Source organism: Pseudoalteromonas sp. M8, from assembly GCF_018141365.1.
Classification (GTDB): Bacteria; Pseudomonadota; Gammaproteobacteria; order Enterobacterales; family Alteromonadaceae; genus Pseudoalteromonas.
Genome location: NZ_CP047240.1, coordinates 2,118,385 through 2,176,055, shown reverse-complemented (window position 1 = coordinate 2,176,055; position 57,671 = coordinate 2,118,385). Strand labels below are relative to the sequence as shown.

The 57,671-nt window shown below is 42.4% G+C and carries 54 protein-coding genes and 2 pseudogenes (1 of these 56 running past the window's edge); 16 read left to right on the top strand and 40 right to left on the bottom strand.

Annotated features, from left to right (window positions below; genetic code table 11):
- The 3 genes from astE to seqA form a co-directional block, all read right to left on the bottom strand.
- Nucleotides 1–727: the 5' portion of a succinylglutamate desuccinylase gene (gene astE / locus GSF13_RS14460; protein WP_211868918.1), read on the bottom strand. 308 nt of this gene lie to the left of the window's left edge; the window shows 727 of its 1,035 coding nt (coding positions 1–727); its start codon is at nt 725–727; its stop codon lies beyond the left edge, outside the window.
- Nucleotides 728–972: 245 nt separating this feature from the next.
- Nucleotides 973–2,610, bottom strand: a complete 1,638-nt coding sequence (pgm, locus tag GSF13_RS14455; RefSeq protein ID WP_211868916.1) for a phosphoglucomutase (alpha-D-glucose-1,6-bisphosphate-dependent) — start codon at nt 2,608–2,610, stop codon at nt 973–975.
- Between the two features lie 13 nt (nt 2,611–2,623).
- The gene (gene seqA, locus GSF13_RS14450; RefSeq protein WP_010604716.1) at nt 2,624–3,172 is read right to left on the bottom strand and encodes a replication initiation negative regulator SeqA; all 549 of its coding nucleotides are present in this window, start codon (nt 3,170–3,172) and stop codon (nt 2,624–2,626) included.
- Between the two features lie 136 nt (nt 3,173–3,308).
- Here seqA and GSF13_RS14445 point away from each other — a divergent pair, with 136 nt between their 5' ends.
- The 5 genes from GSF13_RS14445 (at nt 3,309) to fur (ending at nt 5,756) form a co-directional block, all read left to right on the top strand.
- Nucleotides 3,309–4,076, top strand: coding sequence for an alpha/beta fold hydrolase (locus tag GSF13_RS14445; protein ID WP_211868914.1), 768 nt, complete (start codon nt 3,309–3,311; stop codon nt 4,074–4,076).
- 87 nt (nt 4,077–4,163) lie between these two features.
- Complete coding sequence (locus GSF13_RS14440) at nt 4,164–4,385, top strand: DUF2788 domain-containing protein (protein WP_010372701.1); 222 nt, start codon at nt 4,164–4,166, stop codon at nt 4,383–4,385.
- The gene (ybfE, locus tag GSF13_RS14435; protein ID WP_010372698.1) at nt 4,385–4,663 is read left to right on the top strand and encodes a LexA regulated protein; all 279 of its coding nucleotides are present in this window, start codon (nt 4,385–4,387) and stop codon (nt 4,661–4,663) included. The genes GSF13_RS14440 and ybfE overlap by 1 nt, the downstream gene beginning before the upstream one ends.
- A gap of 14 nt (nt 4,664–4,677) precedes the next feature.
- Complete coding sequence (gene fldA / locus GSF13_RS14430; RefSeq protein WP_010604714.1) at nt 4,678–5,205, top strand: flavodoxin FldA; 528 nt, start codon at nt 4,678–4,680, stop codon at nt 5,203–5,205.
- Between the two features lie 104 nt (nt 5,206–5,309).
- The gene (fur, locus tag GSF13_RS14425; RefSeq protein WP_010372691.1) at nt 5,310–5,756 is read left to right on the top strand and encodes a ferric iron uptake transcriptional regulator; all 447 of its coding nucleotides are present in this window, start codon (nt 5,310–5,312) and stop codon (nt 5,754–5,756) included.
- A gap of 90 nt (nt 5,757–5,846) precedes the next feature.
- On the opposite strand, the gene GSF13_RS14420 is transcribed toward fur, so the two are convergent.
- The 7 genes and pseudogenes from GSF13_RS14420 to glnS all read right to left on the bottom strand — a co-directional run bounded on the left by GSF13_RS14420 (nt 5,847) and on the right by glnS (nt 13,280).
- Nucleotides 5,847–6,476, bottom strand: coding sequence for a glutathione S-transferase family protein (locus GSF13_RS14420; protein WP_211868912.1), 630 nt, complete (start codon nt 6,474–6,476; stop codon nt 5,847–5,849).
- A 54-nt stretch (nt 6,477–6,530) separates the two neighbouring features.
- Nucleotides 6,531–6,883: pseudogene (locus GSF13_RS14415) on the bottom strand (DUF1428 domain-containing protein).
- A gap of 14 nt (nt 6,884–6,897) precedes the next feature.
- On the bottom strand, nt 6,898–7,287 hold the full coding sequence (locus GSF13_RS14410; RefSeq protein WP_010372682.1) for a YciI family protein: 390 nt from the start codon (nt 7,285–7,287) through the stop codon (nt 6,898–6,900).
- A gap of 85 nt (nt 7,288–7,372) precedes the next feature.
- Nucleotides 7,373–8,218 (bottom strand): YciI family protein, encoded by an 846-nt coding sequence (locus GSF13_RS14405; protein WP_211868910.1) that lies wholly within the window; start codon nt 8,216–8,218, stop codon nt 7,373–7,375.
- 137 nt (nt 8,219–8,355) lie between these two features.
- Complete coding sequence (locus GSF13_RS14400; protein WP_211868908.1) at nt 8,356–9,630, bottom strand: RNA polymerase sigma factor; 1,275 nt, start codon at nt 9,628–9,630, stop codon at nt 8,356–8,358.
- A 102-nt stretch (nt 9,631–9,732) separates the two neighbouring features.
- Nucleotides 9,733–11,559, bottom strand: coding sequence for a serine/threonine protein kinase (locus GSF13_RS14395; RefSeq protein ID WP_211868906.1), 1,827 nt, complete (start codon nt 11,557–11,559; stop codon nt 9,733–9,735).
- Nucleotides 11,560–11,615: 56 nt separating this feature from the next.
- Nucleotides 11,616–13,280, bottom strand: a complete 1,665-nt coding sequence (gene glnS / locus GSF13_RS14390) for a glutamine--tRNA ligase (protein ID WP_211868904.1) — start codon at nt 13,278–13,280, stop codon at nt 11,616–11,618.
- A gap of 248 nt (nt 13,281–13,528) precedes the next feature.
- On the opposite strand from glnS, the gene GSF13_RS14385 reads away from it, so the two are divergent.
- Nucleotides 13,529–14,599: a DUF3083 family protein gene (locus tag GSF13_RS14385; RefSeq protein ID WP_211868902.1), complete on the top strand. Its 1,071-nt coding sequence runs from the start codon at nt 13,529–13,531 to the stop codon at nt 14,597–14,599.
- A gap of 111 nt (nt 14,600–14,710) precedes the next feature.
- Here the strand turns inward: GSF13_RS14385 and fos are convergent, their stop codons facing one another.
- The 3 genes from fos to GSF13_RS14370 all read right to left on the bottom strand — a co-directional run bounded on the left by fos (nt 14,711) and on the right by GSF13_RS14370 (nt 16,907).
- A complete protein-coding gene (fos, locus tag GSF13_RS14380) occupies nt 14,711–15,118 on the bottom strand; it encodes a fosfomycin resistance glutathione transferase (protein ID WP_211868900.1) in 408 nt (135 codons plus the stop codon).
- A 113-nt stretch (nt 15,119–15,231) separates the two neighbouring features.
- A complete protein-coding gene (locus GSF13_RS14375) occupies nt 15,232–16,158 on the bottom strand; it encodes an FAD-binding protein (protein ID WP_211868898.1) in 927 nt (308 codons plus the stop codon).
- A complete protein-coding gene (locus GSF13_RS14370) occupies nt 16,155–16,907 on the bottom strand; it encodes an electron transfer flavoprotein subunit beta/FixA family protein (RefSeq protein ID WP_010604704.1) in 753 nt (250 codons plus the stop codon). The genes GSF13_RS14375 and GSF13_RS14370 overlap by 4 nt, the downstream gene beginning before the upstream one ends.
- Nucleotides 16,908–17,083: 176 nt before the next feature.
- Here GSF13_RS14370 and GSF13_RS14365 point away from each other — a divergent pair, with 176 nt between their 5' ends.
- Complete coding sequence (locus GSF13_RS14365; RefSeq protein ID WP_010604703.1) at nt 17,084–18,733, top strand: electron transfer flavoprotein-ubiquinone oxidoreductase; 1,650 nt, start codon at nt 17,084–17,086, stop codon at nt 18,731–18,733.
- Between the two features lie 83 nt (nt 18,734–18,816).
- Entirely contained in the window at nt 18,817–19,296 is a 480-nt protein-coding gene (locus GSF13_RS14360) for an acyl-CoA thioesterase (protein WP_211857595.1), read from the top strand.
- A 382-nt stretch (nt 19,297–19,678) separates the two neighbouring features.
- Here GSF13_RS14360 and GSF13_RS14355 read toward each other — a convergent pair whose 3' ends face one another.
- Complete coding sequence (locus tag GSF13_RS14355) at nt 19,679–19,966, bottom strand: hypothetical protein (protein WP_211868896.1); 288 nt, start codon at nt 19,964–19,966, stop codon at nt 19,679–19,681.
- Complete coding sequence (locus GSF13_RS14350; protein WP_102056761.1) at nt 19,966–20,148, bottom strand: hypothetical protein; 183 nt, start codon at nt 20,146–20,148, stop codon at nt 19,966–19,968. Before GSF13_RS14350 ends, GSF13_RS14355 begins: the two co-directional genes overlap by 1 nt.
- A 157-nt stretch (nt 20,149–20,305) precedes the next feature.
- Here GSF13_RS14350 and tsaA point away from each other — a divergent pair, with 157 nt between their 5' ends.
- The 3 genes from tsaA (at nt 20,306) to GSF13_RS14335 (ending at nt 23,803) form a co-directional block, all read left to right on the top strand.
- Nucleotides 20,306–21,013, top strand: a complete 708-nt coding sequence (gene tsaA, locus GSF13_RS14345) for a tRNA (N6-threonylcarbamoyladenosine(37)-N6)-methyltransferase TrmO (RefSeq protein ID WP_211868894.1) — start codon at nt 20,306–20,308, stop codon at nt 21,011–21,013.
- Between the two features lie 131 nt (nt 21,014–21,144).
- Nucleotides 21,145–22,872: a proline--tRNA ligase gene (locus GSF13_RS14340; protein WP_206472887.1), complete on the top strand. Its 1,728-nt coding sequence runs from the start codon at nt 21,145–21,147 to the stop codon at nt 22,870–22,872.
- Between the two features lie 130 nt (nt 22,873–23,002).
- Nucleotides 23,003–23,803 carry a UDP-2,3-diacylglucosamine diphosphatase gene (locus tag GSF13_RS14335; RefSeq protein WP_010604698.1) on the top strand — a complete coding sequence of 267 codons (801 nt, stop codon included), beginning with the start codon at nt 23,003–23,005 and terminating at the stop codon, nt 23,801–23,803.
- A 442-nt stretch (nt 23,804–24,245) separates the two neighbouring features.
- Here the strand turns inward: GSF13_RS14335 and GSF13_RS14330 are convergent, their stop codons facing one another.
- From GSF13_RS14330 to GSF13_RS14315, 4 genes and pseudogenes are all read right to left on the bottom strand, one after another.
- On the bottom strand, nt 24,246–25,388 hold the full coding sequence (locus tag GSF13_RS14330) for a hypothetical protein (protein WP_211868892.1): 1,143 nt from the start codon (nt 25,386–25,388) through the stop codon (nt 24,246–24,248).
- 155 nt (nt 25,389–25,543) lie between these two features.
- Nucleotides 25,544–26,752 (bottom strand): ABC transporter permease, encoded by a 1,209-nt coding sequence (locus GSF13_RS14325; RefSeq protein ID WP_102056757.1) that lies wholly within the window; start codon nt 26,750–26,752, stop codon nt 25,544–25,546.
- Nucleotides 26,745–27,530 (bottom strand): ATP-binding cassette domain-containing protein, encoded by a 786-nt coding sequence (locus GSF13_RS14320; protein WP_211868890.1) that lies wholly within the window; start codon nt 27,528–27,530, stop codon nt 26,745–26,747. The genes GSF13_RS14325 and GSF13_RS14320 overlap by 8 nt, the downstream gene beginning before the upstream one ends.
- A 1-nt stretch (nt 27,531) precedes the next feature.
- Nucleotides 27,532–28,331 (bottom strand): annotated as a pseudogene (locus GSF13_RS14315) (DUF3025 domain-containing protein).
- Nucleotides 28,332–28,589: 258 nt separating this feature from the next.
- Here GSF13_RS14315 and GSF13_RS14310 point away from each other — a divergent pair.
- Nucleotides 28,590–30,215, top strand: coding sequence for a M28 family metallopeptidase (locus tag GSF13_RS14310; RefSeq protein ID WP_211868888.1), 1,626 nt, complete (start codon nt 28,590–28,592; stop codon nt 30,213–30,215).
- A 70-nt stretch (nt 30,216–30,285) separates the two neighbouring features.
- Nucleotides 30,286–31,452, top strand: coding sequence for a putative manganese transporter (locus tag GSF13_RS14305; protein ID WP_211868886.1), 1,167 nt, complete (start codon nt 30,286–30,288; stop codon nt 31,450–31,452).
- A gap of 326 nt (nt 31,453–31,778) precedes the next feature.
- Here GSF13_RS14305 and GSF13_RS14300 read toward each other — a convergent pair whose 3' ends face one another.
- The 21 genes from GSF13_RS14300 to tmk all read right to left on the bottom strand — a co-directional run bounded on the left by GSF13_RS14300 (nt 31,779) and on the right by tmk (nt 53,373).
- Nucleotides 31,779–31,949, bottom strand: coding sequence for a hypothetical protein (locus GSF13_RS14300; protein WP_211868885.1), 171 nt, complete (start codon nt 31,947–31,949; stop codon nt 31,779–31,781).
- A gap of 155 nt (nt 31,950–32,104) precedes the next feature.
- A complete protein-coding gene (locus GSF13_RS14295) occupies nt 32,105–32,401 on the bottom strand; it encodes a DUF5710 domain-containing protein (RefSeq protein WP_099029134.1) in 297 nt (98 codons plus the stop codon).
- A 115-nt stretch (nt 32,402–32,516) separates the two neighbouring features.
- Nucleotides 32,517–32,834, bottom strand: a complete 318-nt coding sequence (locus GSF13_RS14290; RefSeq protein WP_099029135.1) for a HigA family addiction module antitoxin — start codon at nt 32,832–32,834, stop codon at nt 32,517–32,519.
- 10 nt (nt 32,835–32,844) lie between these two features.
- Nucleotides 32,845–33,069, bottom strand: coding sequence for a type II toxin-antitoxin system RelE/ParE family toxin (locus tag GSF13_RS14285; RefSeq protein WP_249122787.1), 225 nt, complete (start codon nt 33,067–33,069; stop codon nt 32,845–32,847).
- Between the two features lie 704 nt (nt 33,070–33,773).
- Nucleotides 33,774–34,145 (bottom strand): hypothetical protein, encoded by a 372-nt coding sequence (locus GSF13_RS14280; protein ID WP_211868883.1) that lies wholly within the window; start codon nt 34,143–34,145, stop codon nt 33,774–33,776.
- A 112-nt stretch (nt 34,146–34,257) separates the two neighbouring features.
- Nucleotides 34,258–34,611, bottom strand: coding sequence for a hypothetical protein (locus GSF13_RS14275; protein ID WP_211868881.1), 354 nt, complete (start codon nt 34,609–34,611; stop codon nt 34,258–34,260).
- Nucleotides 34,612–34,741: 130 nt separating this feature from the next.
- A complete protein-coding gene (locus GSF13_RS14270) occupies nt 34,742–35,032 on the bottom strand; it encodes a hypothetical protein (RefSeq protein ID WP_211868879.1) in 291 nt (96 codons plus the stop codon).
- A gap of 336 nt (nt 35,033–35,368) precedes the next feature.
- Entirely contained in the window at nt 35,369–36,460 is a 1,092-nt protein-coding gene (locus GSF13_RS14265; RefSeq protein ID WP_174168922.1) for an IS91 family transposase, read from the bottom strand.
- Nucleotides 36,457–37,290, bottom strand: coding sequence for a tyrosine-type recombinase/integrase (locus tag GSF13_RS14260; RefSeq protein ID WP_211868877.1), 834 nt, complete (start codon nt 37,288–37,290; stop codon nt 36,457–36,459). The genes GSF13_RS14265 and GSF13_RS14260 overlap by 4 nt, the downstream gene beginning before the upstream one ends.
- Nucleotides 37,291–37,781: 491 nt before the next feature.
- Nucleotides 37,782–38,039: a hypothetical protein gene (locus GSF13_RS14255; RefSeq protein ID WP_017217477.1), complete on the bottom strand. Its 258-nt coding sequence runs from the start codon at nt 38,037–38,039 to the stop codon at nt 37,782–37,784.
- Nucleotides 38,020–38,964 (bottom strand): ornithine cyclodeaminase family protein, encoded by a 945-nt coding sequence (locus GSF13_RS14250; protein WP_211868875.1) that lies wholly within the window; start codon nt 38,962–38,964, stop codon nt 38,020–38,022. The genes GSF13_RS14255 and GSF13_RS14250 overlap by 20 nt, the downstream gene beginning before the upstream one ends.
- Nucleotides 38,965–38,973: 9 nt before the next feature.
- Nucleotides 38,974–40,062, bottom strand: coding sequence for a Xaa-Pro peptidase family protein (locus tag GSF13_RS14245; RefSeq protein WP_211868873.1), 1,089 nt, complete (start codon nt 40,060–40,062; stop codon nt 38,974–38,976).
- On the bottom strand, nt 40,059–41,057 hold the full coding sequence (locus GSF13_RS14240) for a proline racemase family protein (protein ID WP_211869023.1): 999 nt from the start codon (nt 41,055–41,057) through the stop codon (nt 40,059–40,061). The genes GSF13_RS14245 and GSF13_RS14240 overlap by 4 nt, the downstream gene beginning before the upstream one ends.
- 95 nt (nt 41,058–41,152) lie before the next feature.
- Complete coding sequence (locus tag GSF13_RS14235; protein WP_211868871.1) at nt 41,153–44,137, bottom strand: TonB-dependent receptor; 2,985 nt, start codon at nt 44,135–44,137, stop codon at nt 41,153–41,155.
- 292 nt (nt 44,138–44,429) lie between these two features.
- Complete coding sequence (locus GSF13_RS14230; protein WP_010604677.1) at nt 44,430–44,945, bottom strand: YgjV family protein; 516 nt, start codon at nt 44,943–44,945, stop codon at nt 44,430–44,432.
- Between the two features lie 58 nt (nt 44,946–45,003).
- Nucleotides 45,004–48,678, bottom strand: a complete 3,675-nt coding sequence (locus GSF13_RS14225) for an ATP-binding protein (RefSeq protein WP_249122786.1) — start codon at nt 48,676–48,678, stop codon at nt 45,004–45,006.
- A 181-nt stretch (nt 48,679–48,859) separates the two neighbouring features.
- Nucleotides 48,860–50,698, bottom strand: coding sequence for an alkaline phosphatase D family protein (locus GSF13_RS14220; protein WP_211868869.1), 1,839 nt, complete (start codon nt 50,696–50,698; stop codon nt 48,860–48,862).
- Entirely contained in the window at nt 50,682–51,476 is a 795-nt protein-coding gene (locus tag GSF13_RS14215; RefSeq protein ID WP_045990081.1) for a YchF/TatD family DNA exonuclease, read from the bottom strand. Before GSF13_RS14215 ends, GSF13_RS14220 begins: the two co-directional genes overlap by 17 nt.
- Nucleotides 51,477–51,483: 7 nt before the next feature.
- The gene (locus GSF13_RS14210; protein WP_010604673.1) at nt 51,484–51,807 is read right to left on the bottom strand and encodes a PilZ domain-containing protein; all 324 of its coding nucleotides are present in this window, start codon (nt 51,805–51,807) and stop codon (nt 51,484–51,486) included.
- A gap of 11 nt (nt 51,808–51,818) precedes the next feature.
- Complete coding sequence (holB, locus tag GSF13_RS14205) at nt 51,819–52,727, bottom strand: DNA polymerase III subunit delta' (protein ID WP_206472865.1); 909 nt, start codon at nt 52,725–52,727, stop codon at nt 51,819–51,821.
- On the bottom strand, nt 52,720–53,373 hold the full coding sequence (gene tmk / locus GSF13_RS14200; RefSeq protein ID WP_039497867.1) for a dTMP kinase: 654 nt from the start codon (nt 53,371–53,373) through the stop codon (nt 52,720–52,722). Before tmk ends, holB begins: the two co-directional genes overlap by 8 nt.
- 237 nt (nt 53,374–53,610) lie before the next feature.
- Between tmk and GSF13_RS14195 the strand changes: the two genes are divergently transcribed.
- From GSF13_RS14195 to GSF13_RS14185, 3 genes are all read left to right on the top strand, one after another.
- The gene (locus GSF13_RS14195; RefSeq protein ID WP_211868867.1) at nt 53,611–54,798 is read left to right on the top strand and encodes an extracellular solute-binding protein; all 1,188 of its coding nucleotides are present in this window, start codon (nt 53,611–53,613) and stop codon (nt 54,796–54,798) included.
- Nucleotides 54,773–56,923 carry an ATP-binding protein gene (locus tag GSF13_RS14190; protein WP_211868865.1) on the top strand — a complete coding sequence of 717 codons (2,151 nt, stop codon included), beginning with the start codon at nt 54,773–54,775 and terminating at the stop codon, nt 56,921–56,923. Before GSF13_RS14195 ends, GSF13_RS14190 begins: the two co-directional genes overlap by 26 nt.
- Nucleotides 56,924–57,156: 233 nt before the next feature.
- Nucleotides 57,157–57,600, top strand: a complete 444-nt coding sequence (locus tag GSF13_RS14185) for a hypothetical protein (RefSeq protein ID WP_010604668.1) — start codon at nt 57,157–57,159, stop codon at nt 57,598–57,600.
- The last annotated feature ends 71 nt before the right edge of the window (nt 57,601–57,671 follow it).

Below are 57,671 nucleotides of genomic sequence, written 5' to 3'. Positions count from 1 at the left end.
CTTTGGTTTTTGCAAAGCTTGCCATGTTATTCTCACCAAATGGCTTAACCTGTCCAAGTTCGATAGTAAAAGCGTCGGCCCCAAACTGGTAAGAAGAAAAGTAACTAAATGTCGTAGCAGCCGAGCGCATCATTAATACAGTGTTGACACCGCATGACAATAAAAATTGCAGCTGCGATTTCTTCCACGGCTTACCATGTAAAAATGGATAGACTGCAAACTTCTCGTTTTTAGACCCTCGAATAGCAGTGTGAAGGTCATAATGACAACGATAGCGCTCGTCACCGCCCTGTTCAAAGAAAGCCCTGACATAACCTTCTAGTTTTTGCGCTCGGACCTTTTCGGGGTTATCTGTTTCTTGATTATGTGCGCCGTTAAATAGGCGGTTTAGATTTTCATCGACAAAACGCTGCCCAATATTAATGGATTTCGGGTTGCCAAAAATAAATAACACCCGTTGTGCCAACGCTAGTTTGCCAGTAATAATATGTTGGATAAGCTCGTCACATATTTCAATTGGCGCGGTTTCATTGCCGTGCACAGCGCTCGATAGCACAATATCTTTCGTTGTTTCACCTACAGGCGTAAACTGGATCACACCAGTATCATGGACTTCCACCAAGGTACCGTTGTCTAAAGTGAAGTTCACGGGTTCCAGTGTAAATTCGTTATTTCTTGTGATAGTAAGAAAGTCACCGCTTTGTTTTAATTCTGCTAAGTACGTCATAATTCCAAATTGATGTTGTTGAGTAATACCAATTATCTTAATTAAGTGATCTATTTTGAGGCGAGAAAATCTTGTCGATAACAAGGCTAAAATTTTGCAATTTAGTTATTCTAAATAAGAAATTTTTAACGCGGTTAGCGTCAGATTTACTCCTTCAAATTGAGCAAGTATTACGACTAATTGGTATAACCCGCATTGGGATACAAAAAAGCCATACGAGGAGTATGGCTTTTAGAAGCTTTTTGTTAACTAATCACTGAGTCAACCAATGTCTTTGCCTCATGTTCAAGTTCAGCTAAATGCGCGTCACCTTTAAATGATTCAAGATAAATTTTGTAGATATCTTCAGTACCCGATGGACGCGCCGCAAACCAACCATTTTCGGTAACGACTTTAAGGCCACCAATAGCCGCGCCGTTACCAGGGGCATTGGTTAATATCTGAGTAATTTTATCACCTGCCAGGGTGTCCGCCTTGATATTGTCCGCGCTTAATGCCTTAAGCTTTGCTTTTTGCTCAGTATTTGCGGGTGCATCAATACGTTTGTATACAGGTGCGCCAAATGCTTGTTCAAAAGCGTGATAATGTTGAGATGGCGATTTACCTGTGACAGCTAGGATTTCGGCGGCAAGTAACCCCATGATAAAACCGTCTTTGTCAGTACACCATGTGGTGCCATCTTTTCTTAAAAACGCAGCGCCAGCACTCTCTTCACCGCCAAACGCGAGCTCTCCAGCTGCTAACCCGTCTACAAACCATTTAAAGCCAACTGGCACTTCGTAAACTTCTCGGCCGTTTGCGCCACACACTTTGTCAATCATGGCACTAGATACCAATGTTTTACCGATTTTTACTGAGCTCTTCCAGCCTCGGTGTTTAATGAGGTAGTCAATTGCAACCGCTAAAAAGTGATTAGGATTCATCAGGCCATCAGGGGTAACAATGCCATGTCTGTCGAAGTCTGGGTCATTACCAATACCGATATCGTAGTCGTCTTTCAGTGCTATCAAATTAGCCATCGCAAAAAGCGATGAACAATCCATCCGCACCTTGCCGTCTTTATCTAGTGGCATAAAGGAAAAACTCGGGTCGACGACGTCGTTTACAACCGTTAGCTTCAAGTCGTAGTGTTTGGCGATCACAGGCCAGAAATTAACACCTGAACCACCAAGAGGATCCACACCAATATTAACTCCGGCTCGAGCAATGGCTTCCATATCAATTATGTTACCCAAGTCTTGAACGTATGGAGTGATCAGATCTTCATACTTGATAAATCCAGATCTTCTCGCTTTAGCAAACGGGAATAATTCAACTTCAACCAAATCTTCGAGTAGTAACTGATTCGCCCTATCTTCAATCCATTTGGTGACATCGGTATCGGCCGGTCCACCATTCGGAGGATTATATTTAAACCCGCCATCTTCTGGCGGGTTATGTGATGGCGTAACGACAATTCCATCTGCAAGCTCATGAGGATTGACTAAATTGTGCGAGACAATCGCATGGCTGATCACAGGGGTTGGTGTGTAGTCATCATTTTCTTGTGTGATGACTTGTACTTCGTTGGCAACCAAGACCTCAATAGCCGAGTTAAAAGCGGCTTCCGACAACGCATGAGTGTCTTTACCAAGAAAAAGCGGACCGTAAATATTGTTGTTTTTACGATAATCGCAGATCGCTTGAGTGATGGCCAGAATATGCGACTCATTAAACTTAAAATTAAGTGAGCAACCTCGGTGGCCACTTGTGCCAAAGGCGACACAATGCTCTGGATGCGCTTCTAAGTCAGGCTCATTTAAATAGTACGATGAAACCAGCTTAGGTACATTTACCAATAATTCTTTCGATACCTTTTTGCCAGCTTGCGGATGGATCGCCATAAGATTTCCTTACTTATAGGTAGTCTCTAATTTTCTCGGCAGCTTCATCTGTGTAACCTAACACCTTAGCTACTTCATGAAGCATCATTTTCTTTCTAGTCGTATTTGAATTTGTCATCACCCAATATTCGCTGTCTGCTATATTTTTCGGGTTCATACTGCTACCACTTTCGAGTAGTGCATTTTTACTCGTGGCGAAGTAAATCCTATCGCGGCCTTTAATTTCGAGCACACAATTAAATTCGGATTTATGTGTACGATGAAGCGCGGATAGGATAAACAAAAATCGCCCGACCACGCCCTTTTGCATGGCAAGCTCTTCTTTATTTAGAATATTAAAGACATTCGCAACGGGTTTTACAGGTTGGCTTGGTGTTTTTGTTTGTGACTCAGCTGTAATTTCTGGTACTTGTTTTTCTTCCTGCTGTGCGACGGCTTTAGATTCTGTCCCAGAAGTAAGTTTTAATAAACGACGTAAAATCTCAGAAGCACTTTCTCCAATACTTTGTGTGTTACTTGCAATGTATTGATATAGCTCGTCATCTATTTCTATCTTTTTCATGCGTTTCCTGTCATCTATGCTAATTAGGAGCAACTCATTTCAATTGCCACTTAGTATATCCAAATTTAACTTATTACTCTATGGCTTTGCATTTTTACTCTTCAATGTCACAATTAGCGCCAATTTTGGAGGATTTATGCAGTTAAACTATCAACAAATTGGCGACCAAGCCAAACCTAGTGTATTTGTTATGCACGGACTCTTTGGTTCCTTGGAAAATTTGAATGTGGTGGCAAAAGCACTTGCTAAACATTTCAGTGTGATTAACGTCGATTTGAGAAATCACGGTCGCTCTTTTCATGATGAGCAAATGTCCTATCCAATAATGGCAAACGACATCAAAGCGTTATTGGATGAGTTAAAACTGGATAAAGTCAGCCTAGTTGGCCACTCAATGGGCGGTAAAGTGGCAATGCAATTCGCCCAATTATTTCCAGAAAGCATCAACAAACTTGTCGTATTAGATATTGCGCCTGTTGATTATCACTCAAGGCATGACGCAATAATTGCCGCGCTTAACGAAGTGCAGAAAAGTGATGTATCAAGTCGTAGTGAAGCAGATACCATAATGTCCCAATATATTGAAACAGTCGGCGTGCGTCAGTTTTTGCTTAAAAGTTTGGCAAAAAATGAAGAAGGTAAGCTTACTTGGCGTTTTAATTTAGATGTAATTACTGAAAAATACGACGCAATTACATCTAATATTAATGAAACGCATTCCTGTTTATGCGATACTTTGTTCATTAAAGGGAATAATTCTGACTATATCCTGCCTGAGCATAGGGAGCCCATCGCTCGTTTTTTCCCAAATGCGCGAGCAAAAATAATACAAGGTGCGGGCCATTGGCTACATGCTGAAAAGCCTGAAGCTGTAAATCGCTCAATTATTGATTTTCTTCAATAAAACGAATCGAATTTACCGTTATAAACTTAATTTATGCATTTAGGTTATGTTATAGTAGCCGCCGTTTAAGTATTGAGTAGAGCTCAGATGGTCAGTCAATTTATAAATGAATTTGAAACGCTAGGGCTGTGGTTTGCGCTAGCTGGTATATTCTTTTTCATCGGTATGGCGATTCAAGACGTACTGAAAAAAGGCGATGTGCCAAAGTTCGGACGCTATATCGTTTGGCTGGTGTTGTTTCTAGGTTGCTCTGGATTTATAGCAAAAGGCTTGATCCAGGTGTTTTGGCAAGGCGCAGGTGTTGGATAATGGCCAAGGCTGAAACAGATAGAACGACTATCGACCTATTTGAAAATGAAAAACGTCCCGGACGTCCTAAGACGAATCCACTGCCACGAGAAGTGCAGTTAAAGGTCAACAAGCGCAATCAAATCAAGAGAGATCGTGCCCGTGGCCTAAAAAGAGTAGAATTTAAGGTTTCATCAGAGTTGTATCAAGCGCTAAGTGATATGGCAGAGTCGCAAAACATTAGTCGAAGTGCACTCATCGAGACCATCTTACAAGAAAAGTTAGCGGTTAATAGATAGAAGGTAAGCAATTAATGGCAAGCGTAGGTATTTTTTTCGGCAGTGATACTGGTAACACAGAACACGTTGCTAAAATGATTCAAAAAGAGCTAGGTAAAAAGCTCGTAGACGTAAAGGACATTGCTAAAAGCAGTAAAGAAGAGATTGCCGAATTCGATTTACTACTTTTCGGTATTCCAACATGGTACTACGGCGAAGCTCAGTGTGATTGGGATGATTTTTTCCCTGAACTTGAAGAAGTCGATTTCGAAGGTAAGTTAGTTGCTATTTTCGGCTGTGGCGACCAAGAAGATTATGCTGAATATTTCCTTGACGCGATGGGCATGGTTAATGACATTGTTACTGAACGCGGTGCGATTGTAGTTGGTCACTGGTCTACCGACGGTTATGACTTTGAAGCATCAAAAGCTGTAGTTGAAGACGGTAAGTTTGTTGGCCTTGGTATTGATGAAGATCGCCAGCCTGAGCTAACAGAGCAACGCGTTAAACAGTGGTGTGCACAAGTATATGACGAAATGTGCTTAAGCGAGCTGGAAGATTAATTCCATTTGCTTTGCACTTGCTGCCCGAGCAAGTTATTCTTAGGTTATAGCGTCGTGAATATTGACCTAAGACAAATTATAACTAACAGATTGAGACAGATTTAATGACTGATCACAACTTAGAGCTTAAAAAGGCTGGTTTAAAAGTAACGCTTCCACGCATCAAAATTTTAGAGATCCTTCAGTCTCCTGATAATCAACACATCAGCGCAGAAGATGTGTACAAGATCTTATTGGACAAAGGTGAAGAAATTGGCCTAGCTACAGTATATCGCGTGCTAAACCAATTTGATGATGCTGGTATTGTAACACGTCACCACTTTGAAGGCGGTAAATCTGTTTTCGAGCTGTCTGGCAGCACGCACCATGATCACTTGGTATGTTTAAAATGTGGCAAAGTTGTCGAATTTGAAGATGACGTTATTGAAACACGCCAAGAAGAAATCGCGAACAGCAATGGCATCAAACTCACGAATCACTCACTATATTTATACGGTGAGTGTGAAGATAAAGAAGCGTGCAAAAAGTACGCTGAGGAAAATGGTAACTAACCTACCTTTTCGCCAATTTAAGCATTAAGCCAGCAAATTGCTGGCTTTTTTAATTTGTTGCATAAACACCACCTTCCATTTATATAGTCACTATATTCTAGAGTACAATTCCAGCTGATCTTTGTATGCTTTTTTAAAAGCAGCTCTAGAAACACATTGCTCTAGATACTTTCGGCAATAGCTATATTGTTTTAGCCCATCAAACCTATCGACCAAACGAAACACGTCAGCCATCGCGATGTCTGCAACAGAAAATTGCTCAGCCAACCAAGTTTTTCCCCGAAGATATTCATTCATGTGTTTCAAACGGCTATGTAAAAATCGCTCTATCGCTTTGCTACCATCACTCTCAAAAGTATCTTCAGAAAATTTCAAAATTGTCCATGGAAGACTCGCCATTTCAACAGAGTTGAGCGCAGCGAATAACCACTGTATTACCGATGACCTATTTTCTGTCGATATTAACTCATCGTTATGTTCAGCGATGTATAACAGACCAGCACCACTTTCAAATATCTCCTTATCTTCATGGCTAAGCCAAGGAACTTGACCAAATGGTTGATGTAAATAATGCGCATTTTCTCGCTCTTTGAAAGCGGTAAGTTCTATATCATAGGGTATGCCCGCCTCTTCTAGCGCCCAGCGCAAGCGAATATCTCTGACATATCCTCTTGGCAGCTCAGGCACCCAATCAAACGTGGTAATGGTAAAGTTCGGCATATATCAGCTCCATGTCTATTGGACTGATAACTCAGCCCAATTTAATAACTAAGATTAACACTCTACTATTGTCATAAAGCCACCATAGATAAGCCTTTTACCATCAAACGGCATTGGATTAGCTTCTTGATCGCAAATAGGATCTTTAAATACTTCTGCCATTCCAGCATCACGCACTTCTTTTGAAGGCCAAGTGATCCAGGAAAACACCACTGTTTCATCAGGCTTACATTTTACAGCCATTGGAAAAGAGGTAAGCGTACCATCAGGGACATCATCCCCCAGGCCTCGACAACGTGTTCTGCTCCAAATTTTTTAAACACTTTTGCCGCTTTGCTGGCGTGTGCTTGATATTCTTCACGCTTACTGGTGGGTACAGCGCATACAAAACCATCTATATAACTCATCTTTGACCCCTCTATTATTCTCGTCTTTGTGCTTCATAGCTGACATTGTTCTCGTCTTGTAACTCGCGAACAGGCCGAATTTCAATGCTGCCATAGCGCGCTGGCGGAATTTTGCTAGCCGCTTGGATGGCCTCATTTAAGTCTTTGACATCAAGTAAATAAAACCCCGCAAGCTGCTCTTTAGTCTCTGCAAATGGGCCATCGGTAATATCGACTTTACCCGCTCGTACCCGCAAGGTTGTCGCACTTTGAGTTGAGAGCAACGCGTTGCCCCCTATCATCTGCTCGCGCTCTTTTAATGATTCCCCACACGCGATACATTCACGGTTAAGTGCGTCCCATTCATCTTGTGAGAGCTTTTCCATTGCTTGTTCATCGTAATAAACTAAAGCGACATATTTCATAGTGTGTCCAGCTCCTTATTAACTAGTATCTGAATAGCGAACGTCTTTTGCTGCTCGATCTGACTTAGCTATTCCGTGCTCAAGGTTAATTAGTATTACTAGGTAACATCACCATCCACGCAACACCGAATTTATCAACGACTTGACCATAAAGGGGGGACCAAAATGTTTCTTGTAATGGCATTCTGACCGTGCCACCATCGGCTAACGCATTAAATACTCTGTGGACTTCTTGTTCAGAATCAATGGTTATAGACTGGCTAAATCCTGCAAACGAAGCATCATCACCACAGCCGTCAGATGCAAAAATCTTCATATCGCCAATGCTAAACTCACAGTGCATTACTTTATCTGAGAAGTTTTCTGGTATCGCACCATCAGGAATAGGATCTGGACTTTCGTTAAAACGCATAAGCAGACCGACTTTGGCATATAGATGCTGTTGATAGTATTCAAGTGCCTCTTCGGTACGCCCTGCAAAAAACAAATAATTGCAAACATTTGCAGTTTGCATCGCAATCTTTTGTCTTAATTGTTCTTCGCCTGCGAGGATTTCGCCACTGGGATCTATATCAGCAAAGTCAGCCATTTCATAAAACGGTCGAACTTCAATATCAGATTCCTCATTCATGGGATTAGGACAGCGCTTAACCCATTCTAACGCCTCTTCCATTGATGTTACTTCCCATACCCAATAACCCGCGATTAACTCATTAGTCTCTGCAAAAGGCCCTTTAGTTATAATGCGCTCTTCGCCTTTAAAACGAACGCGAACTCCCTCTTTACTCGGCTTTAAACCGTCACCAGAAGTCATTATTCCAGCATCAACTAAAGCATTATTGAATTCTCCCATCGCAGCCATTAATTCCGCGGTTGGTAGCTCCCCTGCTTCAGACCCTTCACTTGCTTTTACAATCACCATTACTTTCATCGTCAATTCTCCTGTTGTCTTTTATAAATAGAGCTGAATAACCAAAGGTTACCTGCGGTGTTAATAAATAAAGTGCTCTATACACTCTAGTCGAATGCATTCTTTAGAGATCGACAAAGTAAGGAAAATTTTCTTAATTAATTTTCACCGAGCTTGAGAAGCTTTTGTTTGAGAACCCTTTGCTCTGGTAATTGCGTTGTAAAGTTGAGAGCCGTTTTAAATGCATCAATCGCACTAGCCGTTCTGCCAGCACGAGATAATAGTTCGCCATAAGCCGCATGAGCCAAGTGATACTTTTGCATTTCTTTGTGCTCAAATAGCCGCTCTATAATGGTAATACCCGCATCTGGGCCATCTTTCATAGCGATTGCGACCGCTTGGTTGAGCTCAATAACAGGAGACGGGCTCACTTTGTGTAGCTGAGCATATAATTCAACAATCTGTGACCAATCTGTCGCCGCTGCAGTTGTCGCAACAGCATGAGTCGCAGAGATAGCCGCCTGAATGGTGTAAAAGCCATATTCACCGGCGCGCATTATTTCAGCGACCAACTGCGTACCTTCGGTGATCATACCTTTACTCCAAAGGTTTCGGTCTTGATCTTCCAGTAAAATGATGTCACCGCTGGCATTGGTGCGCGCCGCCTTTCTTGCATCATTCAAGAGCATCAAGGCGAGTAACCCCGCCACTTCTGGATCTGGTGTTAGAGAATAAAGTAAACGAGTTAAGCGGATGGCCTCGGACGTCAGTTCACTGCGTATTGCAAGTTCGCCTTGTGTTGCTGAATACCCTTCATTAAAGACCAGATAGATAACCGTAAGCACCGCATCAAGTCGGTTGTTAAAGTCAGTGTCGTCTGGCAGTTCGAACGGAATACGGGCATCACGGATCTTCGCTTTGCCGCGCACAATTCGTTGTGCCATTGTTGTGTTAGACACCAAAAATGCACTGGCAATTTCTTCTGTTGTTAGTCCACAGACCTCCCGCAGAGTAAGCGCAACTTGTACCTTTGGATCAATAGCCGGATGGCAGCAGGTAAAAATTAATCGCAACTGGTCGTCTTCAATTGCATTGGCGTTTTGCTCTTGAGCTTGGCCGGCGATATCAGAAACCCCATCCAAGTCAGTAGCAGCAACTTCTAGCTTTTCTCTTTGACGTAGCTGTTTACGTATTGCATCAATGGCTTTAAAGCGACCAGTAGAAATTAACCAAGGGACTGGCTTTTCTGGCATGCCTTGAGTAGGCCAATGTTTTAACGCCACATTAAACGCGTCTTGCAATGCTTCTTCCGCTAACTCAAAGTCACCTAGAAGGCGGATCAGTGTGGCGTAAATTTTCCGGCTTTCTTGCTTGTACAGCACTTCTATAGACTTACGAATAGCATTGCTATCGCAAGCGAGTTGATTGCTCATCACTTTCCTTCGTCAGCTAGGTTATCGCTATTTGAATTGGTATAGTCACTATTTCATAAATCAGCAAGAGCCTCAATAACTGGCCAGAAGCGGTACTAACACCTAAGTGTTAACGACAAATGTTTTGGGGTTTTTGGGAAAGAAAAAGTCAGGCTGGCGGTCGCATAAAGTAAACTCACGTGTATTTTTATAGGGCAGCTTCATAAACCCTGCTACGCCATAATCTTGAATACTAACCGCGTATTGCATGATCCGAGTCAGTAGCGCCTTAAATTGCGTTTCTTTATTAGCATCAAGTAGCCGGTAGTAATAATGAATTTTCATCCTATCTTGCAACGATTCAAAAATGATGCAACCTGTATGGTGGATCTGATTTAACTCGAACACGCATTGAATTATCTGTCTTGGCAGCTGCAGTTGCTCGTCTGGATCTTTGCCGTCTTCAAAGTATGAATGCGGGCGTGTAATTTCATTGCTCGAAATATCGCTAACGCTAAACTCTAGTTCTGGCAGATGGTCAAATTGGAACGCACCGGTGCCGTCACGAGTCAATTGAATAGTTTGCCGCGCGTCGAATAAACAACATTTAAATAAACCTTTTTGTTTGATCCCCTGCGCGAGCATTACGGTGGCGTTCAACGCGTCTTTAAATGCAAGACTCATTGTTTCATCGTGTAAAATAAGACTCGACTCAACAAATACTTGCACGTCTTTCCAGTGAAAACTGAGACCACCAACGACCGGATATTTTGCCAGCCTGCTGATTGAGGCCAAAAAGGCTTTCTCGGTATCGCCGGTATCAAACAAAAACTCTTTATAATATCTATCTAATTGCGCGTCGTTTACGTCTCTTAGATTGTGTTTATCGTCAGCACGACGCAAAAACTGCTTGCGTGAGCTATAGACGACCGTTTCAGGTTTAACTGCGGTTTCGTAGGTCCAAAAAGGAATGCGGGATTTTTTCTCTGACAGTGTTAAATCAGGTAAATACATTTTTGCCATTGCTGGCATATTACGAACAAAATAATCCCCTGCGCTATCCCTCGTTGCTTTATCTTTGCTAAGCATGCCATCTAGCACCTGCGCAAATACTTTTGGCAGCCCCAAAGCGCAAGCAGGAATGACCTGAGCACCAAAGCGACATGATTGTGCACTAGCCAGTGCATAAATCGTCGACGCAACGCCTTGTTCATCAAAACGAGGAGAAGATTGTGCACCCGACATTTGCTCATCGCCAATAAAGTACACATCTCCCATCCGAGCGTTAGTCGTACTTACATCAGATGACATCAAATCCATAATATTGCTGGCGATTGGCTCGCCATATACATCCACCTGAGCATAAACTGAGCTTCCCCAATCAACCAAAGAGAAACCATCGGAAGCTTCATCCCAAACGATATTAGATGGTTTAATATCTCCATGAACGATAGGCTGAGGAGACATGCCATTGCGACGCTCGCGCAAATCAACCAACACATTTCTGAGTTTTAACGCGAGGCTTACCAACTCATGCGCTTTAAAACGGCCCTTTTTGAGTGAGATCTTTTCTAAATCTTCACCAGGGGCACGCTCCATCATTAAAATGCCTTGCTTTTTTACTCGCTCGAAGGCATAGAAGTTTGGCACCATAGGGTTGTCAATTTGCGACAACATATAGCCTTCATCTTCAAGCCTATCACGCACACTTTGGGCAAGCGTGATCCGAGAAAATTTAAACACCCAGTCTTTCCCCATATCACTTGTACCAGCAAATACGAAGCCAAATGCACCAGAGCCAATTACCTCAACATGTTTATAGCCAAGTTGGCTCAATTGTTTTTTACAGATATTCAGCCATTGACGATGCTTTTTTGCATCATGATGAGACAGTAAGTAGATGGACTGCTGTTCGTTGATATAGAAGTGTTGGATGGATTTTTCAGACATAATTGTACGTAGAAAAAGCAATAAAAAAGGTCGACATTAGCCGACCTCATTCAGTATTAACCTTGCTGTTCTATCTTAGCCCACGAATCACGTAGACCAACAGTTTGGTTAAACATTAGCGCTTCTGACTTGTTATCACGACAGAAGTAACCTAAACGCTCAAACTGATAACCTTGCTCAGGCTTAGCGTTTGCAAGTGCTGGCTCAAGTTTGGCATTTGCAATGGTTACCAAAGAGTCTGGGTTTAACACTTCCGTGAAATCTTCAGCAGCCGCTGGGTTTGGCACAGTAAATAGACGATCATACTGACGCACTGGCGCTTCAATACAATGTGAAGCAGATACCCAGTGAATTACGCCTTTTACCTTGCGGCCATCTTCTGGGTTTTTACCTAAAGTATCAGGGTCGTAACTACAGTAGATTGTCGTAATATTACCGTTTTCGTCTTCTTCAATGCGCTCAGCTTTAATCACATAAGCATTACGAAGACGCACTTCTTTACCTAGCACCAAACGTTTGAACTTTTTGTTCGCTTCTACGCGGAAATCTTCTTGTTCAATGTAGACTTCGCGCGTAAACGGTAGCTCACGCTCGCCCATGTCTAATGTTGGGTGATTAGGCGCTTGTAGCATTTCAACTTTATCTGCATCAAAGTTTTCAATTACTAGCTTAACAGGGTCAAGTACCGCCATGGCGCGTGGTGCATTTTCGTTTAAATCGTCACGGATACACGCTTCTAGCATGCCCATTTCAACCATGTTGTCCATTTTGGTTACGCCAATGCGCTTACAAAATTCGCGAATTGCAGCTGGTGTATAACCACGACGACGAAGCCCTGCAATTGTCGGCATGCGCGGGTCGTCCCATCCTTCAACATGGTTATTAACAACCAAGTCATTAAGCTTACGCTTCGACATCACCGTGTATTCAAGATTTAAACGAGAAAACTCGATTTGCTGCGGATGACACGCAATGCTGATGTTATCTAGCACCCAGTCGTACAAACGGCGATTATCTTGGAACTCTAATGTACAAAGTGAATGCGTGATCCCTTCAAGCGCATCGGAAATACAGTGCGTAAAGTCATACATCGGATAGATACACCACTTATCACCAGTTTGATGATGGTGTGCAAAACGTACACGATAGATGATAGGGTCGCGAAGCACCATAAATGAGCTTGCCATGTCAATCTTGGCACGAAGAACACATTCCCCTTCTTTAAACTCGCCATTTCTCATTTTTTCGAATAAGGCTAAGTTCTCTTCAGGTGAAGTGTCACGATAAGGGCTATTTTTGCCAGGCTCAGTCAGCGTGCCACGATATTCACGCGCCTGCTCAGGCGACAAGAAGCAAACGTACGCTTTGCCATTTTCGATTAGCTCAACTGCGTAGCTATAGAGCTTGTCAAAGTAATTTGATGAATAGCAAATTTCGCCATCCCATTCGAACCCTAGCCACTGTACGTCTTCTTGGATCGACTTAACGTAATTGATGTCTTCTTTTTCTGGGTTGGTATCGTCAAAGCGTAAGTTGCACTTACCTTGATAATCTTGGGCAATACCAAAATTTAAGCAAATTGATTTAGCATGACCAATGTGTAAAAAGCCATTTGGCTCAGGTGGAAAACGTGTGTGCGTAGACGCATGTTTGCCACTGGCAAGATCCGCATCAATAATGTTGCGAATAAAGTTTGATGGGCGATTTTCAGTTTCCGCCATAGGAAATCTTTCCTCTGAATTATGCTCTTAGTTAACCTCGGCATTATTACAAAAACTCAGCCGAACTTACAGCAATTATCTGCGCTGTATCAGGATTTATTCATTTGGTTAAATGTTCATCAGATTTTTGTGACAAATTTTGTTCTAGCGCAATATTTCCGTCACAACTTCATCCTATAGTTGCGCCATCTCAGTGTTTATACCACAAACACTGCTTAAGTCACGTTACCGAGGAAAGGACAAAAGTAATGGCTTCAATGAATTTGAATCGTGTTTATATATCAACTAAGGCTAGGAACAACCACTATATTCTTGCTGAGTTTAAACCGGATGATGCATTCTATGCATGTTTTGACTCCAGCAGCGCGTGTTACGAGCGTTTGTCTCGCCAGCTATTCGCACTGTGTGACGAATATGAGCTGCATAATGTACATGTAATTGCGAACGATAAATTGCCGGTGGTGCGTTACCACGACGAAGCCTATACCATGCAAACAGAAAAGCAGATTTTGTTTTTCTACAACCCTAAGTTCCACGAAGCGCACCAAACTTATCTCAATGACGGATACCAAGCGCGTAAAATCCGCTTATTATTTTTAGCCACGGGAAATGAATTACGCGCCAATGCTGCGACCTTCCACAGCAAAGTGAAAAAGGTGCTTGATGCACTTAAAGAAGGCTTTTCTCCGGTAGAACCTCAGTTTAGAGTGAGAGACCATCAACATTTAACCTATGACCTTTTTGCCAAAGCTAAAGGCGACAAAGAGTCATATGGCTATAAGTTGCGTGCGCTTTACCCACGCTATCAAGCCAGAAACTGCACGTTACCAGAAGAATATAGCGAAATGACTTACGCGACCTTTAACATTCCAGTGTCACGAGCAATAAAAACAGAGTTCCAAAGCCAAATGCGCCCGGGTGACTACGGACAATTCTATCGCACACTAGAAGATGCATTTCTTTCTTCTTGCAATGATAAACAGCTCAATATGGTAGCAATGGTAGCCGATGGCCGTTTGCCTATCGTCAGAAGCGCCAAAATCGATAAGTCCGATACTAACCGAGAGCTACAAAAACTGAGTTTTGATACCGGCTCCGGTGACAATCAAATTTACTCACTGTTTAACGAAGCAAACCTAGTAGACACCATTCGCTTTGTCATCGTCGCCAATGACAAAGACAAAAAAGACATGGGCTATGGTCGTTTTATGAATCACGTAGAAACGGCGATTAAACGCTTTGTTGCACAACTTCCTGTTAATGTTGAAAAGCAAGATATCAACGTACGCTTCTTCCAACATATTAGTTACGACTACTAACCATTAAATATGGTTTGGGCGCTTCCGAGCAAGTCATTGCGCCCTACTTGTTTACCAGAATAATATAAGCACCAATTTAAACGACGAGATAATTAACTCTCGTAATTGAAATTATAATTTTTTATACCAAGTGAGGCCTGAATAAGGTTGCTGCTGCAAACTTTTTAACCGACTTTGCAAACTACCACTATGGATCTCAAGTTTATGATGATCGGGGTCATAAATATAGAGTGAGTCTCCTTCACTGCTATTTTGCTGCCATACGCCAACCCCGTTTTCCAATAATGTTTTAGAAAAAGTTGTAAAGTCTTCGGCAGCAATATTGAACGCTACATGACTGTAATCTGAGCTTGGAGATACCTCACCTAAAGATAAGCAAAGCCATACCTCACCAAGCGTTAAATATGCCCCATTGTCCCAAGTTACCCAAAGCTCAAACCCTAGCAAACCGCAGTAAAAATCCAGTGACGTATTTAGGTTAGATACCGCTATTGTGATGTGATTTAATCCTGATAACATATTTATTCCTACCGCTTTTTATCCCAGACACGAAAAAAGCCGCGACCAAAGGTACAACGGCTTTAACAACCAGAATTATTTTTCTTGATGTAGGCTAGCTACAAAAAGAAGCGTTACAGTGCCTGTTCAAGCTCTGGTAACGCATCAAATAGATCCGCAACAAGGCCATAATCAGCCACTTGGAAAATCGGGGCTTCTGGATCTTTGTTGATAGCGACAATGACCTTAGAATCCTTCATACCCGCAAGGTGTTGAATTGCGCCGCTGATCCCAACTGCAATATATAAGTTAGGCGCCACAATCTTACCGGTTTGGCCCACCTGCATATCATTAGGCACAAAGCCCGCGTCAACAGCAGCACGCGATGCACCAATTGCGGCCCCTAGTTTGTCAGCAATACCATTTAGTAAGGCAAAGTTTTCGCCGTTTTGCATACCACGGCCACCTGAAATAACAACCGGTGCGGCAGTTAATTCAGGGCGCTCAGATTCAGTTTGTTCAATGCTCACAAACTCACTCACTTGAGAGGCAATACTTTGCGAGCGATCCTCAATGTCACATGCTGCTTGAATCTCTACGGCATCAAATGCTGATGCACGCACAGTGATAACTTTTTGTGAGTCTAATGATTTTACAGTCGCAATTGCATTACCCGCATAAATTGGACGCTTAAAGGTGTCTGCATCAATCACATCGATAATTTCTGAGATCTGTGATTTGTCGAGTAACGCCGCGACACGTGGCGCGATATTTTTACCTGTGGTAGACGCTGAAAACAAAATGTGTGAAAAGTCACTTGCTAATTCAACAACTAGCTCAGATGTGTTTTCTGCCAACTGATGTTCGAATGAAGCATCATCAACAGCAACCACCTTTTTTACGCCAGCGATCTGTGCAGAGTGATTGGCAGCCTCAGCGATGTTGTGACCTGCAACTAATACGGTGATGTCGCTTGCTATTTTTGTTGCAGCAGCAACCACCTTAGCGGTTTCAGGCTTCAATACACCATTTTCGTGCTCAGCAATAACTAATACGCTCATGAGATCACCTTTGCTTCTGTTTTTAACTTGTTTACTAACTCTTCAACGCTCTCAACCATCACGCCACCAGAGCGCTTAGCTGGCTCTTCAACTTTCACCAATTCAATACGAGGAGCTAAATCAACGCCTAACGAATCCGCTGCGATTACGTCTAGTGGTTTACGCTTAGCTTTCATGATATTTGGCAGTGAAGCATAACGAGGCTCATTCAAACGCAAGTCTGTTGTCACGATCGCTGGAAGTGATAGCGACACCGTTTGCAAACCGCCATCAACTTCACGTGTCACTTGTACTTTATCGCCTTCAACTACAACTTTAGAGGCAAAAGTGCCCTGAGCACGCTTAGTTAACGCCGCTAGCATTTGTCCTGTTTGGTTATTATCAGAATCGATAGACTGTTTACCTAGAATGACCAGCTCTGGACTTTCTTGTTCCACTACCTTAGCCAGTAGTTTTGCAATGTGCAGAGATTCAAGCTTTGCGTCTGTTTCAATGTGAATTGCTTTATCTGCACCTAGTGCAAGCGCCGTTCTTAGCTGCTCTTGACAAGCTTTATCGCCAATTGAAACGGCAATAACTTCCGTTGCGGTGCCCGCTTCTTTTAAACGAACCGCCTCTTCTACTGCGATTTCACAAAATGGGTTGATCGCCATTTTAACATTGCTCAAATCAACATCACTGTTGTCAGATTTGACTCTTGCCTTTACGTTGTAATCAATCACGCGTTTGATTGGCACAAGTACTTTCATGGTTACTCCATCATCTGGTTATTCTCTAAGCTGACGTCTACGTCAACAAATTATTTTATTGGTTTCAGACTACTTCCTGTTGACGTAAACGTCAACCTCAAATAACCTTAGTTTAACGAAAATCAAACTAAAGCCTCTCTTTAGTTAATCTACCGTCAAATAGTGTGAGGTTAATAATGGTCGAACGTGAAACCATGGAGTTTGATGTTGTGATAGTTGGTGCAGGTCCTGCGGGCCTGTCTTGCGCTATCCGACTCGCTCAACAGGCTCAAGAAAAACAACAAGAATTAATGATTTGTGTAGTCGAAAAAGGCTCTGAAGTAGGTGCACATGTCTTGTCAGGTGCAGTGTTTGAAACCAAAGCACTAGACGAACTTATCCCTGATTGGGCTGCAAAAGGCGCTCCCGTGACAACAAAAGTGACGGGTGACGACATTTATTTATTCAAAAATGAAATCAATGCCACCAAACTGCCTCATCTAGTGGTACCAAAAACATTTAAAAATGACGGCAACTATATTGTTTCTATGGGTAATGTTTGCCGTTGGCTCGCTGAACAAGCAGAGCAACTTGGCATTGAAATTTTCCCAGGCTTTAGCGCCCACTCTCTAATAATAGAAGAGCAACAAGTTAAAGGTATTATTACCGGTGATATGGGCCTAGATAGAGATGGCCAGCCTAAAGACAGCTACATGCCTGGAATGGAGCTTAGAGCGAAATATACCGTATTTGCTGAAGGTTGCCGTGGCCACTTAGGCAAACAACTTATAGCTGAATTTAAACTGGATAAAGACGCTTCCCCTCAACACTATGGCATCGGCTTTAAGGAAATTTGGCAAGTAGACCCAAGCAAGCATAAAGAAGGTCTTGTTGTACACGGCACAGGTTGGCCACTCGACAATGATACCCATGGCGGTTCATTTATGTATCATGCTGAAAACAATCAAGTCGTGGTCGGGTTAATCATCGACTTAAATTACACTAATCCACACCTAAGTCCATTTGATGAGTTTCAGCGTATGAAGCATCACGACACCTTTGCGAGTGTACTTGAAGGTGGTGAGCGCATTGCCTATGGTGCTCGAGCAATCGCCAAAGGTGGCTTTCACAGCCTACCTAAAATGCATTTCCCAGGTGGTTTACTGATTGGCTGTGACGCAGGTACCCTCAACTTTGCCAAAATTAAAGGCAACCATACTGCAATGAAGTCAGGTATGCTTGCAGCCGATGCCATCATTGAGGCATTAGGCCAAGAAAGCGCTCCGTCAGACTTGGTAAGTTTTGCCGACAAATTTAAGGCAAGTTGGCTTTATGATGAGCTTTATCAATCTCGTAACTTTGGCCCAGCAATGCATAAGTTAGGTCGTATTATGGGTGGCGCCTACAATATGATCGACCAAAACATTTTCTCAGGTTCGCTACCATTTACTATTAAGGACGAACATCAGGATCACGCACAGCTTAAGCTTGCATCTGAATCGCAAACTATAAGTTACCCAAAGCCGGATGGTAAATTAAGTTTTGACAAACTTTCTTCCGTATTTTTATCGAATACCAATCATGAAGAAGTGCAACCATGTCATTTACAGTTAAAAGATTCTGAAATACCAATCAAAGTGAATTTAGCTAAGTTTGATGAGCCTGCGCAGCGCTACTGCCCTGCAGGCGTGTATGAAGTAAACGAAAACGAGCAAGGTGAGAAGCAGTTTGTTATCAATTCGCAAAACTGTATTCATTGCAAAACCTGCGATATTAAAGATCCGAGCCAAAATATTACCTGGGTCACCCCAGAAGGGGCTGGTGGTCCGAACTATCCAAACATGTAATATCAATAAATCCTAAATTGCGGGGCGAAATGCCCCTTTCTTTCCTATACTTAGCGTATATTTTTAAAAATAGAGCTGAGCCTATGCCACAACAATCCGTCACCTTTCGATTTTTAGCAGAGCCCACCGACGTCAACTTTGGCGGTAAAGTACACGGTGGTATGGTCATGAAATGGATTGATCAAGCTGGGTATGCTTGCGCCGCGGGTTGGAGCGGCAGCTATTGCGTTACCGTTTCAGTTGCGGGCATGCGTTTCCACCGTCCGATTCTTGTGGGTCAGATTGTTGAGGTTTCCGCGCGCATTGCCCATACCGGGAACACCAGTATGCAGATTTTTATTCAGGTGCGCTGTGGTGATCCAAAAACGCAACGACTTGTCGAAACCAATCACTGTATTATCAGCTTTATCGCCATGGACCAAGCTGGGTATCCAATTCAAATTCCTCAGTTTAAAGCGAAAACCGAAGAGGAGAAAAAATTAGAAGCCTATGCAATGAAAATGAAGGAAATAGCGATCCAGACCGAATCGCTATTAGAAGAAACCTTGTCCGATAGTAAATAACATGAAGGTTTGATAACAAAAATTAAAGTGTAGAAGTTCAACTACGATTGAACTTCTAGCAGTTTAAAGGCGCTATTCGGCTCACCAAAAACCACGACATTACACTCACCCCAACTTTTCGATATATGCCACTGCATATTTTCAGCAAATTTAAATTGTGAGAACTGGTTACAATGACGAACTTCGGGGCATTTGGACGGATTTCTTGCAAGTGGACCAGCATTAACAATGTTGACAAGTGCAAATTGGATTCGCTCTATGCAGAGATACTAAAGCTGCTGAAACTAAGTACCATTGAACTAGCGATTTAATCCAATTTTACATTTAAAAGCTTATCCAACAAAGAACATTACTTATTCAAACTTTAAGTTAAATAGCAATTTCACAAAAGGTTTCTTGCAAGAGAAAAAATAACTTTTTCACTAGCAGCTAGCGCATCGCGTTTGCTTAAATTACCTTCTTTTAATAATTGTAAGCTTACTTTTTCAGCCTCTTGACTGAGCAGTACATCCATTTTAGTTGGACTTACTATCCCTTCTGTTAAATCATTAATTATTGCTTGCAATGCAGCTCTACGCTCCGATATAGCGCGGATCAAAATAGGCTTTAAAGGGGATGATTTACAGAGCACTTCTTGACAACTTTGGTCAACCTTTCTATGAAACTCCATTATTTACACTCATCTCGTTTCAGGCGATTAAATGCTTGTAATTTTTCTCGTAAACCTTGAATTGGCTTTATATCTTCTACCAATTGCTTGTACTCGTACGCTCGAGTACCAATAATTTGTTCGTTATCTGTGCGTAAACTCGAACGTAAGCCATTTTGGGGCGAAAAAGTGTGCCGATTCATGTTGCGACTTCCACCAGCAATTCCATTGTTTACAAGGTTATGCGAAAAATCTGAATAGATAAATTACATGACATTACAGGGCTAATTACGAGCAGGGTTTTGTGAAAGTCAGGATCAATAGTAAACTTCGCTCATCTTAATTAAAACAGAGACCATAGTGGAACAAATCACTATCGAGCCCATCGGCTTTATCCAATCTCCTTATAAACAGAAGTTCGCTATACCGAGACAACCAAGGCTTGTCCCAGAGGCAAAAGCCAAGCTTAGATTTGTTGGTGAATTCAATCGCGAAGAATTTGTTCGTGGTATTGAAGCGTTCACGCATATATGGTTGTTGTTTCGTTTTCATGAAACCGCTGATAAAGGTTACTCCGCACTTGTACGTCCTCCGAGACTCGGTGGCAATGAACGTAAAGGCGTGTTTGCGACTAGAGCGACTTTTCGACCCAATGGGATTGGCATGAGTGCAGTAAAGCTCGAGGGCGTAGAGTATAAAAATGGTCAGCTGGATCTATTGCTCTCCGGCGTAGATTTATTGGACGGTACACCAATCATTGATATTAAGCCGTACCTTCCCTATTCAGATGCCTTGGTGGATGCCACGGCTGGCTTTGCTGATACTCGGCCAGAAACGCAAATGTCTGTTAGTTTCTCAGACGAGGCCAACATTTTTATCGAAAAACAGAAAAACTATCCTGAACTTCGACAGTTCATTACCAATGTACTGAAGCAGGACCCTCGTCCGGCTTATAAAAAGAAACGCACATCACAGCAGGACTATGGTATGAGTTTGTATGATTTTAATATTCGCTGGACTGTGGATGGTGAGCATAACCGTGTCACTGAAATATCGTTAGCAAAATAGCAAATTCAGCGGCTTGCCAATAAACTTATAAATTATGAAGATGTTTAGGTATTAAAGCTTTTTAAGCGGCTACTGCACTGCTAGAATAGCCGCCAATAAGAGAACAATAAGTAACTTATACTGGAATAAGAATGCGTACGAGTGAATATATATTAGCGACTCTAAAAGAGACGCCGTCTGATGCAGAGGTGGTAAGCCACCAGCTAATGCTTAGAGCGGGTATGATCCGTAAATTGGCTTCAGGTCTTTATACTTGGCTACCATCAGGCCTAAAAGTTTTCCGCAAAGTAGAGAGAATTGTCCGTGAAGAAATGGACAAAGCGGGAGCGATTGAGCTGCTAATGCCAGTGATCCAGCCTGCAGAGCTATGGGAAGAGTCAGGCCGTTGGGAACAGTTTGGTCCCGAACTACTTCGTATTAATGACCGTCATGGCCGTCCATTTGCACTTGGTCCAACGCATGAAGAAGTGATCACTGATCTTGTACGTCGCGAAATCAACAGCTATAAGCAACTGCCGATCACACTTTATCAAGTCAGTACGAAAGTACGTGACGAAGTTCGTCCACGTTTTGGTGTGATGCGCGCGCGTGAATTCACCATGAAGGATGCCTATTCATTCCACATGACTGATGAGTGCCTTGAAAAAACGTATCACAAGATGTTCCAAGCTTACTGCAACATTTTTGATCGTTTAGGCGTTGACTACCGTCCTGTTATTGCTGACAGTGGTTCAATTGGCGGCAACCTATCGCATGAGTTCCATGTACTTGCAGAGTCTGGTGAAGATGCAATCGCATTCAGTGATGAAAGTGACTACGCTGCAAACATTGAAAAGGCAGAAGCACTTGCACCAACTGAAACTCGCCCAGCGCCAAGTAAAGAACTTAATACGTTTGACACGCCAGAAGCTTTCACCATCGCTGAACTAAAAGCAAAACATGGCGTTAAACCACACCGTGGTGTGAAAACACTCATCGTGTATGGCGCACCAGACGAAGACGGTAAACGTGGGCTTGTCGCGCTTATCGTTCGTGGCGATCATGACTTAAATGAGCTTAAAGCTGAGAAATTAGCACTAGTGGATTCACCGCTCGAGATGGCAAGCGAAGAAGACATTGTTAACGCTATTGGTGCAAAACCAGGCTCTTTGGGACCTGTCGGTCTTTCAATGCCTATCATTGTCGACCGTAGCGCAGCTATCATGGCTGATTTTGTTGCCGGTGCAAACAAAGATGGTGTTCACTATAGTGGGATCAACTGGGACAGAGACGTAAGCGCTTATACTGTTGAAGATATCCGTAACGTGGTTGAAGGCGATCCAAGCCCTTGTGGTAAAGGTAAAATCCTTATCAAACGTGGTATCGAAGTAGGTCACGTGTTCCAACTTGGTACTAAGTACTCTGAAACGATGAAAGCTGGTGTACTTGGCGAAGAAGGGAAAAACCAAACATTAACCATGGGTTGTTATGGTATTGGTGTTTCTCGTATCGTTGCCGCTGCAATCGAGCAAAATAACGATGATTATGGTATTAAATGGCCTGTTGCTATTGCGCCATTTGAGTTGGCAATCGTGCCAATGAATATGCATAAGTCTCACCGTATCCCAGAGATCGCAGAAAAGTTCTATACAGATCTACAAAATGCGGGAATTGATGTGTTATTCGACGACCGTAAAGAGCGTCCGGGCGTTATGTTTAACGATATGGAACTTATCGGTGTTCCTTATACCCTAGTGATTGGCGAGCGTAATCTTGATGAAAATAAGGTTGAGCTAAAAAATCGTCAAACTGGCGAAAAACTGATGCTGGATATTGGATCTGCGGTTGAAACAATCGTTAATGCAATTAGAAGTAAATAAACCTACGTAAATTGCATGACAAAAGAGCATACAGATGTATGCTCTTTTGTCATATTAGCTTCTCCTAACTGCCCCGCCACTGTCATCTTTGCCTCTTAGCATTGTCATTATTACGCTAAAGAGCCAAGCCATGAAAACAACATACTATCCGAGTATTTGGATCTCAGACGTACACTTGGGCTACAAGGACTGTAAAGCAAAGTTCTTGCTAGATTTTCTCAACAAAACCGAATGTGATGTACTCTATCTGGTTGGTGATATCGTTGATCTATGGTCAATGAAACGCCAGTTTTTTTGGGATCCATCCCACTATCAGGTATTAGAATGCATACAAAAAAAAGCGGGATCTGGTACACGCGTTATCTACATACCGGGTAATCACGACGAAACCTTCAGAAACTATGTTGGGCAAACGCTTTTTAAAGTCGAAGTGCATAAAACCTTTATTCATACCACTTCCGCAGGTAAGCGGTTTTTATTACTACACGGTGATGATTTTGACTCGGCAACAAGATACAACAAACTGATCAGTATCATTGGGGATGCCGCTTATGATTTTCTACTCTTCTTAAATCGCTGGACCAATCGCGTACGACGTTTATATGGTGGTCATTATTGGTCGCTTGCATCTTGGCTGAAAAAGCGCGTGCATAAAGCCAGAGAGGCCATTGCCGCATTCGAGAACGCAGCAATTCATGAAGCGAAGAAACAAGGTGTCGACGGTATTATCTGCGGGCATATCCACCAACCAGAGATCCGTGTCGTAGATGGTATTGTGTACTGCAACGATGGTGATTGGATAGAAAACTGCACGGCATTGGTTGAAAACCAAGAAGGTCGTATCGAATTGCTGCATTGGTCAGATGTACAATCTGTCCTCAACGTAGTTGAAATTGACAATGTTAAAACCGATAATGTTGAAGCCGCTTAATAGCGGCTTCAGTTCTTCCAGTCACTCTTCTTTTAATAGCTTATGCAGTAAGTCAGTACGCTTATTGATACGCTTGTTTTGCACGTATGCCTCTGCGCTTAAGCCCATCATTAAAATCAAAAAGATGTATAATACCAATGGAATTAATTCTCTAATCAATTTGAAGGGTGAAATAGCATATTAGCTTCGTTAAAAATTTCTCATTTAGAACAACTAAATAGCAAAATTTTTGCCTTGCCTATATGGAGATAGGTACCTTAGCGGTAGCAGGACGCGAGAGCGGTGCTACTAAAGCTATTTCCCCGCTTCAAGATAGATCATTTACTTAATACAACTGGTATAAAACGAGTTGTTCAATAATTTCTGGATAGCGATAAATTAAAAATACTATTGCCTCTAGCATACCGATATTCTGGTAGAATCGCCGCTTTTGTCAGGTGTGTTATATCACAAATGTGGTCATTGCCCAGACAATAATACCGATAATAAATACTAGAATACCATATTGAAAGTGCCTCACCATTGGGAACACCGCTTTATCCGTTCGTTCGATAGACAAAGGATATTGCCAATGCGTTAACGCAAGTAAGAGTGGCTCGGCTTCTACGCTCATGCCAGAGAGTGAAACCGTCGCACCATACTCAGTATCAAAGACCAAATCAACAATATGATTACGACGAGTCGAAGAGGTTAACCTATCTAAATCGCTGACTGTAAACGTATTCCAGTGTACCTTAATATCGTTAACTTCATCCTTTTTTACCTCTCGTGCTTGTTTATCTGTAAACAGTAACGCAGGTAGCAGCAAACTATTTTCCTCAACCTTAATTTGGTTACCGGGTGAGTGATAGACAAAATAGTGTTTATTACTGATAAATAAAGACGTCAACCAATAGCTAAAGTACGTGAGCACCAAAAATACCAAACCCGCTATGTAATTTTGTGACGAGTAAAGAATAAAGCAGGTCATTAGAGCAAAAGCCCCTACCACCATCCAAACAATATGCCGCTTATGCTTAGGCGTCGGTAGTGCACATCGTAACACGGAGAATCGCTCTTCAATATCGCGATTGCTATTCATAAACAAAGGAAATAATCTTGCAAGGCTAGTTGGAGTTGAGCGCGTAGTTGATCTCCTATCTGTATCAGCTGTTCGTTGAACGTTACGGTCAAAACCTGATGCAGACAAAAGCGCGTTGAGTTCATCAGTTTGCCGCAAACACGAAAATGAATAGACCGCAGGCTCCTCACTTTCTGAAAGATAACTTATACCGATATAATTGAGTTGCTTGTTACAATCCAAAGATACGTCAGCCACAGTAGGAAGTGGTATCACATACTCGTCTATTCGCCGAATATTTACATTCAATAGCGATAGTTGTTTAGTGATAACAAACTGCTTTTGTGCAGAGTCAAACATTAAACGATTACGGTATGAAAATAGTAACAAAGAAATCACTAAGTAGATCAGAGCTTCCAAAAAACTTGATCCGCCTAAGTGCAACACCGACGAAAACAAGAATAAAATGGCTATGCCGTTAGTAACCGATTCACTGACTGACTTAAGTACCGAGGTTGATGTCATCCTACATTCCTTGAGTGACTAAAATTGAAACCTACGACTTCCGCAAGCTATCCAAATAAACAGCAGGCTAAGTTACAAAAAGTTAAGCGCTGAATAAGGCGTTTATCGTACAGAAAAACGCCATAATTCTCAATGACTCACACCTAACTGAAGCTTTACCTAAACAAAACGGTTTCTTTATTAAACCATTTAACGCAGCACACGAGTAACCCAGCTGCTAAAACAGCAGAAGCGCCAAAAATTAATGCGACGTAACCATAATCAACCGTGCCTTTGATGATTTCTTTAATCGCTAATGCGACATTGGTAATTGGGATCAATGCAGTTTTAGCGGTTAGCTCCATATTTGGCATTAAAGACATCACAATGGGAATGAAGATCCCCATGCTGAGTGGTCCCATGTAGTTTTGTGCTTCTTTAAAGGTTCTGGCGTAAATTGAGATGGCAAGTGTTAGCGACGAAAGCATCACAGCAACAGGAAGCAACAGTGCAAAAATCAAGACAAAGTCTAATAATGCAACCGACGAGAAGGCGTTTTTAATTACGTCTAGCTCGACAAAGCTACTGGCAATTCCTATCCACAGCGCCATGCTGGAGACCGTGATAAGCGCACAGAATATTGAACTGCTCAATACGGTTAAAAATTTACCTAACACCAGCTCCGTGCGTGAGATTGGTGTTAATAACAGCGTCTCTAAAGTGCCACGCTCTTTCTCTCCAGCGCCTAAATCAATAGCTGGATAGCTCGCCCCCATCAATACCAACGGAATTAACATGTAAGGGATAAACGCACCTAACTTCTCGCCTAAATTTTCGCGTTTGTCAGCAGTATCCACTTTAGTAATCGATATGGGTTGGAGCACTGCCGCTTGCTCCGCTTGCGACAATCCCAGTGAGGTTAACTTCACCGCTCTGAGTTCATCAGAAAACTTCTTAGCAAGTTTAGACAAACGGTCATAAATAAAGTTGATAGATTGCGCATCGTTAAACACGATTTTCCATTCACTTTTTACGCCAGACTCTAGATTTTCAACCGGATCGGATGGAATAAAAATCCCAACATCGATCACGCCACTTCGTACCGCATCACTCAATGCTTCGACGCTATCAAGCTTGAGCTCACCTGCATATTTCTTAAAACTTTTATGATAAAAAACCTGCTCAGAGAACTTTTCAGCATAGGCTTCATTTGCGATGTAATACGTATGAACTTCTTGCTTCGCTTCCATGGCGGCTTGTGAAGCCATAAAGCCGACTAAAGCCATAATCACGGGAAATACCAACATCGGCAGTGCAATCACAAAAAACAGTGTTTTGCGGTCGCGCAGCAGCTCTCTAATTTCTTTTAAAAATACCTCAAACATGCTGTGCTCCCGTTAACAAATTTAAAAATGCTTGATTTAGCTCTTCACTTTGCCCCTTCACTTTAAACTCAGCCAAACTGCCATCAAAACAGGTGATCCCTTTATCGATAACAGACACCCTATCGCACAATAATGCAACTTCATCTAAGTGATGGGTAGAAAATATAACGGGTGTACCACGCGCTTTGAGGTCGCGAATAAAAGAGATAACCGTTTGTGTGGTCATAATATCAAGACCCGTCGTTGGCTCGTCTAATACGACGACTTTAGGGCTATGTACCACCGCCCGTGCAATATTGGTCTTTTGTTTCATACCGGTCGATAGGTGTTCAGCCCTTTTATCTAAAAAGGTTTCCATCTCTAAGCGCTGAAACAGCTCATCGCATTTCGCTTTTAATGCTTTTCCTTTTAAACCATGAAGTCGTGCAAAATATTCAACATTTTCTTTGGCAGTAAGACGCCCGTATAAACCAGTTGACCCTGATAGAAAGCCGATGGCTTTGCGTGCAACAACAGGCTTTTTCACAATATCCTGACCATCCACTAAGATAGTACCGGCATCCGGCGTCAGCGCAGTTGAGAGCATACGCAATGTGGTGGTTTTTCCCGCCCCATTGGGGCCGAGCAATCCAAGTACTTCACCTTGCCCACAGTGCAGGTTAACCTCTTCTACACTGTGAAAAAAACCATCACGCTCGCGAGGATCCGTCTGATTATTTTTCTTTTTATGTTCGCGAGTCAGGGCGAAACGTTTTTTTAATCCATTGATAGTTATCATGCTATTTCCTTCTTTTCGGCCTGAAATAGTCCGTATTTTGATAAAACTCTAAATCTTGTGGCTCATGCCAGTTTGGGATCCCAAGCAGCGGAATGGGTGACATTTTGGTATTGTCTTCAAGCAGCCCATCATTGATCAGTGCAACCAATTTATCATCTAACCAACGATATTGTTCGCTTAGTGAAAGTTGCCAAAATGCAGCATCAACATTGATACACACCAGCTTTCCCGTTAGCCCAATAAAGGGATTGGTTAGCATCTCGTAGTTTGCGTGGCCAAATACGAAAGGTTTTAGGTTTTGCTGCCATTCTGAACGATTATCGTAAAATACATTCTGCCATTGGTGTGATTTAAAGGCATCACGCCATTTATCATCATCAATTGCCAACACCAAACCACACTCATCAAAGAGTGTTAACGCGTTACGCTTTTTACTCCGCTGCTTTAAACCAAACTGTGCTATTTCTTCGATATGTAGGGCATTTAACAAAGCTTTTGTTTTTGGGAATAAACACCAAATCAACGCGCCAAATAAATCGTGCCAGTTTTGACTACGCGTCGGTACCTGATGGGTTTCAAAGATAATCTCTTCATAGTATTTATCGCCAAAGTCTATCGTTTCATCGGCCACAAAGCGGGTATCATATTGTTGCAAGCTAATGCTGTTTACATGAGAAGACAGCCACTGGGGCTTGGCCAGTCTTGTTGACTTTTTAAGTCAAAAAGCTGATTTAAATGGGAAAATGGCTCAGCATGTAAACATGCAACCTGCCACGCCTCAGGCGCTGTAAACTTTTTCATTTGATTGAGATACTTATCATGCAATTAGTCGACTATTTTACTGAAGCGCCTGATACTTGGCAAAAGCCAATTGTAAATGAGCGTAACAGGCTACGTCACACGCTAAAATGAGGATAGCGATTAAAAACAATGCAATGATCTGTTCCACAACAGTTCTTTCATTAATTTCTATCTCCTCTAGCCGTCTTGTCCCGCTCGAACTTTTACGCATTTTATGTTACTACTTATGGGTTCCTAACAAGTAAAAGAAAGGCAATTATGAAACTTAAACTGACGCTCAGCGCTCTATCTATGGCGGTGCTGGCGGGCTGTGTTAGCACTAGCAATAGCCCCCAAGACATCGATACTGCATACAATAGTATTAACGATGCTCAACTCAGAGCCCATATTAAAACCCTTGCCTCTGACGAATTTGGCGGCCGTGCTCCGTCAACAAAAGGTGAAGAGCTAACGCTTGCCTATTTAACCAAACATTTTAAAGCGCTTGGCTATCAGCCTGGCAATGGCAACAGTTTCTTGCAAGAAGTGCCACTGGTTTCGCTTGAAGCCGATCCTAATATGACGTTAACAATCGGTGGCAAAAACTACGAATATAAGAAAGACATGGTGATGGGCTCGGCCCGTATCAGCGAACTCGAATCAATCAAAGATTCAGAGCTGGTTTTTGTTGGCTATGGCGTAAATGCTCCAGAGTACGACTGGAATGACTACGAAGGCCTAGACGTGAAAGGCAAGACAGTGGTGATGCTAGTAAACGATCCAGGCTTTGCTAATCCCGACTCGGGTAAATTTACCGGTGAAGCTATGACCTATTATGGTCGTTGGACGTACAAATACGAAGAAGCTTCACGCCAAGGCGCAGCAGGTGCGATCATTGTTCACGAAACAGCGCCGGCTTCTTATCCTTGGAGCGTAGTAGAAAATTCTTGGAGTGGCCCACAGTTTGGCTTCCAAAAAGAAAATAACAATATGGACCGCGTTGCGGTTGAAGGTTGGGTAACGGTAGACGTTGCTAAAGAGCTGTTTCAAAAGGCTGGACTTGATTTTGACACAGCAAAGAAAAAAGCTGCTGAAGGCGCATACCACGTGGATATGGGCAACCTAAGCGCGTCAGTTACCGTCAAAAACACCATCAAAAAATCAACTTCGTATAACTTTATCGCCACCCTGCCAGGTAGTAATAAGTCAGACGAGCACATCATCTACTCAGCACACTGGGATCATTTAGGTACCGATCCAAACCGTAAAGGTGACCAAATTTATAATGGTGCGCATGATAATGCCAGCGGCACAGGCGGTATGATTGAGGTAGCTGAAGCCTTTACTAAACTGCCAACTCGCCCTAGCCGTTCAATTACGTTTTTGGCTGTGACGGCTGAAGAGCAAGGTCTGTTAGGCTCAAAATTTTATGCCGCAAACCCTGTTATTCCAGCAGAGAAAACCGTTGCTAACATCAATATGGATAGCCTAAATTTATTGGGTAAAGTAAAAGACATCAGCGTAGTTGGTATTGGTAAATCTGAGCTTGATGAAATGCTAGAAACCGCAGCAAAAGCGCAAGACCGTGTCGTTTCGGGAGATCCGCGTCCTGCCGCTGGTGGTTACTATCGCTCTGATCACTTCGCATTTGCGAACATGGGTGTGCCTGCAATGTACGCAGGTGGTGGAACTGAAGCACGTGACGAAGAGACTGAAACCTATCGTAAACGTATGGGTTTAGTATTGCGCGGTTGTTATCATCAGCCGTGTGACCGCTACCGTGAAGAGTGGGATTTAAGTGGGGCGATACAGGATCTACAGCTGTTCTTTAAAGTTGGCTATGATGTCTCTGAGCAAGACGCTTGGCCAAAATGGAAAGCAACCGCAGAGTTCCAAAGAAAATAATGCAAATGATATTGATTTTCATTTAAAATGAAATTAAAGTGCAACTTAGACAATACACGGGTTGCACTTTATGTTTTCATCTCTACTTCGATACTCTCAACCAGCACATGGCGCTAAGGTGAGTTTGTTGTTCAACAAGCGGTTGATTTTACCCCTCGTTATTATTGTACTAATGGCATTTGAAACGGCGAGACCAATTGTGGTCAGCGCGCTGAGCGATGCATTCTTTCAAGTCAGCGTTTTTGTTGCCGCTACCCTGCTCGTGTACTACTTTCTTGTTGACAGAATTCCACAGCTTAATCTCAGTTATCTGAGTACCAAATCCCCTATTCTCGAAATAGCCATGGCCTCAATATTGGGCGCACTACCCGGCTGTGGTGGTGCGATTATTGTAGTCACCCAATTTACCAAAAAACAAGCGAGTTTTGCTTCAGTTGTCGCAGTACTTACTGCGACGATGGGAGATGCTGCGTTTTTGCTACTCGCCAAAGAGCCCCTGACAGGCCTTACTATCATTGCGATGGGCGTTGGTGTGGGTATCGTGAGTGGGCTATGTGTGCACTTAATTCATCAACCCGACTTTTGTGTCCCGCAGACCATCAATGAGGTCGAAGAAGAAACCTTACACGCGAGCCGTGCGTTTAGTCTAAGCCGTAAGGTGTGGAAGCTGTGCTTACTACCTAGTCTTGCAATTGCACTCGCGATTGCTTTTAACGTCGATTTAGCACCTTTTGATGCAGAAATTGCTTGGCTTGGTGCAGCATTATGCCTTTTTGCTGTTTGTGTGTGGGCACTTAATTCAAAAGGCGTAAGCTATAAAGATATCACCTGTGAGGAAGGTGAATGCGACCCACCGTCAAAACTCACTAGAGTGCTACAGGATACGCATTTTGTGACCGCTTGGGTCGTTGCAAGCTTTTTGCTTTACGAGCTATCTACTGCGTATTTAGGGCTTGATCTCGCGGTTTGGTTTAAAGACTATGCGCTATATGCACCACTGGTGGCCATTCTTGTCGGATTATTACCAGGCTGTGGCCCCCAAATTGTTGTTACAACGCTTTACCTGCAAGGTGTCGTGCCATTTAGTGCCCTTGCAGCCAATGCCGTTGCTAACGATGGCGATGCGTTATTTCCAGCGATAGCACTGGCACCAAGGGCGGCGCTATTTGCCACTATCTACTCTGCAGTGCCTGCATTTATCGTGGGCTATGGCCTCTACTACATTAACTTGGCTTAATACTTGAGTACGTCGACGAAGTGATCTGACGCTGGCTCATACACGATCTGGAAGTTTAGGGTTATGAGTTCAACCAAATCTGACCGTTCGTAACTGATTAATTGCCGAAAGAGCGAATAGCGGACGGTTAAATAAACCTATTTTTGGACAAAAAACGTTTCAGGTCTTCGGCTGTATTAGGCAAATTTCGCTTAAAAGTTTCTATGGGCTAACGCCGCTTTAAGTAGTGAGCAACGCAATACAAAAGCCTCAGCATGCCACCTTAATCACTAAAATCAAAGCATAGCGAAAATGCCACGCGTTGCGAATCACTCTTATACAGACTGTTAGGGCTGAAACTCTTTCATTTGCCCATTTTCCAATATATGCTCAATAACCCCATATGATTCAGATGCTGAGATTTTTACAAATCCACTTTCTTTCAGTCTAGTAATAGCAATATCGGCTGACATTTCTGCACTGATAGGGAAAAAAGCACCCTCCGGTTCAGAATGCATAAAAAAGTCACCTAGTGGGGCTTTGCAGTGTTGACAATGATTCATGTAGTAAAATGAATCGGTCGTTGCGGAATAATCCAAGTAATAACTTTTGAAGTGTAGATCCAAGTATACTATCTGTCTCTCTGGGAGAAAGCTGACGTATAAATACTTGGTTATTCCTTCAGAGCGCTCATCACTTTCAGTGTCGATTGTGCCATGACTAGCAAAGGTAATGACTTCAGATGGTTTGTCGCACTTCCAGCAAGCTCTGTCGATTGAAGCAGATAAAATGGAGAGATAGCTTTTTGCGATGCACGATCATCATAAATCGGTAGCCAATTTTCGAATGGTCCCGTATCTAAACCTTTTGGAACGAACCACTTCTTTCTCTCTGAGTGCCAACGAGCGCCCAACGACTTTACTTTCTCTTTATCCTCAAATGGAACTTCTAAATATGTTATTTCATCCATAAAAAGCTACCTATTTCGATAAGCCCTAACACCGCGTAAAGGCGTGGAATAACGTTTGCTACGCTTGAGCGAAGCGAAATCGGCACACGTTATGGAATCGCCCTTAAACGCTTTGTTATGTACGTAGTTTGATATCTTGCGTTGAAAACAAAGGTTTTACTTGCTTGGCTTCATCTTGATAACGATTTCGTGTATCCCACAAGTCCACAGCATGTTGAATGTTAAGCCAAAACTCAGGTGTATTCCCAAGTGCAGCCGCTAACTTGATTGCAAGTGGAGCAGTCAGAGTACCACCATTAATTAAGTTACTGATGGTGTTCCTATGTACACCCATAGCTTCTGCTAATGTTTTTGATGTAATCTCCATTGGCTCCAAGAATTCAACTTTGAGCATTTCTCCTACACCAACTGGACGACGTTTAGTTCTGCGCATTATCCTAACCTCAGTATTTATGAGGGTCTAAATAGGTGTCTTCTGCTACACCGTCAACCCACTTAAAAATCAAACGATACTGTTTATTCACCCGTATCGAACACCAACCTTTCAGATTGCCTTCAAGATGTTCAAACCGATTACCCGGTGGAACTCTTAGATCTGATTCAGCTTTTGCTGCATCTAGGATTTCAAGCTTTCGATACAGCGCATTCTCTATAGTTTTAGGAGTCAAGCGATGACGCTTATCTTCCTCATAAAATGCTTCAAGCCAATCATCTTTTAAAATTTACTGACATATCCTCGCACTGTTTTACTGTGCATCTATAGTGAAATACTATCGCACAAAAGAGATGTGCACAAGTTGGAAGGACAAGAAAGTACATAACGCCGCAAATAAACGGCAAAAATTAGTTGGCTATAATTTGTGAGGTACTAACAAAGCCAACTGATTTTTGTCCGCACTTTTAATTTGCTTTGTTATATGCAGATTACCAATTCGCCTGATTAGTTTCTTTATAACCTAGCCACATAGTAACTGCTAGCGTAAAACACCCCAGAAAAATGAAAATAGCTGTTACATTTGGAGATTCTTGCACAATGCCAAGTTTTCCATTTAACCATGCAGGGAAGAATATACTAAACGGGATGTAGGTAACGATAAACATCAGGAACCAAATATATTGGCTAAACACGTTTAGTAAACTATGCCGACTAGTCAGTTTAAGTTTATCCGCTAAATGCTTATGGAACTTTACGATACCCAAACAGAGGCAAACATAGACCACAAACGAAACCACAAAAATAGTAATATTCACATAACTCTCTTAGGCATATAACGCCGCAATATGGGGCGTATAAATGCTTGGCTAAAATTAGCGAAGAATGAGCGCCAACCAAGCGTTAGACGTCCCATTTATAATTGCCTTGTTAGCTATACTATGCACCAATATAAGAGTTGATTAAAACACCAGACATACCAACTACGATAAAACCGAAAAAGAAAATAACGACGGTTCGCTCTGGTATCGCATGCACAATTAAAGACGGCATTTGTTTAAAAATGACTAAAGGCGGAACAAACAATACAGAATGACATTCAAATTTTTGATATTGCTTCCATACTTTTAAAAGAAACAACTTTACGCCTGTTAAATACATTAATACAAAGGTAGAAGCACCCAGCACCTCGATTAAAGCCATTAACTCCATGCCCATCATGATTTCAGGGCCAGCCATTAAGAAAACAATAATTATTGCTAGTGAATGCCAAATGCTTTTTGACATTAAATCTTTGATTCGTTCAAACACTAGCCCCTCCTTGTATAGCTAACGCCCGCATAATGGGCGGATTAAGCTTGGCTATAATTAGCGAGGAACGAGCGACAGCCAAGCTTTAGACGTCCATTCATTAATGCGTTTGTTATGGCTCTACCATCTTGGACTCTTCGAACCCACAAGTAGAACACTTGTATTCTCTTTCTTTAGCCCCTAAACGACCGAATGTAGGATGAGGACGCGTAGAAATTATTTTGAAAGTTCTGTTATTACAGCTTGGGCAACGTTCTCCAGTTGCGCTTGTAACTTCATCCAGTTTTTCTTTCAATGAAGCATTTTCCGAAACTAGGTCTGCAATTTTTAATTTAGCGTCAGCAAGCTCTAGGCTCAGATCTGCTAGTAAATTTTTAAATTCTGCGTCTTCGATGTTTTTCCCAATTTCACGAAGGCGAGTTGCTAGATTAATTGCTGTTGAAACAGTAGTTAGAATATCTGCCATAGATATATCCTTTTATCTTATTGAGCCATAACGCTTGCCTAACCAGCGCAAAATAGCAGGCTAAAATTAGCGACGAAGGAGCGCAAGCCTGCTGTTTTGCGTCCTTTGGTTTAGGCACTTGTTATATGAACTATTTACCGTGAAAAATAGCCCAAAAGGTTTCTCTGGCTTTATGTAGACTCGTTAAATTTTCACCTTTTGAAATACAAAGTCCTGATCCAGCTAATATTAATACTATAGGTAAAATCAAACTGAACATTTTGGCTTCAGCATCACTCCTCTCAACACCATTTAAATTAATGGTTACATTAGGGTCAAATAATGCTTCAAAAGCTGAGTAACCTAAGAGCACTCCTACACATATAAATAAAACACCAATTAGGCGCAATGTATTTTTATAAACACTAGCTGGTAAGTACACTCAGACCTCAAAGTTCATATAACATTTTAGTATTTATGCGACACGTAGTTTGTGTTGCATAATCGCTTGTTGGACTGAGCTGCTACCTGCTCGGTGTGACAGAGTTGGTGTTATTTATGCTATAGGAATTTGCTTTTTAGAGGCTCTCACTTTCCTAGCTAGTGTAATCAGTTTAGCTAGTGTTATGTAAGCTTTCCCTGCATTGCTCAGCGCTTATTATGTATTCATTACACCTAAATTTTCCTTAATAAGCAATTATATTTTTTAGCGTACAGAGGCCGCTAGCCTGAGCTATTAAGCAGGTTAACTAATTGATTTTGAGCAGCTATCGAGCTGCTAACTCGTTCGGTCTACTTTGGTCGGTGTTGCATCTAACTTGAATACGCCAATTAGCCGCAAGATACCTACCTTACAATGCTGACAAGGCCAATTCGGTATCAATGTCACGTTTTCTCCTGCCTTTGGCCTCTTTGCTCTGCATGTGCATGACGCCTGCGACCTTATCAGCGCTAACTTTCGCTTGCGACATGCATTGGCTAAAAAACCGTAATGCCGAATACGCATAAATCCTTTCGGTAGTACATGCTGCAAATAACGCCGTAAGAATTCGTCATTACTCAGTGTCATCACTTTATCACGATTATCATCTGCGTAATCTCGGTATTTGAAGCTCACCGACTGTGCATTCGCTGTCACTAAACGTGATTCAGACATCACGCCTTTTCGGGTATACCGTGCTAGGTAACTTACTAGCTTTTCACTGTAAGCTAAGCAGGCTTTGCTATACACGCACCACTTTGTTGGCGTGTTTATCTTCACGAGTGACGTATTAAAATCACTAAGCGCCGCTAGCATTTTTCCTCTAAAGACCGTTGATAACGCTTTAACGGGATATAAATAGCCTTTTTCTATCTCATTCCATTGAGTCTTATCGAGCGTACCTGCTGGGATTAAACAGTGTAAATGAATATGCTGACTTAAATTTTGCCCCCAAGTATGCAAGACGCTAGTCATTCCTAATTGGCCATGCCCTTTTCGGTTAGCAAATTTACTCAAGGTTTGCCATGCTGCTTTGAATAAACACTGGTATAAGGCACTTGGGTTATAGTGAGCAATGGCATTAAGTTCATGAGGAAGCGTAAAGACAAGGTGGAAATAGCGGCATGGCAATAAGTTCTCTTGCTGCTTTTGTATCCACCTTGCCGTTGCCATTCCTTGACACCGTGGACAATGGCGGTCTCGGCAGCTGCACCCAATCTGCTGTGACTCACCGCAGTTATCGCACTGCCATGTTTGATAACCGAGCTGACCCGTTCTGCATGATTGAAGATGCTGACAGACGCGTAGCTGCTGATAGCTCATTATATGATGTTGCCGATAATGCCCAAGGCTCGAATTTAAAATATCAGCGAGATGTAAAGTGCTCATGGTTTAACCCAACTTGCGAGTAAATCAACACCGCCATGCCCCAATTCGGGTAACCAATGTAAGTAGCTTTGCGTGGTTTTAATATCACTGTGTCCAAGCTGATGTTGAAGTTGGTGCAATGGCATGCCTGATTCAAGTTGATGTGTTGCATAAGCATGGCGTAGTGCATGTGGATTACAGTGAGTTAAGCCGCAATGTCGTGCATGTTCACGTAATGGTCTCCTGAAGCTTGATGCTGACATGGGTTTATCCATTAACCATCGTGAATAAAACATCCACTTTGTTGGGTGATACATTTTCCAGTAACTGCGTAATTGGTTGAGTACGCTATCGGAGGCCACCACATAGCGTGACTTATCTCCTTTACCTTGTTCAATCAAAATGGTTTTTCGCTTTCCATCAATATCTTGCACTTTAATATGTAAAAGCTCACCAATGCGTAAGCCACAACCATAGCAAACCACAATTAACGTTTTTAATCGCATATCCGTACAGTTTTCTATCAACCGCCGAATATCGTCTCGAGATAAATAGGTTGGTGCGCGAGTCTTCGCTTTTGGTAATGCGATATCTAGGTTCAGCGGTCGGTGTAAAATATGTTTAAACAAAAACCAAATACTATTTATTTGTACTTTTTGGCTTGCTCTAGAGAGTTTACGAATAGCCGGATCATTAAAAAAGGTATTCAGTTCATCATCGGTAATTGAATCGAGTGGTTTATTGAAATAGTGACTCAGTTTAAGTAGATGCTCACAGTAACTTTTGCATGTACATTGCGAATACCCTCGGTAGGCTATTTCTGTTTTGACTTGTTCTATGAGTGGGTTCATGCTTACCTCCAAGTTATGGGATAACCCCAAGGTAAGTGTGGCTCAGTTGGTGAGAGTAGGATCTCCGCGTAGCGGCTTAGTTCAACAATTTAATATCGAGCGATTGGGTCGTTTTTCTACTGCAATCTGTCTCGTTTTTGTCCCATGACTATTGATAGCAAATTTAGGAAGTACTTACCAGCATTAAAGTTACGTTACATTGATCTAAATGTGAACACGACAAAAACGACCCACAGGGTCGTTTTCCTGACTATGGAAGAAACTCAATTACAATGGATGTATATACAGTTATTTAGGTGAAAGGATGAACGTCAGCTTTTCGCTCAAAGCCACCCTTAGAGCATTTACGTTAACTCATTTCGGGGCAGAAACATGTTAGTGCCGCAGTCCGCACCAGACCAATAACTGAAATGTCAGTATTCATAGCGTTCTATATTTGTACTCTGTCAGGTTAAAAATTAGCGCTTATTCACTTAATTGAATAAGTCACTTTATTCACTTGGATGATAATGGCGAATACCATTGTCATCCACCATGACGTAACAGCTATCGTGGTTTTGAAACGCTTTGTAAAACACCTCGTCATAAAGCAGCTTTTCGCTTTTCGTTTCGCCGCCAACTCCTTGATAACTAACCAACATGTGACATTCGTGACAAATAAGCGGATTCACCAAGCGCTTATCAGCAGCTTTGACTACTGCGGTTACTTCATACACTTTACCGTGCTCTTTATTTTTGAACCAAGTCATACACTAATTTCGCTCCAATTAAATCACTCAGCGCTGTTCCTACAGACTTAAACAAAGTAATTTCATTCTCGTTACTTCGACCTAGGTTATTTTTAGTCATTTCGCTAAGCTCTGCAACCACCTTATCGGGGCTAAACTTACCTTCACTGATCGGTAACAACAATTCGCCCGCCTCGTTCAATACATTGGCGCGACTATCTACAAAAACGCGGCTCTTAGTTACCGTTGTGGTATCAATTTCTCGACAATCTTTATGGTGATTGCCAATGCAATCTATATGCGTACCATCGCTCAACCACTCTCCATTGAACAAAGGCGTATGACTGCCTGTTGCACAGCTGATCACATCTGCCGAAGCAATAACAGATGCGGTTGCCTGCTGATACAATGAAAATTCCACTCCCTGATGCTGCGAGGACAATAGCTCCAGCAACAGGCGTCCTTTTTCAGAATTACGTGCAATTATTGAAATTTTACTATAATTTCTAACACTTAAATGCGCATTAATCATGTAACTAGCTAAATTGCCTGAGCCAAAGAAAACCAAATGTTTGGCATGTTTAGGTGCTAAATACTCCGCGGCTAATGCTGACACAGCAGAGGTTCTCCACAATGTTACTTCGGTGCCGTCCACAAGCGCGAGCGGCTCACCGAACTGCCTAGAAAACAGCATGATTTTCGAGTAAAGGGAGGCTTTATCATGCTGGTTGTTATCTGGGAAATAGGTAAAGGCTTTTACGCCAATCACATCGGCATTCCAAGCAGGTAAAACAGCAAAAGCGTCATGATTGCTTTGACTATTATCTAGCTCAAAAACTTGCCGTGTTGGTGTACCTGCTGGTTGCGCAAAACCCTGTTTAAGCGCTTGAATTAAGCTTGGGTAGTTGAGGTTATCCGCGACCTCTTGGCGAGTAATAATTTGCATCCTAACTCCTTAGTTCGTTAGCTGAAATACTTGTGGCGCGTGGGTTAAGCATTCAAAACCATTTTCAGTCACCAGTACATCTTCTTCCAAGCGCACACCACCATAATTTGGAATGTAAATACCCGGCTCTATGGTAATGATATTGCCAGCTTCTAATTGGTGATCGACCCCAGGTTTAATAAACGGCTGCTCGTGTAGAAATAGCCCCACACCGTGACCAAGTCCCTCACCTGCGTATTGTGAAAAGTCACTATGACTTAACACATCGTGTGATGCGTTATTTAAATCTATGCAGTTAACGCCTGCTTTTATTAGCGCCAACGCAGCTCGCTGCGCATGTTGAACCGTGTCATAAATGGATTGTTGTTGCTTCGTCGGCTCCCCCAACACGTAACTTCGCGTCATATCAGAGCGATAGCCGCTTATCACCGCACCAAAGTCGATAAGTACCAAGTCCCCTTGGTTGAGCTTTGTCTGTCCTGGGTTTCCGTGCGGTAAGGAAGAACGTGCACCAAATAATAGGATTGTGTCAAAAGAGAGTCCTTCGGAGCCTAGCTTTTGCATCTGATACTCAAGCTCAATTGCCGCTTCTCGCTCGGTGATCCCTACTTTTAACAAAGGCAGTGTATGGGCAAGCGCCGAGTCAGCAATCTCGGCGGCGCGTTTAATACAGTTAATTTCATAACCATCTTTAACTTGTCTTAGCGATTCCACCCAAAGCGGCGCGGCAATAAGCGTGGTATTTTTTGCGCTGATGTTTAATAAAACATAATCTGCGTGACTGATTTGATGCGCTTCAAATGCAAGCTGTCGCGGCCCATCCAATAATCTAAAAATACAATCAGGTAGCGTTTCTTTATCACGATTTCTTAAAATAACTTCGACTCCCACCGCTTCATCGCTAGCACGTTCAAAGTAACGATAATCGGTAATGAGTCGGTGTTGCCCATTTGAAGACATCAACAATGTTGCTGCATGACCGGTAAAGCCGGTTAAATATACAATATTCTCGTAGCCATAAATAATGATAGCGTCACTTTGGTGTTGTTGTAATTTATTGACTAAGCGTTGCTGTCTGGCTGCGTAATCTACATTCATCGTAGTAAAAATCCTCTTACTAATGGATCGTGGTCGTCTAAAATAAATTGGTGTCGGCCTGTAATATAGGCCACGCCCGAAACTATTGGGATCAACGATTTACTATCATCACTAAGTTGATAACAAAAATCTAAACCCAAGCCTAATATACCTTCAATAAAGATACGTTGGTTTGCGGCAAGCTCATTTCTGGCGGCGAGAATTGCAGCCCTACCACTGACCCCAGTCCCTGTTGGACTGCGATCTAATTCGCCATCGGCAAAAATGCACACATGCTTACTGTGAGCAGAGTCCGATTTTTGAGAATTGGAATAAAAAATCACACCATATAAAAATGCGAGGCGCGCATCGTCATGCACTAAGCTAATCTGTGTTGCAATTTCTTGTTTAAGCGTTAAACCTAACTGCTGAATGTAAGCTGCATTTTCTGACGTAAGAGCTAAATCGATTGTATCAGCGTCAATATAGGCATAAAACGCACCACCAAATGCGATATCCACTGAGATTAAACCAAATTCAGATGTCTTGACTTGCTTATCAAGTGTCACTACCTCTGCTGGTACATTAGCAAATTCAGCTTGGCCGTCTCTTAGCCATGCGGTAATTAGCCCTGCAGGCGTATCTATCAACAACTGTTTCTTTGCGGGATTGTGCTGTAAAAATAGTGTAGCTAAAGCAATAATCGCATGACCACACATTGTTGAGTATCCTTCATTATGAAGAAATAACACGCCAAAATCGCTTTCTGGTAACTGCTTTTCAACGATAAGCGCACCATACATATCAGCATGACCCCTAGGCTCATACATCAGCGCGGTGCGATAGTGATCAAGATTTTCTACGCAGTATTGCCGTTTATCTAAAATAGTGTTGCCTTGAGGTTCAGGGAAACCATCGACAATTACCCGCAAAGGCTCTCCGGCGGTATGCATGTCAACCGTCTCTATTACTTCCGCGTGGCTCAGTATTTGCTCAAAATCTATTGTTAACGTCATCATACTCTCCGTGACATGAAATAAGCCAAACGTTTTGTTTGGCTTAAACCAAGAACTAGGTGCATAGCACCCAGTCTTGGCTATCACCAGGGAAATTAAAACGTAAACCTTGCAACTAACGACGCGTAACGCTCAGTTTGTCGTAACGTTGTAATGCCGTAGTCAGGGTTAACGATTAAGCCATTTGCACCATCTAAAGATCGCTGTTCATTGATCCCAAGCGCTTTATCACTGTTTAGTAGGTTATAAACGGTGCCCTTGAGTAACAAGTTATGTCCCATAATATCTGTAGAGTAACTGAGTGATAAGTCTATCGTGGTTGCCCAAGGAAGATTACCTACACTACCGCGAGGGGCTGGGTTGCCATTTTCGTCGTAATGAGAAACATGGCCATAATCTTTACTTACGCATGCATCCCAAGGGCTTCCTGCGGTACAGCTATCTATACCGACTGGGTGCTTAGAGAAATAGTTAGTCGGGCGACCTGACGACGTTCTTGCAACCAGACCCAAAGTTAACTCATCTGTGATATCGTAAGAACCTGATACTTTTATTGAATGGCGATGGTCATTCGGTAAATTACCATAGCCGTGATCCATCAGATCCGCGTAATCATAAGAAGTTGTCCAACCTGGATCTGCCTGATCGTTATCGGTTTTCACTAAACCTTCTGTATTACCATAGCTGTGTGACCAAGTATAAGAAGAATTAATCCGTAACTTGTCGGTAATATTTCCTTCTAAGGTAAATTCAAGTGCAAGATATTTACGTACTGCTTGTTGCAGGGCAAGCTCTTGCGCACTGAGTGTCACTTCATCGACTTGGCCATCGCCATCGAAGTCATAACTCATGGTGATCGCTTCACCCGGGTTATTTAGCACATAGTAAGAACCCTGACCGACATTGTCTTGGATACCGAGTTCGGCCAATTTCTTCGCAAGCACAGGACCAACATCCGTATCTTCAACACTGCGTCCAAGGTCTCGATAAATCGCTCTAACCCCAAATGCCATATCGTCAAAAACGGTGGTCTGATATCCTAAAGTCAATTCATCAGAATACATCGGCTTAAGGGTGGACGAAGCAATCAAACCGGGCTCTGTAATTCCGCGTTGACGCCACCGTCTATCTCGAAGCATTTCCCCTCGACTTGGCGAGCCATCACTTAATAAAACAGGATAGCCATCACTGTCTACTTGATCGAGGTCGAAATACTCAAACCACTCTACTGAAGCCGAGCCTTGAGTGATGTTCATGTTGGCAGAAACAGGTTGAAAGTACCGCCCGTAAGTAAAGAAAACTTTGGATTCGCCATCACCGTTTAGGTCATAAATCGCTTGAAATCTAGGCGCAAGTTGGTTATCCATATCTACAAACGCTCTACCGTCAGTAACGGTATTTTCAAACTGACTATAACGCAGGCCCAGATTTAACACGAGTTGGTCGGTGACTTGCCAAGAATCATTGACGTAGAAAGCAAGCGAGTTAACCTCAGAATCAACCGTCCTTGTTCTTATTCGACGTTCGATATAATCCTGACCGAGCGCAGCACCAGAAATGCTCCCTTCACCAGCGGTTTTGATTGTCCACCAGCCTTCTGCGTCTCCAAGGCCATTTTGACCTTCAAAGTGATCTACCGTAACTTTAGTATAATCAACACCGAACAAAATGGAGTGGTAATCCAAATCGATATTAAAGTCGACTCTCGCTTGATCACGGATAAACTCTTGCTCAGAAACACTGCTGGCTGTATGACTTGATAAAGTAACGAATCCCTCTCTTTCATCCCAAACACCCGGCACTGTTGATGCGACAATATTTTCAACGTTTTCGGTCACTCGGCCCACCACAGCCGACACCGAGAAAAAGTCAGAAAAGTAACCACTATAATTGACACTGTAAACCTTGCCGCCATCTTCACCAGGAGCCGCAACCCCTTGTTTATCACCAATCACATCGCTTTCCCAGTCATAGGCATAGGTTTGCCGTGTCCATTCTCTTTTGTTATTCATGGCGGAAAAACCGATGGAATGGTCTTCATTGATGAACCAATCAACTTTTGCAAACCAGCGATCTTCATCTCGTTTTCTGTCATTGAAGGTCGTTTGCCCAGCCCAACGATTAACCTCCCGTCGAGGTGCATACAAACCATAGTAAAATAAGCTGTCCTCTATTAGTGCACCACTTGCCCAAACTTGTAGCTCTTTAAAAGAGTCGTATTCTTGCTCAGTATTAAGATTCACTGTGCCATTATCTAGGTAGTTTGAGTCGTGATAACTATGGGTTGAAGCAGGGTCTATTCTCACTTCTGCCCCTAAGTTAAATTCGTTATCCCCAGATTTAGAAATTGCGTTAACGATGCCACCTAGTGCGCCACCAAATTCAGGACTAATTCCCCCCGTTTTGATTTGAGTTTGTGAGATAGCTTCCCAAGGCAAACGAATTGAGCCTAAACCAGTTTGAATACTCGTGACATTTAGACCATTAAAATAGTAGCCATTCTCAGCCGATGAGGACCCACCGAAACTTGAGGCTCTATTAAATGAATCACCACCAGGCTCAGCTGTACCCGGTGCCAATAACGCTATACTTTCAAAGCCGGTATTTACTGGCATGACTTTAAGCTCGGCGTCTGTAAACGTTACTCCGGCAGTTGAAGAGGCCATATCCACACGTCGAATCGCCGTGCCAGTCACCGCTATCCGTTCTATGTCCTGCCCTTGTTGTAATAATTGAGCGTCTAAGATTAGCGCCTGTCCAATATTAAGCTCGACATCCTCTTCAATAACGGATTCGAATCCAGCTTTATTAATTGACACGCTGTAACGGCCAACAGGCAGATTACGCAAAATGTATTCGCCCTTGCCATTAGTTTGTACAGCAAACTTCAGCCCCTTGGATTTGTGTGTAAAGGTCAATTGAGCCTGAGATAACTCAGTACCTTGACCATTTACGATGCTCCCTTTCACAGTACTATTGCCATCTGCAGCAAATGCAGTAGAAGTCCCCAATGCTAGAGCAAGTGCTGATGCAGTGAGTGATTTACACAGTGTTTGCGCTGTTTTTTTGTTATTACGCATATTGTTGTCCTTTTGTTCCCATTGATTTGAGTGTTTTTTGGTAACGAACAAACAATACACAATTGATATATTGTATACAATATTAATTATACAATTAATATTAATAAAAGTGATAACACTATGATTTAGATAAAGATTATTTATATAACTTTTATTTCAGTCTGTTTCCTATACCACTTGTACTCAGCGTAATTATCTGAAAAAGTAGATAGAAAAAAACTTAACCAACTGAAATATAACACATTTAAAACTCAACCTAATTTTATTAGTGCCCATTCCAGTAAAATTGAATCTATTTCAACTCAGCCTTTAACTTACTCGCTTTACGCTTCATATAAATTCGCCATAACCCAATCAAATTACTCACCAAAAAAGTACTTTCTAACACAATCGCCATGGGAGAGCCGATATAACAATTATGTATCAGCCAACACACCGTACCTAACATCATCACACACCGAAATACCACTTGCTTGCGAATAAATGCACCAAATGTCAATAAAATACTACCAATAACAGCATAAAGTTCGTAATTTGCATTTAATTGTACTAAAGGTGGCACTGTATTGAGTAGTAGAAACCCGATAAGCAAGCGCTTTGACTGCGACTTGATAAACACCAGATATCTGAGGCTAGCAACCGCCATAAGCAAAGCACCAGCCATAGCATCAAGTAGATAGAAGTGAATTGCAGTGAGTGCAGTCGACAAGCTTAGTGCCAATAACACCTGCTGGCGTTTCATAAATTGAAATGAGGCGAGATCGAGTAAAACAGCAAGGGTAACCAAAACTTGAGATAATAAGAACATGACAAACTCCTAAAAGAAGCATTGTCACAGGCAGTTAGCTTGCTGTAATTCACCTAAGTTAATTTTCGACCGCTATTTTCCTAAACGGTACTTTTATCGTAATTTCGACACCTTGTAATTTCGCCGTTTTACAGCGGATCTCGCCTTTTAAAAGTTGCGTAACCAAATTATAAACAATATGCATGCCTAATCCGCATCCGCCTTGATTACGTTTTGTGGTTACAAATGGCTCAAACAAGGTCTTTTGCATTGCTTCGTCCATGCCGACACCATTATCGCGGTATACAATAGTCCAGTGGCTATCTGTCGCCTCGACTAACACGCTGACTGTGCCAGAGGCACTCCCCTCAAAACCATGGATAACGGAATTGTTAAATAGGTTTGCCATTATTTGATAAACCGCGCCTGGATAGGTGGAGAGATTTACATCAGCATTCCCATCTATAGACAAATATACTTCTTTATTTTTAGCCAATGGTTTGAGTGAATCGAATACATCATTGATATATTCAAGCAGGTTAATATCACGCTCCGTCTCACTGGATTGATCTACTGCAACTTGCTTAAAGTTACTAATAAGGCTTTCTGCTCTTTGCAGATTGCGACTGATCAGCAGATAGCCTTCTTGCTGTGCATCGATGGAGGAAACCAAATCTTTTTGCTTAAGGGTTTTATTCTCAAGCTTTTCTACCAACTCAGATAAACAATCTTCGTTATGAGAAAGCGCTGTGATAGCAATACCCAAAGGTGTATTGATCTCATGCGCAACCCCCGCAACCACAACACCTAAAGAAGCCATTTTTTCACTTTCAATCAAGTCTTCTTGCGTTTGCTTTAACTCAAACATTGCTTGCTCAAGTTTTTGATTCTTTTTATATAGCTCATCGGTGCGCATCGCAACTTTTATCTCAAGTTGCTCGTTTAACGACTGCAAGGCTTGTTGATGTGCTTTCAAATCAGCAATATCTTTCAGTGCCCCCGCTATCCGCGTTGCTCTACCATTATCATCTCGTGCAACTACCTTTCCTCTATCTAATACCCAGATCCACTCTCCCTGTTGATCTTTAACTCGAATAGACAATTCATATACGTCTTCACGGCCGTCCACACAAGATTGCAGGCGCTCCTCAAGTAACACACAATCTTTAGGGTGTACAAACTGGTCAAGTTCATCGAGGATGAGTTTATCTTGGAGATCACTAAAATCGATCCTTGGATTTACGCTGTAACGATAAATTTTACCCGACTCAACATGCCAATCCCAAAGTTCATCACCACTTGCCCACAATGACAACTCTAACCGCTCTTGTAACGCTGACATTTTCTGATTATCCCGCAGCACTTGCTGATAACGCCGTTGTCTCGCTCGAACAAATGCTGCAGTGATAAGCACAATGACTAGGGTATAAAGGGTCTTCGAGTAAGCGTTCCACCAAATTGGTGCAGCGATATAAATGCTAAACTCGTGAACGGGCGACTGCATATTAAAGCGATTAACGGTATAGGTTTCTACTCGATAGGTGCCAGGCTCAAGCTGGAGTAAATTTATTTGCCTTGCTCCATTTGCAAGTTTCAGCCACTTGTCGCTTAGTCCTTTAATACGGTAATAAAAGCTCAGCTTCTCAGAGCCAAAGTCTAGACTTGAATATTGCAACGATATGATATTTTGGTCATAGCGTAATCGTAATGAGCGCGCAAGCTCTGGCGCAACAGAGAGGATCCCATCGAGACTTGGCTGTAAAGGCTCGCCCAGTAATTCGATTGTGGAAACTAAAATAGGCCGCGCGGTATTTGAAATTGATACATTCTGGGGGAAGAACTGATTAAATCCTTTGGCTCCACCCATAAAAATTCGGCCGTCAGGGGCTTTCCATGCGGCATTGTAGTTGAATTCGTGCGCTTGTACGCCGTCAATTGGAAGAAAATTATCAATGGCAAAATCCATTACTTTAATGCGCGACAGCCCACCACTGGTGCCAAGCCACATATATTCATAGTCATCATAAACCAGCCCCCACACGGCTTGGTTTCCTAGTCCTTCTTGCTCTCCTATGGTTCGGACAACTTTCATTTGCTTATCAACTAAACTAATGCCCGCTTCACTTGCAACCCAGATACGTTGCCACGGGTCTTCATCTATCATAAAAACTAAATTCGACTTTAAGCCATCCTGCGTAGTCAGATTATGGAGCTGGCCTTTACTAAACTTGAACAACCCCTCACCTATAGTGCCAAACCATAAATCTTGCCCAACAACTTTAAATGAAGATACATGTGAAGGTGCATCTGAACGATTTTCGAAAAACTGCACTAGGGTTTTAGACTCCACGTCGTATCTCATTAGGCCTAGCGTCCTGGAACTTACCAAAATCTGTGATTGGTATTCGATAACATCATTAAAGCTAAGCTCAGGACCATTATTCGAGTTAGGCATCAAATGACTGTATTCCCCTTGGGTTAAAGCATACCTAACAACGCCATCACCTCTTGTTGTTACCCACAAGGTATCATCATAGATCTTTACTTGCGTGATAAAGCTCCCTTTGATTGCAGATAAACTCGGGAAAATTCGATGTGCTTCGATAAAGCTCGATTTTTGATAAATATATAAACCCGATGACGTACCTATCCAAAAACGCTCGCTACTGTCTAGTGCGAAATTCCTAACATCAGGATGCCCCAAAGGAGCATGCGGAAAGTTTTGTTCACCAACGTGACCAAACGATTCGCTCAGCTGACTAAAAAAGTGCAGCCCCTGTGACTCCGTCCCTATCCATAAATCGCCGTTTCTATCTCGTTGAACACTAAGTACATTGTTATCTTGTAGACCATCATATTGTTCTGCACGGCGATACCAATGCCGCTTGATACTACCTTGCAGATCTAAAATAAACACTCCTGTATTGGAAGCAACGAGTATCTCATTCGCCCTTACTTTAATTTGGTGAATGCTGAGGTTTACTTTCGCACTGACCGACTTTTGCCATTGCACTTTATTGAACTGAGTGTCGAAACTAATGATTTTATCATCCGCGTCAACCACGAATATCCTTCCGTGGGAAAGCGACAGTGTTTTAAACTCACCTTCCAACAGAACGTTCGCACCTACTTTGTCTTTTGGCTGACTGACTAGGCCATCTGCATTGAGGTAAACAAATGCATCCCTTGTTTCTTGGACTTCACGAACAAATTTACCAGTTAAATAAAGTTTTTCAGGCATTAAGGTTTGGTAGTTAACTCGGTAAGCATCGCCCTCTTCTGTTGATACTGTCACTGATTCACCATAACATGCCACTTTTTTAACTCTATCGGAGCTAACCGCCTCATTCTGCGCCGCTAAGATAGAGCGAAAGGTCCCCGCTTCAGTATCGTAAATGCTAAGCCCAGTACTTGTTCCAACCCAGATATATTTACCACTGTGGCATAGTGAGGTAATAAAGCCACCAGAGAGATGATGTTTGGAGTTCTGCTTTACTTCAAATTGAACAAAATCATGACCATCAAAACGATTTAGGCCAGACTGTGTGCCAACCCAAATGTACCCAAGTTGATCTTGCGCAATGGCAGTGATAGTGACCTGACTGAGGCCAGAATTATAGTCATAGCGTCGCATAACCTGCGCCGTATCGCTAAATTCGGGAAAACTGGCGGCACAAGGAAAACTCGGTAATAACAACAGCAGCAACACACAAAACCATTTCAGTGTGCTGTATGGTACAACGAACAGAGACATGCGCTTGAGTAGAGTCATATAGTCGAGATGTTAGCCCGCGTTATATTAACTATAGCAAAAGCGAAAAAGAGCATGTATTTTTTGATGGGTTTAGCGCATCACGCAAGCTCACTCGTACAGCCAAGCTAAGCTACAAATAGCTAAAATAGGTTTATTCAATTCTAAAATCTATTACCAAGGCTTATAACTCAAAATGACTGTGGATCCCCGTGCCGTGCAGTAGCTCATACTTCTCTAGCAAGCCGTTTTCAAGCGTTACTAAACTAATCGCAGAGTCTGACACCAAATAGCCATGTTTTTTTAGCGATGAAGGATGCTTACTTACCGATAGCTGCCAGCGTTTCGTAAAGAGATTCAGAGGACTATATTTGGCATACAAAATCGTGTCCATCTTATCTAAAATATTGATAAGCGGCTTTGGAAATTCGTTTTTTATCCCTGATGCGGTTAGCTGCCAAATGCGGTTATCATGACGACCAAAACGAGCCTGAACCGAAAAGCAAAACGAATAATGTACATCGCCGGAGAGTATAATGGTTTCTTTAGGTGTATCTGGACGCTTAAAAATTTCAATTAGCTTTTTCGCAGCCCCTTCATGTGCCATCCAATTTTCCACATCCACCACCAACGGTTCACCACAGGTGTTAAATATGGCTTGTATGGTTTCGATTGCCTTTACCCCAAATACTGGCGCAGGACTGACCATCAATACTGCACTGTGGTCAATAAGCGTGTCTTGCAGCTCCATCAACATTTCCCAGTCGAGTAAACCACTTGGTTCATTGAAATCCTGTTCATTACGCCACCGATGTGTACGAGTATCTAGCACCACCACTTTTGGAAACGTATCTAAACAATAATGCCAGTGTGTGAATCGACGAACTTGTTTGTCAAACGCCGAAAAGTGCCATTCGTTGTCAATCAGGCTTGAATTAAAAGCTGATGTCAGCGCCCCGCTATACTCAAACGCATCATTACCAATGCCTTGAAACAGCCAATAGCTAATGATGCCATTACTGATAATGCGTCGACTCACTTTATGGTTCGCAATTGCCTGTTCCCATTTAGCCGTCAAGTTCCAATCATCGGTCACATCATGGTCGTCAAACATCATTAGTACAGGCACGTTCGCACACAACCGCTCAGCGCTAGGCAACGTTTCAACAAAGCCTTTTAAGGCGTCAAGTTCGGACTCAAATATTCGCCTAACTTTGTCGTTACCACCATCATAATGAAGCGCATCAAAGTTAACCAACTGCCAAGCAAGATGAGAGAAGTTTAACAGGTAACAGGCGACAAACTCTTCGAAGAAAATTAGGTGATTAAAGGCCTTAACACTAGAAAAGTGCGGTTCATCCTTTCGAAACCAATAGCCTGGTGAAAACTTTGAGCGCTCCTGCCATGGCGTCTTTGGTAAATATAAGTGACGATGGTAAAGCTGAGCTTGTTGATCAGCTGGTAGGTGCATTGGCAATTTCGTTTCTTTAAACAAACCCAATCGCGCTATAAGTTGGTGAATAGCCAACAACATGGCGCCGGCAACATCATCTGCATAGATCTGATCGCCAGAAAAAATACACAAGTCAGCGCCTAGCTCACCGAGTTCGCGTTGCTGCTCTTGCCACTGATCTGCAGTATGTAGACTGTCTTTTGCGTGGTGATGCGGGTTACGGCATGAGCCATGTAATATTTGCTTGAGCAAAGCAGGTATCGCAAAGCTAAGCTCTTCTCCATAACGCAGATAATCTGGCTTATACGCGGCACCGTTAATAAGCACTTGATACTCGAGCAGCTGCGCTGTTGGCAGAGCCTTCTCGCTGCATATCATCAAAAAATGCAAAAAGCAGGCTGCACCGAGCTGAAACGTCTCAACCTCACATCGACTGTGATGGGCCAATAGCGAAGCCGAGATGTCCACGGCTTCACAAGTAACAACCTGAATACAAATTTTATTCTGCTCAGCTCGGCGAACCAGCGGGCCCATCAACACCTGAGGTAGCTGATTAAGTTGTGCTACCATCTTGGCGTTTCACCAAATTAAATAAAGAGTAAAAGTTATTCGTGGTTTGCTCTGCAAGCGCTTTGTAGCTCATTCCTTTTAAGTCAGCAATATAATACGCAACGTCTTGTACGTAAGCAGGCTGGTTAGTTTTACCACGATGCGGGACAGGTGCAAGATAAGGTGAATCGGTTTCAATCAGCAATCGGTCCATAGGGATTTGCTTAACGACTTCTTGAAGCGCCGTCGCATTTTTAAACGTCACAATACCTGAGATTGAAATGTAAAAACCAAGGTCTAGTGCCTGTTTTGCCATCGGCCAATCTTCAGTGAAACAGTGCAACACGCCACCGCAATTTTGCGCATTGTGGGCACGCATGATGTCTATCGTGTCCGCTTTTGCATCGCGAGTATGAATGATCAGTGGTTTTTGTAGCTGATTAGCCACATCTATGTGTCCAGCAAAGCTTTCTTGCTGTACCTGATGCGTATCTTTTGAATAATAATAATCTAATCCAGTTTCACCAATAGCAACGACTTTATCATTACTCGCCAGTTGTATTAGCCTTTCAACATCCAATTTATCTTTTTGATCTAGTGGATGTACCCCACAAGATGCAGAAACATCATCAAAATGAGCTATTTTTTCTAACATGGATGGAAATTGGTCTAGCGTCACGCTAACGCATAAAAAGTGTTCTACTTGTTTTTGTCTCGCGTTGCTGAGTACTTCTTCAAGGCTTAGGCCTAACTTTTCAAAATCGAGTCTATCTAAATGACAGTGAGAGTCTACAATCATACTGGCTCTACATGGTGTAAGTTGGTTTATCTGAATGCAAAGTCGCACCCAAAAGCTTATTTATTTTATCGTTCAGAGCTGGCGCGTCAACAAACGCAACGCCAACCCCAGATGGATTAGAATTTTGCGCGCCTTGCGGTGTTAACCAAGCAACCACAGCGTTGACTTCGTCCGCCTCTAGAGCGTCAGGCAAGGTGACTCTGAGCTTTAATTCTTGCCCCATATCAAAATGGGCATTGGACTTGATAAATATGCCACCGGATTTCAGAAATGGCATATAACAACGATATAGCTCATCTAAATCTTCAAAATCCGCAAGTAACTCTTGCATGCGCCACCTCTTTATAGCTGTTTTTGTAAGGCAAAAAGTAAATTAGAAATGCTAAGGTTTTGATTTAACCCTAACACATTTTTCTGTTCGTACATAAACCGATGTACTAAGCTCACTAAGTCTTGATACTGGGTAAAACTCAAACCATTCCCTTGTGTCATCGCCCCTTTTAAACGGTTGAGCAAAAAACGGGCGAACACATCACTCATTGCGCTGTGCTTTAACAGAATTTTTTCAACCGTTTGTGCACTCTCTACTGTTAATTGATTCGCCGCGTGATAAAGCGCAGTCACATCGTCAAGTGCACCTTCTTGTTGCCACGCTTCGATTATAAATGGCTGTAGAGAAAATTCATCAAACCAAGGGAAATCACAAGCGACATTTTTAGCAGCCAGCCACTGCGCGGCCTCTGCTTGATTGGGCGAGTGGATCGCCACTTTATTACAACGGCTCAAAATGGTGGCAGGTAACTTACTGTCATCATCGCTGGTTACGACCAAATAACGATTAGCATTTGGCTCTTCAAGTGTTTTTAACAGCGCATTAGCGGCTGAATGGGTCATCAAATGCGCGTGTTCAATCAACGCGACTTTATTGCCACCTTGCTGCGCTGAATGGTTCAAGAAATGCGTAATCTCTCGAATTTCGTCCACCCCGATTGATTTTCCCTCAGGCACTACACTCAGTCTATCTGGGTGATTACCAGCTAAGTTCAAGTTACACGGCTTACATTGCCCACAGGCAGTGAGATTTTGTGGATGTAAGCATAAAAGTGCATCTGCCAAGTGCGCCGCAAGCAGAGATTTCCCCACGCCTTTTTTACCCGATAACAGCTGAGCATGGTGCAAACGACCGTTTTGCTGTGCTCGAGCAAGATAACTTAGAGCGCTGCTGTGCCAACTTGGAAGCAAATTATTCATTGCCATCCACTGTAAGGTGTGTGGCTATCAAGCTATCAAGCAGTTCAATACTTTGCTCAAGTACTTGTGCTTTACTTTGACTGGCATCAATCACAGTAAATCGTTCAGGGTCATTTTTCGCTTGAACGAGATAACCCTCACGTGCGCGCTGCAAAAATTGTTGCTTTTCATCCTCGAGTCTATCTAGCCCCTCACCTCGCGATTTGACTCGCTTTAAGCCCTCTTCAGGATCCAAGTCCAAAATCAAATTCATGTCTGGACGAAAGCCGCCGAGCGCAAGCTGATTAATGGTTGTGATGGTGGCAAGATCTAGCCCTCTTGCATAATGTTGAAAACTAAATGTTGCAGCGTCAAATCGATCAGAAATAACGACTTTGCCTTGCTCAAGTGCTGGCATAATTTTTTCACGAACGTGCTGAGCACGCGCAGCCCCAAACAACATAAGCTCCGTCATGTCTGCCATTTCGGGGGTTGAGGGATCTAGAATGATTTCTCTTATCTTCTCTGAGATCTCTGTTCCACCGGGTTCACGAGTCATCACAACTTCAATACCGCGTTGTTTTAAATGCGCTTCCAATCCGGTAATAACCGTTGTTTTTCCAGCGCCATTGCTGCCATCGCAGACCAGCATAAACCCTTTTTTCATAGCAAGGACGTACTCATCATTCTTATTTGGCTGTTATTTTATCGTGTTTTAGTGAATTATTCACGACTGAAATAGAATTGAATTGTCTAATAAATTGAATTTGTCATTCTGAAAATAATTTAAAACAGAAAAATTTGGTCTACAATAACAAGCACATCAGAATAATTTTATATAAGAAACGCCCAATGCTGAGCAACATTAACATGCCTTTTAGGCCCGTAAAGGAAGCGTATTGATATGCCGCGTAAAATGCTCAATTTGGTGTTCATGTTACTTCTTTTGGTTTATAACCCAGTAAATGCCCGTGCAAGTGAACCGCCAGAGATAGATGTCGCGGTAGGACTTGAAAACTTTGATTTTCAGCCATTATTTGAAGAGTTTAGTGCAAAAACGGGTATTAAAGTTAATATTCTTGCTTTTAACAACAATCAGTTGAAAAGCGAGTTATTGTTGTATGCAGATGCCCTACAGTTACCGGATGCCGTGATTATTCCCAGCGATTATATGGGGTTGTCAGAACTGCAATTTTCTCAGGTGCCAGAGTCTTGGTTAAGCAAAAAGCTCACACAAAAAGTCATTGAGAATAGTAAGGTCAATGGTGAGCTTAAGGGCGTACCAATTATGTATGGCAACCATCTTGTACTCTATTACAACCGTGCACTTGTGCCACACCCTATTACCGACTTACAAACCTACGCACAACAAACTGTTGCAGACAAACCTACGCTCGGCTGGAATTTTTATGAAATGTATTGGTTTGTGACGTTTGCGAACGCCCTTCAGCCTAATCTCATTCAGGCAGGCGTGCCACAGCTTGACACCAAAGCGATGCGCCTCGCAATTTCCAATTATCAATCACTTCTCAACAGCGGCATCATAGACGCTGATTGTGTTTACCAATGCTTAATGAATCGTTTTAAGACCGGCAAGCTCGATTATTTTGTGAATGGAATTTGGGCATATCGTCAACTTAAAGACAAGCTTAAAGACGACCTAGCCATCGCACCTTTACCGAGATGGGGTAATTATCAGCTGATGTCTCTCGCATCGTCTCATGTACTGGCTTTTCCTGCCAATGGCATAGAATCTAAAAAAAGTCCGCATCTAAAGCAGCTTGTTGACTTTATGCAAAGCCAGAAGGTACAAGATAAACTATGGGATGAGCTCAATGCGCTGCCTGCAAACGGTGACAGCTTAGCTGAACTTATAAAACGCGACGACAAAGCACTGTCTCAACTGATCGCATCTCTGCATGAAACCTATCCACAACCGAATGAACCTATTATGGCCTATATTTGGGAAGCCATGTTAAAGGGGCTAACACGCTATTTAGGTGGTGTGTATAGTGTCGAAGAAACGACGCAATATATGCAATTTATCGTCACAAAGTCGGGACAGAATGAAAGCAAATCGCAGCATCGTTGATGAAATAAAAAGAAAAATTACGGCATTATTCTCTCTCTTCCTGGTTGTACTGGTTGCGATGGTTGGCTTTTCCTTAATGCAACAAAAAGCAACCCTAGAGCAAGAAGACGTTAAACGCACTGGCGCAAGTCTTATCAGCGATTTTAAAGCGCAAATCAATGAGCTTATCTATCAAGTTGCACCATTAAGTGAAGACCATATTTTATCTACCTTACCGAGCGATCTACTGTTTACTCAATACGCGGTTAAGGCGCTAACCAACTTAGTCGACAATACCGACATGGTAAAATCTGCGTTTATCAACGATGGCTCCGTGTTTACCGTAGAGGGATATCCTTTTAATACCCTACGTTGGAACAATTCTGTATTTAGCGAGCATGCTCACAAGGTCCTCGCGCAACAGCGACGCACATTAAAAATCGATAAACTAGTTGTCCCAGTTGAAAGCATTGAAAAAAAACCGTCTGATCAGGCCAAATTGTTTCTCGCCATTCCCCTTAGACAAAAATTATCGTCGTTAATGCGTCCTTATAAATATACGGGTGTACTATTCCTCGAAGTCGATCTTGAACCATTTTTAGGTTCCAATCAGGAAAAAGGCTCTATCTGGGTCACCAGTCAAGACCTTATGCTTGCGGGAACACATCCCTCAGATGCCACTGAAGGTGTATATCACAGTCCTATTTATTCACAAAAAGACGATTTTGTTGAACTTGATTTACAGCTACAACGAGAAGCCGAAGTATACAGTAACGATATTTTAAGCGCGGTGTTATACATTGTACTTATCGGCTTGATGCTAGTGGTATTACTTACCTGGTATTTACGCCGATTAGCAAAACGCTTGACCAATCCGATGCGCGCACTTGAGCGTCATTGCGAACGACTTAAACAGGGACATTATGTTTCTGCAACAAGCGATTTTGAATTTAGAGAGCTAAGAACGCTCCAAGTGACCCTCAACCAACTTGCGAAACAAATTAAGGAGCAGATAGGTTCTCTTGAAAGTGAAAAAGTGAAGGCACAAAGTTCAGAGCGGGCAAAAAGTCACTTTTTGGCAAATATGAGCCATGAATTAAGGACGCCACTTAACGGTATTTATGGTGTATTCCAATTAATGAAGCACCATAGAAATGCAGCAGATTCCAAAGAGCTTATTGCACAGGGCATGACGTCCACAGAAACATTACTTAGCTTACTCAATGACTTACTTGATTTCTCTAAAATTGAAGCTGGTGAACTTAAAATGGAATCAGCGACGGTGGATGTCAGAAGTATTGTCAGTGAAGTAAAACAAGAGTTTGTCCATACTGCCAATGCTAAACAAATTGACCTTATTATTCATACTGAGGAGCTTGCAAATCCTTATCGACTCGGTGATTCGCTGCGTTTGAAGCAGATACTAAGGAATTTAATATCCAATGCCGTTAAGTTTACCAGTGACGGCTCTGTAACCGTTATACTCCAAGATGGCGGTAAACATCTCTCCATCCGTGTAATAGATACGGGCGCCGGTATTTCCGAAGTCGCGCTAAAGAAGTTATTTAATCGATTTCAACAGGCAGACTCGTCGACCACCAGAAAGTATGGAGGAACCGGTCTTGGACTTGCAATTGTAAAACAACTTGCCGAGTTAATGGACGGCCGTGTTACGGTGACAAGTAAAGAAGGTATTGGCAGTGAGTTTACAGTTGAACTCGTACTCGATATCTGCGATGCACCAGAACAATCTGTCATGCAAGATTTGCAAGCTATACCCGCTTTGAGGGATAAAAACCTGCTACTTGCTGAAGATAATCCACTTAATCAAAAAATATTTAGCGCCATGATTAAACCAACTGAAGCGAATCTTGTCATAGCTCAGGATGGTGAAGAGGCGATTGAGCTTTATCACGAATTGAAACCTGATATCTTTTTTGTAGATATTCAGATGCCAAAAAAAGATGGCCTAAAAGTATGTTCAGAAGTCAGAGAACAAGATAAGACAACCCCACTTATTGCCGTTACAGCCAACGTGATGTCGGGAGATTTAGAAAACTATCAGCAACTTGGATTTGATAATTGCGTAGCAAAACCGATAGATATGAAAAAGCTTTATGAAGTGATAAATACTATTTTGAGTTAACGGTCAATTTCGCCCCATTTTATATGACCAGATAATTGAATAAAGTTCATTTAAGTTACAATTGAGTAACATAGTGAAATTCTTATAATCTTAGCCTGAAAGCAGACATTCACCTCAGGTAAACTTCTTCTCGTGCAACATTCAATTAGCATTCAAGTCTTTATACCATCAGCATTTTTACCTGCACTAGTTGCATGGTTTCATCGAATGTAATTTCATAGGAGTCAAAAGGAATGACAACCATCGTCTATAACGCTAAAACAGCAGAAATAGCCTGTGATAGTAGAACCACTACCGATAAGATCATCGTTACCGATAACGCCCAAAAGTGGTTTGATTATCATGGTTGGAGAGTGTTTTGCACCGGCCAGACATGCGATATACACAATTTGCAGCACAATTTTTCAAATAATCAATTTGATACGATTGAGAGTTTGGAATTCATTAAATACCACCCCAAAAAAGGCGTATGGTATGGTTGTGTAAAAAGGGGCACCTGTAAATCTGAACCCTTAGCGCAATCTTATGCCATCGGCTCAGGCCAACAAGCGGCAATGTTTGGTTTACTCAATGGCTATAATACGGTGGAAATCGTTGAGCAAGTTAAACGAATTGATTTTAGAACAGGTGGCGATATTCATTGCTTTAAAATTACCGACTCCTTAGAAAACATATAAGCCAGCGTCAAAATACGCTGGCTCTAACTCACTTGAGTGAGTTAACCTGAGCTTCGGATAATTAATGCCTT

Excerpts from the sequence above, each read along its gene's own strand:
- GSF13_RS14235 (WP_211868871.1), bottom strand. The coding sequence starts at position 44,137 with ATGCGTAATAACAAAAAAACAGCGCAAACACTGTGTAAATCACTCACT.
- GSF13_RS14385 (WP_211868902.1), top strand. The coding sequence starts at position 13,529 with ATGGCTTCAATGAATTTGAATCGTGTTTATATATCAACTAAGGCTAGG.
- GSF13_RS14245 (WP_211868873.1), bottom strand. The coding sequence starts at position 40,062 with ATGAATGTAGATTACGCAGCCAGACAGCAACGCTTAGTCAATAAATTA.
- GSF13_RS14215 (WP_045990081.1), bottom strand. The coding sequence starts at position 51,476 with ATGATTGTAGACTCTCACTGTCATTTAGATAGACTCGATTTTGAAAAG.
- pgm (WP_211868916.1), bottom strand. The coding sequence starts at position 2,610 with ATGGCGATCCATCCGCAAGCTGGCAAAAAGGTATCGAAAGAATTATTG.
- GSF13_RS14375 (WP_211868898.1), bottom strand. The coding sequence starts at position 16,158 with ATGAGCGTATTAGTTATTGCTGAGCACGAAAATGGTGTATTGAAGCCT.
- GSF13_RS14350 (WP_102056761.1), bottom strand. The coding sequence starts at position 20,148 with ATGAATCGGCACACTTTTTCGCCCCAAAATGGCTTACGTTCGAGTTTA.
- GSF13_RS14330 (WP_211868892.1), bottom strand. The coding sequence starts at position 25,388 with ATGACATCAACCTCGGTACTTAAGTCAGTCAGTGAATCGGTTACTAAC.
- GSF13_RS14225 (WP_249122786.1), bottom strand. The coding sequence starts at position 48,678 with ATGTCTCTGTTCGTTGTACCATACAGCACACTGAAATGGTTTTGTGTG.
- GSF13_RS14410 (WP_010372682.1), bottom strand. The coding sequence starts at position 7,287 with ATGAAATATGTCGCTTTAGTTTATTACGATGAACAAGCAATGGAAAAG.
- GSF13_RS14395 (WP_211868906.1), bottom strand. The coding sequence starts at position 11,559 with ATGTCTGAAAAATCCATCCAACACTTCTATATCAACGAACAGCAGTCC.
- GSF13_RS14400 (WP_211868908.1), bottom strand. The coding sequence starts at position 9,630 with ATGAGCAATCAACTCGCTTGCGATAGCAATGCTATTCGTAAGTCTATA.
- GSF13_RS14275 (WP_211868881.1), bottom strand. The coding sequence starts at position 34,611 with ATGGCAGATATTCTAACTACTGTTTCAACAGCAATTAATCTAGCAACT.
- GSF13_RS14240 (WP_211869023.1), bottom strand. The coding sequence starts at position 41,057 with ATGACGTTAACAATAGATTTTGAGCAAATACTGAGCCACGCGGAAGTA.
- tmk (WP_039497867.1), bottom strand. The coding sequence starts at position 53,373 with ATGAAAAAAGGGTTTATGCTGGTCTGCGATGGCAGCAATGGCGCTGGA.
- GSF13_RS14370 (WP_010604704.1), bottom strand. The coding sequence starts at position 16,907 with ATGAAAGTACTTGTGCCAATCAAACGCGTGATTGATTACAACGTAAAG.
- fos (WP_211868900.1), bottom strand. The coding sequence starts at position 15,118 with ATGTTATCAGGATTAAATCACATCACAATAGCGGTATCTAACCTAAAT.
- GSF13_RS14405 (WP_211868910.1), bottom strand. The coding sequence starts at position 8,218 with ATGAAAGTAATGGTGATTGTAAAAGCAAGTGAAGGGTCTGAAGCAGGG.
- GSF13_RS14185 (WP_010604668.1), top strand. The coding sequence starts at position 57,157 with ATGACAACCATCGTCTATAACGCTAAAACAGCAGAAATAGCCTGTGAT.
- fur (WP_010372691.1), top strand. The coding sequence starts at position 5,310 with ATGACTGATCACAACTTAGAGCTTAAAAAGGCTGGTTTAAAAGTAACG.
- GSF13_RS14300 (WP_211868885.1), bottom strand. The coding sequence starts at position 31,949 with ATGCATTCTGAACCGGAGGGTGCTTTTTTCCCTATCAGTGCAGAAATG.
- GSF13_RS14305 (WP_211868886.1), top strand. The coding sequence starts at position 30,286 with ATGTTTTCATCTCTACTTCGATACTCTCAACCAGCACATGGCGCTAAG.
- GSF13_RS14325 (WP_102056757.1), bottom strand. The coding sequence starts at position 26,752 with ATGTTTGAGGTATTTTTAAAAGAAATTAGAGAGCTGCTGCGCGACCGC.
- GSF13_RS14255 (WP_017217477.1), bottom strand. The coding sequence starts at position 38,039 with ATGACTTGGTTCAAAAATAAAGAGCACGGTAAAGTGTATGAAGTAACC.
- GSF13_RS14260 (WP_211868877.1), bottom strand. The coding sequence starts at position 37,290 with ATGAACCCACTCATAGAACAAGTCAAAACAGAAATAGCCTACCGAGGG.
- GSF13_RS14190 (WP_211868865.1), top strand. The coding sequence starts at position 54,773 with ATGAAAGCAAATCGCAGCATCGTTGATGAAATAAAAAGAAAAATTACG.
- holB (WP_206472865.1), bottom strand. The coding sequence starts at position 52,727 with ATGAATAATTTGCTTCCAAGTTGGCACAGCAGCGCTCTAAGTTATCTT.
- GSF13_RS14440 (WP_010372701.1), top strand. The coding sequence starts at position 4,164 with ATGGTCAGTCAATTTATAAATGAATTTGAAACGCTAGGGCTGTGGTTT.
- GSF13_RS14195 (WP_211868867.1), top strand. The coding sequence starts at position 53,611 with ATGCCGCGTAAAATGCTCAATTTGGTGTTCATGTTACTTCTTTTGGTT.
- GSF13_RS14340 (WP_206472887.1), top strand. The coding sequence starts at position 21,145 with ATGCGTACGAGTGAATATATATTAGCGACTCTAAAAGAGACGCCGTCT.
- ybfE (WP_010372698.1), top strand. The coding sequence starts at position 4,385 with ATGGCCAAGGCTGAAACAGATAGAACGACTATCGACCTATTTGAAAAT.
- GSF13_RS14210 (WP_010604673.1), bottom strand. The coding sequence starts at position 51,807 with ATGCAAGAGTTACTTGCGGATTTTGAAGATTTAGATGAGCTATATCGT.
- GSF13_RS14335 (WP_010604698.1), top strand. The coding sequence starts at position 23,003 with ATGAAAACAACATACTATCCGAGTATTTGGATCTCAGACGTACACTTG.
- GSF13_RS14420 (WP_211868912.1), bottom strand. The coding sequence starts at position 6,476 with ATGCCGAACTTTACCATTACCACGTTTGATTGGGTGCCTGAGCTGCCA.
- fldA (WP_010604714.1), top strand. The coding sequence starts at position 4,678 with ATGGCAAGCGTAGGTATTTTTTTCGGCAGTGATACTGGTAACACAGAA.
- GSF13_RS14295 (WP_099029134.1), bottom strand. The coding sequence starts at position 32,401 with ATGGATGAAATAACATATTTAGAAGTTCCATTTGAGGATAAAGAGAAA.
- glnS (WP_211868904.1), bottom strand. The coding sequence starts at position 13,280 with ATGGCGGAAACTGAAAATCGCCCATCAAACTTTATTCGCAACATTATT.
- GSF13_RS14310 (WP_211868888.1), top strand. The coding sequence starts at position 28,590 with ATGAAACTTAAACTGACGCTCAGCGCTCTATCTATGGCGGTGCTGGCG.
- GSF13_RS14445 (WP_211868914.1), top strand. The coding sequence starts at position 3,309 with ATGCAGTTAAACTATCAACAAATTGGCGACCAAGCCAAACCTAGTGTA.
- GSF13_RS14230 (WP_010604677.1), bottom strand. The coding sequence starts at position 44,945 with ATGTTCTTATTATCTCAAGTTTTGGTTACCCTTGCTGTTTTACTCGAT.
- GSF13_RS14265 (WP_174168922.1), bottom strand. The coding sequence starts at position 36,460 with ATGAGCACTTTACATCTCGCTGATATTTTAAATTCGAGCCTTGGGCAT.
- GSF13_RS14250 (WP_211868875.1), bottom strand. The coding sequence starts at position 38,964 with ATGCAAATTATTACTCGCCAAGAGGTCGCGGATAACCTCAACTACCCA.
- GSF13_RS14290 (WP_099029135.1), bottom strand. The coding sequence starts at position 32,834 with ATGCGCAGAACTAAACGTCGTCCAGTTGGTGTAGGAGAAATGCTCAAA.
- GSF13_RS14365 (WP_010604703.1), top strand. The coding sequence starts at position 17,084 with ATGGTCGAACGTGAAACCATGGAGTTTGATGTTGTGATAGTTGGTGCA.
- seqA (WP_010604716.1), bottom strand. The coding sequence starts at position 3,172 with ATGAAAAAGATAGAAATAGATGACGAGCTATATCAATACATTGCAAGT.
- GSF13_RS14360 (WP_211857595.1), top strand. The coding sequence starts at position 18,817 with ATGCCACAACAATCCGTCACCTTTCGATTTTTAGCAGAGCCCACCGAC.
- GSF13_RS14320 (WP_211868890.1), bottom strand. The coding sequence starts at position 27,530 with ATGATAACTATCAATGGATTAAAAAAACGTTTCGCCCTGACTCGCGAA.
- GSF13_RS14220 (WP_211868869.1), bottom strand. The coding sequence starts at position 50,698 with ATGGTAGCACAACTTAATCAGCTACCTCAGGTGTTGATGGGCCCGCTG.
- GSF13_RS14355 (WP_211868896.1), bottom strand. The coding sequence starts at position 19,966 with ATGGAGTTTCATAGAAAGGTTGACCAAAGTTGTCAAGAAGTGCTCTGT.